Here is a 50,491-nt window from a genome sequence, read left to right on the forward strand (position 1 = left end):
GAGCGCCGGGACGACATCCATGACGCCTTCCTGCAGTTGGCTGTCTGCCTCATCCTGCACCGGCGCGTCCGAGCACTCTGTTAGGACCTCTTAGACCACCAGTAGCAGGAGGCACCCATGCCATCCGGGCACACACAGCAGGACAGTGCTCAAGCCCGGCGGACCGGGCCACGGCCGTTGGCGCCCATCCCTTTCGAGGTCGAGGCAGCCTTTCCAGAGCTGACCGGTACGGTCCGCGAGGTCACCCTCCTCTACCCCCGGGCCGGGCAGCCGGGCCCGGATGACAGTTCCATCGGCGGGCCGTTGCTGTGGCCGGCCGACGAACCCTGGCCGATGTGCGCCGAACCAGGCCACTACAAGCCGCTCAGCGCGCCCGTCGGGCCCGAGCCGGTCGCGATGGTCCCGGTGGTCCAGCTGTACGCACGGCACGTGCCCGACCTCGTCTTCCCCGCCGGCACCGACCTGTTGCAGCTCCTGTGGTGCCCGCTCGTTCACGAGGACGACCAGTACGCGGCCAACCCCCGGCTCTACTGGCGCAACTCGGCGCTGACAGCCGCCGGCGCCGCTTCCTGCGAACCGCCTCGCCCGCACACCGCGGAGGAGGACTACCGGCCGCGTCCCTGCACGGTGTCCCCCACACCAGCTGTGGAGTACCCGAACTGGGACCTGCCGGAAGAGCTCGGCGAACTGCTCGACGAGCGGTTCGAGGCCCTGAAGGAGGAACGGGGCTACGACTACTTCGAGGTGGCCACCACGCAGCAGAGCAAGGTCGGCGGCTATCCGGGCTGGACTCAGCCGCCCAAGTGGCCCGACTGCGCGGGCTGCGGCACCCGCATGGAACACCTGCTCAGCGTCACCGCGACCGAGCCCGGCAGGGGCCGTTGGCTCCCCCTGGACGACCGGGACCCCCGCCAGGACGAGGACGCGATCCCGTCCTGGCGGGCCAAGGCGGATCCCGGCGCCCTCGACGCGTTCGGGCACGGCATGGCCCTCGGCGACCTCGGCGGCATGTACTTCTTCATCTGCCGCATCTGCCCGGAGACCCCGTACACCCACCGCTACGACTGCTGAGCTCGGCCCGCTCGGCTCAGGTGGTCGCGACGAGGACGCCGGTGCCTCGATGGCGGCTTTCAGTTCGATCTGAGGGCCCACGGTGCCGGTGGGGCGGACGTTGCAGACCCGGACTCCCCGGATGGATGCGTCGCATCGGTGTGCGACCTTCCGACTGTTTCTGCTTCCGGCCGACATTCCTTGCCCCCTGCGCCAGGAACCGCTGCCAACACTCGCCAACCTTCGTTCCTGCATCTCACCTACGCAGCCACCATGTCGGCTCATGGTGCCTGTCCGGCATCGAGGAGTTGGGCTTCGAGCTGGGAGATGCGGCGGTCTTGGAAGCGGCCGTTGGAACGGGCTGCCTGGAGGCGTTCTTCGAGCGTGCGCTTGTCCTGGATAAGTTGGCGGACTCGCTGCTTGAGGTTCGTGTTCTCGGTGGTGATCCGCTCGATCGATTCGTCGCTCCAGTTGGTTTCGAGGTCGCGGACCTGACCCATGAGGTGGGCGATCCAGCTTCGCTGGCTACGGATCTCCGCGTACGCGGCCTTGAGGGCGTCCTCGGCGTTCAAAGTCCGCTCTCGCCAAGGGGTTTGGTCCTGAGGGTTGGGGCAGGTGCCGGTTCGGCTCCGGGTGATGCTGCCTTGGTTGACGGCGTCGGCGACGAGTGCGCGGGCGTCGGAGTTCTCATAGAGGAAGGTGCGGGAAACTCCCGTCCGGCGGACGACTGCGGCGACCGTGACGGGCGTCTCCTGTCGCCTCAACTCTGCGATAGCAGTGCGGACTTGATCGACCTTGGCGTGGGTTCGCTGGCGGCGGGCCTGGAGCGCGGCGGCCGTCCGGGGCGGCGGGATCTGCTCACTCATGCCGGGATCTCCTCGTCCTCGTCGAGGTTGTCGTCGTCATCGGCGGCGCGGGCCAGCTCGGTCGCGCGGAAGCCGATGCTCCACAGGCGCTGGAAGTAGTCCTGGGGATGCCGCAGATCCAGCGCGAGGGCATCGTCGTTGCCGACCTTGGTCTGGTCGTGCCAGAGCATGGGCAGACCGTTGTAGCGGCCCAGGCATTCGAGCTTGAGGTTGAGGATCTCCCCGGCCCGGCGGCCGGTGTAGACGATCGCCTCCCACATGTCGCGCAGGCCCTGGTCGTCGGGGTCGTGGCGCTCGGCGAGCTGTTGTAGGTTCGCCTCGTCTGCCAGTGCCCGGGCCACCTCGTCGGTGAAGGGGCTGCGGGCTCGGGTCACCGTCCGCCCCCGGTCGGCATCGCGACGATGTACTCCCGTGCCAGGCCGATCCGGTCGCTGGCCCCGCTCTCCAAGGCGGTCCGCAAGACGGTGCGGACGCCGTTGAACAGGGCTTGTCGCAGAGCCGGGGTGGTAATCGCCTTCCCCTTTCGGGCGGTCGTTCACCCGGGCGGCGCGCCGGATGATCCGGTGAGCGCACGGCGGTGGCGGGCGCCACCCCGGCCGGACCGCGCGGTCGCGGTGTCCGTCACGGCCCACACGGTCTTGCCGGGGCCGTGGGCACCTCGGAGAGCAGCCGGTGCCGCTGGGGAGAAGGACTGTGCATGCCGTCAGCGTGGTGGCTGAGACGGGCGTGTCACCAGCAGCGACGCCTGTACGGGAGGGGGCTGTACATGGGGCGGGGCGCCGGTGTGGGGCTGGGATGGAGGGCGTCAACTTTGGGGACAGGCACAGCTGTTGTCCCTATGGTGGGTTGGGAGGGACGGTCGGTGCTCGATGGGGGTTCTGTACGGGGCTCCGCGTCGGGCTGCCGAGCGGGAACACCACCTATCACGTCGTGAGGGGACGGCATGACGGCGACCGCGCCAGCGGGCGGGACACCGGAACCCCGGCCGAACACCGCCGGGAACACCGGGGAAAGCACCACTCCGGAGCCGGCGGGGCAGAACGGAACCCCGGACGGTACCTCACCCCCCGCCCCCGTGCCGCCCCCGCCGACGCAACCCCCTGACGTGCCGCCCCCTGCTCCCCCCGGCGCGGGCGGCGGGGCCGACGACGGTCTGCGGACGGTCCTTCCCGAAGCGCTCGGCGTGCCCGCCGGAGCCTCCCGGCGCAAGAGGAGGCTGTGGTTGTCGGTGGCGGCGGTGAGCGCTGTGCTGGGAGGTCTGGGCGGGGCGCTGCTGGCGTACGCCATGATCGGGCCGAGCGTCACCAAGGAGAACGACTCCAACAAGGCGTACGACGCCTCCCAGCCGCCGTTCACGGTCTCCGTCCAGCCCGAGCAGAGTGAGCCCCAGGAGTGGGTGATGGTGCTCGACCGGACGCTGACCGACGAAGAAGTCCGGAAGATGAAGGCCAGTTCGGACGTCTTCTCCTACCTCAAGTCCCTGGGCGGCCGTCCGCTCGCCTACGCGCCGTTCCTGGAGCACGCTCCGCAGCGGTACAACGAGGTGCAGACCTCCAGTGGGCGCATGGAGTTCTCGGACACCTTCAAGATGACCGTGATGAGTACACGCCAGTACGCGGTGACCATCAACGACTGGAAGGTCACCGACCTCACGTGCCGGAAGAGCACCGCGCAGGCCGTCATCGGCCGTCCGTCGCAGGGCGGGGCCGCCTACGAGGGAATCCGGCTGCACCTTCCGCCCCGCGCCGACGAACCGGTGCTGACCGACGACACCGAGGGGCAGGGCGAGCCCTATTTCGGCAATCGCTTCGTGGAGGTCGGCAACGGCCAGTCCTCGGGCGGGCTCCGGGCGGAGGTCATCGCGCCGCGGGGACAGACCTGCGAATGGGGCATTCAGGTCCACTACAACGACACCCACCGGCCGGAAGGGCGGTGGGTCCAGCTGAAGGACGACAAGGGCGGGCCGCTGCGCGTCCGCACGGAGTCCGTGCCTGAGAATCCCCGGCAGAGCTGGGTCTTCGGGCCCGTTCCCTGGACGTCCTGCCACGACAAGCCCGAGGGGAACCTGTGCTCCATGCTCTGAGAAGCAAGGTCGCGGTCCTCGTCGCCGTGCTGGCCGTCCTGTGCGTCCAGGGGTGCGGCTCCTCGCAGTCCGAGGAGGAGGAAGGGCAGGAGCCGGGTCCCTCGGCGCCCTACTGGGGCAACCGCGGTTACACCCTTCCGGACAGTCCGTTCACCCGCGAGGACACGGTCGTCACCGCGACGTGCAGCATGGGCGCACGCTACGCCGGGGTCAACGTGCAGGCCTGGGACCCCGAGCGGTGGGAACTGCGCGAGACGCGGAACTTCTTCATCCCGGTCGACGCCGCGTTCACCAACTACCCGGACGCCAAGGACGTCCACAGTCCTCTCGTGGACCTCTGCGGAGTGAGTTCGGACAGTCCGTCGCCCTACGCCGTGGACGATCTGGAGTACGTGACTCCCCGGGTCCGTGCCCTGTTCGACCTGGCGTACACGCGCATGGCGGTGGTGCTCCGGGACCCGGACGGCAGGACGACGCACGCCGGCTACGTGGAGAGCGGCGGCAACGCCGACGACTTCGTGCGCCTGAGCGACGCGCAGGGCGACGACGAGCAGAACGCGGTGATGGCGCCCGACGGGCGCAGCGTGTGGTTCACGTACATCACCGCCGACGGTGAGCGCAGGATCGGTTCACGGTCCACGGAGGGGGATCACCGGTTGTCCGACGAGGGCCCGGCGATCGGGCACGACCTCCCCCTGACCGTCACCGGGAAACCCCCGCGCGCCGTCCAGGCCAACATGGTGCACCTCGCCCCCGACGGCCGCCGCCTCACCGCGACCGCGCCGAAGATCTACGGGCACGTCTTCCCCACCCGGGATTCCTCGGGACCGCTCACCGCGGCATCGGGGCGCTCCGCCAGGCTGCTCAGCGGGTGCGTCGGCATCGTCGGCTGGGTCGGGGACGAACGGGTGTTGTGCCGCACCCAGTCCGGCAGCTTCCGGACGGTGGACGCTCGTAGCGGCCGTGCCGAGGGGGCCACTGTCGCCGTGGTCCGCGAGGACGACGGGAGGGTCGCCGAGGGGATGGTGGTGTCGGCGGACGGTGAGAAGTTCATCGCTTCCGTTCACTCACCCAACGACCGCTCGGGGCAACCGTTGGGCCTGGGTGACTTCAGGGTGGTGTCGACCTCGGGGGAAGAGGCCGCGACTCCTGTGTCCGCTGAGTCCTTGACCAACGACACGGTGTTCCTGGAGTGGCGGTGAAGGGCGCGGGTGCGGGTGTACAGGCGGGGGCTGTACGGGGAGGGCGGGCGCTCGTCCCCGGTACGGGGGAAGCAGGGCGAAGTGGCGTGAACGCCACGGTGTGTGTACCTAGAGTGAGCCGGGAGTGACGGTCGGGTGCCTGTGCCGGGGTGCGGGGCGGGCGCCACTGTGCGGGCGGGTGAGGTGAGGTCACCGGTGACTACGGCTCACGGTGAGGGTGAGACGGGCATCCTGCGGTGTTTCGGGCAGCAGTTGCGGCTGCTGCGGACGAGCAGGGGCTGACGCGGGCGGAGTTGGGTGCCAAGCTCAGTTACGGCGAGGACATGGCCGCCTCGGTGGAGCTGGGGCGGCGCATCCCGAAGCCGGAGTTCATCAACCGGGCGGACGCGGTGCTGGAGGCCGGCGGTCTGCTGACGGTGATGAAGGAGGAGGTGGCGCGGGCCCGGTACCCCGCCTTCTTCCGGGACGCGGCGAAGCTGGAGGCGGAAGCGGTCGAGCTGCATGTGTACGCCAACCAGGCCGTTCCGGGATTGTTGCAGGTCGAGGAGTACGCGCGGGTGGTGTTCGAGATGTGGCGCCCCCTCCTGGACGAGGAGACTGTGAACCAGCGTGTAGCCGCCCGGCTGGCTCGCCAGGAGTTGTTTGCACGCAGGTCCATGCCGACGATCAGCTTCGTCATCGAGGAGAGCACTCTGTGTCGGCCGCTGGGAGGGAGCGCGGTGATGCGGGCTCAGCTGGAGCAGATCCTCCTCTACGGTCAGCAGCGCAACGTCGAGATCCAGGTCATGCCGACCGGCCGTCGCCAACATGCCGGAATGGGCGGGCCGTTCACCTTGATGGAGACGAGCAAGGCGCAGAGGATCGCCTATGTGGAAGTGAACGAGCACAGCCACCTCTACAGTGAGCGGCCGGTGGTCCGGGGGTTCGAGGAGCGGTACGGCATCCTGCGAGCACAGGGGCTTACGCCCTCGGAGTCATTGGCCTTCGTTCAGAAGTTGTTGGGAGACCTATGAACACGGAAGATGCGAGCCTGCAGCCCCGCTCGGAACTGCGCTGGTTTACGAGTAGCTACAGCAGCGGCGCGGGCGGCGAGTGCGTTGAGGTCGCTGTGGAGGCGACCGCTGTGCACGTGCGTGACTCGAAGCAGGTCGCTCAAGGCGGGCCCGTGCTGAAGGTTAGTCCCGGAACATGGGCAGCGTTGCTTGAGGCGATGTGAGCTTGTTGCCGCGTGAGTCCATCCGCCTGATGGACAGGCGGGCGGAGCCGCACGGCGGGTCGCGGCGGTCGGTGCTTCTCACAGGGAAGCGCCGACCGCCGCTATGAGGACCGGTGCTCAGGCTTCACGGCTCCCGGGCGAAGTCCAGCGACCAGCGGCGCTCTCCGCGTCCAGGCGGGCTTGGAAGTGCGCGTGAGCGGCGCGCATCTCGGCCTCGCGGTCGGCCTTGCAGAAGGGGGCGGTGTAACCGGCCGGGGGTGGGGTGTTCTCCGGGTTCTCCAAGTGAGCCATGAGGTCGATGTAGTCCTGCTTGGTTTGGCCGTTGCCATAAGTGTGGTGACTCGCGGCGATCTTTCGGCCATTCGCATCGAAAAACATTTGGGATTCACGCTGCGTCAGAATATAGAAACGGGACTTGTAAATGGTTACCAGTTGATCTGCTGTGATGCCCAGCCAGACAGAAACGAGTGCATCGAGCTCGACGAGGGCGGCGCGACGCTCGTATTCCGTGCGGAGAGGAGTGTTGTATTCCCAGGAGGGCTTGAGATGCGCGGCGAGAGGCTTGAGGTTCGACCAGTTGGAGTTGGCCCAGTCTTCGTAGCCTGGCCATGTAGGGTGGAACAACTCCTCCCATAGGGGAGAGTAAGCACTGGTCAATGCGTTGAGCCGGAGGATGCGGATGAGGAGGGGATGGGTGAGGGGATGATTGATGTTTGGGGCGGGCATTTTGTGAGCTTCGGCGACCTGGAGATCGGATCGTCCTGTAATCCTCAGGAGATAGTCCAGGGGAAGAGAGGCCCAGAAGCCCGCGGTCAAGACGGTGAGGTGGTTATCCGGTAGCGCCATGGAGTGCACGGTGTGAACATGAGCAGGCCCTGGAGGGATGAGGGCAGCGAAGAGACTGCGCTCGCCATCAAAGGCGATCATGCGCCGCCAGGCTAGGCGGAAGTAGTTGGTGTAGCGAACTCCATCCCATTTATCTTGGACATTTCGATAGGTGTCCAAGTCCGTCGCTCGTACGTAATTGGTGCGTGGGATGATTTCTGCCGGGGTGGACGGGAGATGGAACTCCTCGTAGTCATTATGATTACGCAGGGGGTGATTGGGCTGCTTCTCGAATGGAGTGGCGACGCCAAAGTGGGGTCCTTGCAGGATCACTTCCGTAAGATCCGGCAGAGATGCTTCGGACCAGCGGATGATGCCTTCTTTTTTGGCGCCCGATTCGTGATATCCGCTGAAAATTCGAGGAGAATGAGAGTCGAGCCGGTTAGATGCGGTCGCCAGGGCTTCTGCGGCTGCTTCCTCGGAAGAGGTTACAGGGTAGAGGAGCGCCCCTTCGCTAATTGGAGTATCCGAGTTTCCTGAAAGTCGCAACCACTCGCGCAACCGCGTCAAGTTGACTTCAATCATACGTTGACGGTGCGGGCGAAGGTCCCACTCGCCTTTGTGTTTGATGCCCGGAAGTTCCCCTTTGCCGTCATGGGTGAGTGTTTCAGTCAAGGTGCTGGCATCAAAAAGCCAGCTGATGTGGGGAAATGAGATATTGGAAGCGACGCCGTAGACGTTGATGGAAAACTGCCGGGTCTCCTTGATGTCAGGGAAAACTCGCCGCTGATTCCAGAAATGGGCATGGAATCGGATGTGCTGGTAAGTTGCGGCGCGGAGTTTAGCTTCGCGTCCTCCCCTGAAATGGCTGTCTGGGTGGATTAGTCCAGATGTTCCTGATGGTCCATTGTTGCTCCATGTCCTGCACATGAATGCACGGTAAAGGTCAGGCTGTGTTCCGGTCAGTAGGGGATAGGAAGTTTGACTGAGTAGCCAAGTTGTGGTGCCGACGTTGGCGGTCAACTCGGCGGAGTAAAAACTAATTCCTTCGCCGTCTAGTACCTCTCCCTTACGTAGCCTTTTCTCTTCGACGCTCGGCCTGGCCGCAAGCGCGAACCAGGGTTCCAGCTCCGCCAATACCTGGCTTTCCTGCCACTCCGGCCGAACCCAAGGCGGATTCCCCACCTGCAAGTCATACCCGCCCCGGGCAAACACCTGCCCGAACTCCAGCTCCCAGTGGAAGAACCCCTGCCGCTCGGCCACGTCCCTCGCGACCCCCGCCCACGGATACCGCGACTCCAGGGAGTAGAACCGCTCCATGCCCATCCACTCGGGCAACTCGTCCTCGTACCGCTCCAGTTCGTCCAGCGTGTCGAACTGGGCCACCAGCGAGTCCGCAGCCACGTCCTGCGTGCCCAGCAGCGACTCGGCGAAGTCCAGCCAGTCGTCCAGAGAGGCCAGCGCGATCACCGGGCGGCGCTCGCCCCGGATCTGTTCCTTGCGGCTGCCGCCCCGCGCGCGCTTCGACTTGACCTCGACGACCTGGACGTCGCCGAACAGGTCCTCCGACTCGTATGTCTCCTGCGCAGGCGCGTCCGACTGGGCCGGGACAGGGGCCGCCGACACGGTCCACCCTGCCGACTGCGAGGCGACCTCCGCCGCCCGCGCGTACGACGCGTGCGAGCCGTCCAGCAGCGCAGCGTCCTGCACCGGCCAGAACCACAGTGCGCACCACGCGTCCATCAGCGTCTTCAGGCGCCAGTACGGGGTGTCGACGGCCTCCAGGTCGGCCTTGACCTTCTCCCTCGGGACCGCGACCTCGGGCGAGCGCAGCCAGCCATCCTCCGCGCCCCATACGTCGATCCGCCGCGAGATCTCCCGCTCGGAGATCTCCAGCCGGCGGACGACCAGCCCCCACAGGTACTCCGCTCGCCGTGCCAGACCCTGAAGCCGCTTGGTCTGGGTGGCGTTGGGGGACTTGGTGATCTCCTTACGCCAGGCCGCGAGCGCCTTCGCCTCCGCCGGGGCCAGCGCCTTGGCCTCCTTCTCGGCCGCGACCGCGCCCCACTCCTTCGCCGGGAGGAGGAAGTGGTGCACCGCGCCTTCAGGCAGCGGGGTGCCCGCCAGTGCCTCCGACAGCGGGAAGCGTTCCGGTGTCGTACCCAGCCAGCCGCCCTTCTTCAGGCGCTCGGCGGAGTACACCTCCCTACGCCCGCCGATCAGGGAGTTGCCGCGCCGCAGGTGCAGGCCGAACCACGGGGCCTCCATGCCGGGGTGCATGGTGTTCAGCCACAGCGACACCTCCGCCAGTTCCACGGCCGTGTTGTTGAGGTCCACGCCGTAGGAGTTGTGCAGGGCGATGTACGCCTTGGCCTTCTGGAGTTCGACCGCGTACTTCTCCGTGTCGATGGCGACGCCCAGTTCGTCCTGGCGGCGCCGCAGGTACTCCGTCGCGACCTGGTTGATCGCCTCGTTGAGGAACGCGCCCGAGCCGAGGGCCGGCTCGCAGATCTTCCAGTCGAGGAGTTCGCGCGCCTCGGTCACCGTGTCGTCCTGGTCCAGGCGGTGCTGCAACGCGAGTTGGACCGTCACCCGGGTCAGCGACTCCGGGGTGTAGTAGGAGGCCGAGGTCTGGCGGTCGCGGCCCGACAGGCGGTACACGAACGCGCCCGGCGCGTACCGCACGCGCCGCTCCTCACCGGTGTCCTCGTCCTTGTGCCGGACGAACACCGCGTCGGGGTACTCGTCGGCCTTCGTCGCCGGGACCAGCCAGGAGCCGTCCTTCGGGTCGCCGTTCTTCGCGACCTCGTACAGCTCCTCGCCCGCGACGAAGCCCGAGTAGGACATCAGGCCCTCGTACACGGCCCCGAGCTGGTTGATGCCGAGCTGGGCGTAGGAGATGAAGCCGCCGCGCTCGCGCTTCTTGCCGCGGGTGAGCATCAGCAGGCGCAGCACCCGGTACAGCGTCTCGTTGCGCAGACGGGTGTCGATGAAGCGCTCCCCGCCCTCGGAATCGGCACCGGCCTCGGTGTCGACGCGCGGGTCGGGGACGGTACGCGCGCCGATCAGCCGGATCGCGTCCGGCTCGAACAGCTTGGAGTGCAGCGGCTCGAAGCGCAGGCCCACGTCCTCGGACGTTTTCGCGGTCACGGCCTCGGCCGACTCCGCGCCCGCGCCGTGGGTGCGGCGCGGGCGGTGGCCCTCCTGGACCTTGCTGAACAGCAGGTCCAGCGACTCGTACAGGTAGAAGCCCTTGCGGGACTTCTCGTCGACCAGGTCGCGCTCGGCGATCAGCTCACCGAGGCGGTCGAGGCCGTAGCCCATCTGGTACTCGGGGTAGTCCGAGGGCAGGATGCCCAGTTCGGGGCGGGCTTCCGCGTACAGCAGGAACAGGACGCGGTAGAGGTAGCGCAGCGACTCGCGGGTCAACTGGCGTCCCAACTCGGGGAGCTCCTTGACCTCCTCCGGGCGGACGCCGGCCTCGCGGATCCGGTCCAGGACCTCGTTGGCGATCAGTTCGACGCTCAGCCGCAGGCCGTCGCGCAGCTCGCTGGAGACGCCCACCGCGTGCTTCGTCGACTTGTCGACGAGCGTGGCGAGGGGGTTCTCGCCGCCCTCCTCCGGGGTGCGCAGCGAGTCGGCGCCGAACAGGGCGGCCACCGTGTCGAGTTCGCCGCCCGCCTTGGTGTCGTTGCGTTCCAGCGCCGTGTCCAGCGACACCGCCAGGTAGCGGCCCTCGCCCCACGCGGCCCGGTCGGCGAGGACGACGACGCCGCCGACCAGCAGCAGGACGTAGCGGGGGGCGTCCTCGCAGGCGAACAGGAAGGAGGCGAGCTTGGAGCCGGTGGTGAGGGTGTGCTGGCCGTCCAGGCGCAGCTCGTCCAGGAGGCGTCCGGCGCCGTCGGGGTCCAGAGCGTCGTCCGGCTCGGCGGACCAGCCGCAGTCCAGGGCGACGAGGTCCTTCTCCGCGTGCGCGACCGTCACCTCGTGGGACTGGTCGGCGCGGACGACGGTGAGCGTGCCCGGCTTGGCGTCGAAGCCGAGGGCGTGCAGCACCTCCGCGTTGAGCGCGCGGACGCGGTCGCGCCACTCGGGTGCGTCGTACGTCACGGCGTCGTCGCCGGTCGCCGCGTGCTCCTCGTCCATCGTGAAGTAGGAGCGGGCCGCGAAGTAGGGGCGGCGCAGCGCCCGCAGGCCCGCGCGCGGGGTGACGGGCAGGGCGCCCTCGGGCCGCTCGGTGCCGGCGGCGTCCTCCTCGCGCTGCTTCCACTGGGCGAGCAGACCGGACTTGAGGTCCTTGGGGAGGACCTCGGCGAGGTAGTGCGCGGAGAAGTAGTCGCCGCGGTTGACCAGGGAGTCGAACGTCATCGTGGAACCTCTGGGTGATCGGTCAGGCGGCGTGGGCGGTGGCCGGGGCGAGGACGGCGAGGACGCGCAGCATCGGGCGGCCGGTGGTGAGGAGGGAGTCCGCGAGGGAGGCGAGGCGTTCGCGGGTGTGGGTGGGCGCGGCGCCGCCGTTCGTCAGCGCCGGCTGCTCCCACGAGCCCAGGCGGGCCTTGTACTCCTCGATGGGGGCCCGCAGCGGTTCGTCCCACGCCTCGCGGTGCTGCTCCAGGAACGCCTCCGCGGTGTCCAGGACGCCGGGGATCGCCTCGGCGAGGCGGGCCGTGTCGTGGGCGAGGCCGGGGTTCGCCATCGTCGGGCCGACCTGGGCGCGGCGCAGCACCGCCACCATGTCGTCGTCGACCTCGCCGTCCGCGGTGACTGCCATCCACTTGACGACGGTCGGGCGGCCGAGGGCGTTGGAGTAGATGCCCTGGACGAGGTAGGTGGGCCGGGACACGTCGGCGGTCAGGACCGGTGCCTCCTGGCGGTCCAGGCGGACCAGGACCTTGTCCGTGAGCCACTCCATGACCGGGTGCAGGTCGGTCAGCAGGGAGATGTCGGGCCAGCTCGACGTCGCCGAGGCGCGGGCGCGCGTGAGACTGCTGTCGGCGAGCCGACGGTTGAAGGTGACCTTCAGGCGGTCGCGCAAACCCTGCTCGCGGACGTAGTCCGGGGGCAGCGCCTTGAGGCGGTGGACCAGGTCGGAGGGCGGGACGAAGGAGAGCAGGCCGGTCTCGGGGTCGGTGGACAGGTCGAGCCGGTCGTGGGCGTCCGGGTAGACCTCGCGCAGCGCCTCGTCGAGGAACTCGCGGGCGGAGGCGAACAGCCGGGGCACGTGCGCCCTGGGCACCGTCCCGGTGCCGTCGCCGCCGCCCGCGTCGGAGGCGGCGGCGACGTCGTCCTCCGGTTCGTCGTTCACGGCGCCGAAGAAGTCGGCGAGGAAGTCGTCCACGGCGTCGTCGCCGTCGGCGCCGGAGGCGCGGTCGGTGTCCAGGGACTCGTCCACGGTGCGGCCCCGCAGCAGGTCCTGGATGAGGGACTTCTCCTCGGCCTCCGCCCGGTACAGGCCGGAGACCGCCTCCGCCGTGCCCAGTGCCTGGTGGGCCTGCGCCTCGCGTTCCAGCAGGCGCTCGGAGACGAGGGTGTCGTCCTTGGCGCCGTCGACGGAGCTGGTGAGGATCAGCGCGCGGAACTGCGGCTGGTGCGCCTGCCCGTAGCGGTCGATGCGGCCGTTGCGCTGCTCGATGCGGATGAGCGACCAGGGCACGTCGTAGTGGACGAGCTGGTGGCACTGGCGGTGCAGGTTGACGCCCTCGGAGGCGACGTCCCCGGTGAACAGGATGCGTACCGGCGTGTCCGCGAGGCCGAAGTCCTCCACGCACTGCATCTGCTGCTCGTCCGACAGGCCGCCGTGCATGACCCGGGCGGCCTCCTGGGCGGACTTGCCCTTGAAGCCGAGGGCCCCCGGCACGGTCCGCGCCAGCCACTCCAGGGTCTGCACCCGCTCGGAGAAGACCACGACCCGGGTGTCGGACTTCGGCCCGACGCCGATCTCCCGCAACTGCTCCAGCAGGGCCCCGAACTTGCCCGAGTCCGCCTCCGTCATGCCCGAGGCCAGCTCCAGGAGCCGGTGCAGGGCCGCGCGTTCGGCGGCCGTCGACTCCGGGTCGTCCTTCTTCTCCAGCGTCTTGATGCGCGTGGTGACCGTGGCCTTCAGTGCCGCGTGGGAGGAGAGGAAGGACTTCAGCAGCGTGTACGGGAACAGGGGGACGTCGCTGACCGACTTGGAGCCGTCGGAGGGCAGCCAGACCGCGGCCAGCTCCTCGAAGACCTTCTCCTCGGCGGGCGTGGCCGTCACCCGGATCGAACGGGAGGGGCCGCGGTCCGCCCACTGGCCCTTCATCTGCTCCCGCACCTCGGGGCTGACCTTGGTGCGGCGGATGAACAGGTGCTTGATGTCCTCGGCGCGGTAGTGCTCCGGGTCGCGGATCGCGGCCGGGTCGAGCAGGGAGATCAGCTCGGCGAAGGAGCGGGCGTCGCCGTTGTGCGGGGTCGCGGAGGCCAGCAGCAGGGCGTCCGTGTGCGGGGCGAGGGTGCGGGCCAACTGGTTGCGCAGGGAGCCTTTGTTGATGAGGTTGTGCGACTCGTCGATGACGACCGCGTCCCAGTTGATGCGCTCCAGGTGGTGCTTGTACTGGTCGGTGTTCTTCAGGGTGTCGATGGAGACGATGACGCGCTTGAAGTACGTGAACGGGTTGCGGCCCGCGGGGATCTCCCGCTGGATCCGCTCGATGCCCACCGAGTCCAGCCGCACCAGTGGGATCGCGAACCGCGTCCACAGCTCGTGCTGGAACTGCTCCAGGACGTGCTGCGGGGTGACGACGAGGATGCGCTCGCCCCGGCCCCGGCGGATCAGCTCGGCGAGGGTGAGGCCGATCTCCAGGGTCTTGCCGAGGCCGACGACGTCCGCGATGAGCAGGCGGGGGCGCAGGTTGCGGCCCGACAGGGCGAGTTGCGCGGGACGCTGCTGGTAGGGGAGGGAGTCCAGGAGGAAGGAGTCCGCGAGCGCCAGGCCCCGCTCGGCCTGCGGCAGCGGCGTCTTGCGCAGGACCGCCTCCAGGAACAGGCGGGAGCGGCGGAAGTTCGGTGAGTCGTCCCGCACCAGGCGGGTGCGCCTCGGGTCGAGCAGTTCGATCCGGTCCAGCCCGGTGAAGAACACCGCCTCCTGGTCGCGCACGAAGTCCGAGGCGCCGACCGCCTCGATCCGGGCGCCGTCGTGCTCGGTCCGCGTCGCGTTGCGGACCAGCCACACCTCGTCCCGTACGAGGATCTGGGCGCCCGGCGGGAACAGGGCGTCCTCGCCGCGCGTCGCGGGGGCGGTACTCAAGTCGGCGGTCACGCGGGGGCCTCCTGGGCGTTCACGTCGGTGGGCTGGGTGCGTCCCGTGGCGGGCGACGGGTGGAGGGTGGCCGGTGGGGTCACCGTCGGACCGGCGGGACGCGGGGGCGGGGTGGGGCGGTGGGGCTCGGTGCGGCGGGCGGGTGCGGGGCTCAGAACGGAGCCTTCGCCGCGTACGCGGCACGGAGGCGCTCCGCTGTTTTGCGGGCCTGCACGGAATGCCGCAGCGTGTGCGTCGCCTCCTTGGGCCGCCTGGGCGCCGTGGGCGGGCGGCGGTCCGGTGCCGGCTGCTCGCGACGGGAGCCGTCGGAGGGATCCCGCTGGGCGGGAGGGGTGGGAGGCACGGGGCCGGGGGCGTCCTGAACCGTCAGGTCGACGGGGCCGGGGGCATCGACCGCGGCGGGGGAGGGGGCGTCGACCACCGTGGGGGAGGGCGGCGGCGCATCGGACGGGACCGGTGTGTCCAGGTCGGCCGGGGTGATCTCCGTGCCCGGGGTGTCGCTCACGGGGACGGGCCAGGCGGAGAGGGTGGAGGCGTCGGCGGACGCCGCCTTGTGCCGTTGCCCCGGGGGGTGCGCGGTGTGCGCGGTGAGCCTGCGGCGGGCCTGGGCGATCTTCATGCCCTGGGCCTCGATCACCGAGCGGCACTGCCGCACCACCTCGGTCAGCGACGGCCGGTCCTCGGCTTTCTGGGCGAGCATGCCCGTCAGGAGCGGCACCAGGTCGCCGGGCGCACCGGACAGGTCCGGTGCCGTGTCGGGGTCGGTGACGAGGTGGAACACCATGTACGGGGTCGCCGCCTCGTGCGGGTAGTGACCCGTCGCGGCGAAGAGCAGCAGCGCGCCCAGCGCGTACACGTCCACGGCCGCCGTCAGCGGCTTCACCCCGGCGGCCTGCTCGGGAGCCATGCAGATCGGGGTGCCGACGACCTGGTGGGGAGCGGTGAGGGAACTGCTCGACTCGGTGAAGGCGGCCAGACCGAAGTCGATGATCTTCGGTCCGTTCGGTCCGAGCAGGACGTTGGCCGGCTTGAGGTCGCGGTGGAGCAGGCCCTGCGTGTGCACGGCCGACAGCGCCTCGGCGAGGATCGCGCCGAGCGCGGCGGTGAGGACGGACGGCAGCGGTCCGTGCGTCCTCAGGTGCCGGGCGAGGTCCGGGCCGTCCACGTACTCGGTGGCCAGCCAGGGCTGACCCGCCTCCGCGTCGGCTCCCAGGAACGCCGCGATGCGCGGACCCCAGATGGTCTTGAGCACCTCGATCTCCTGCGCGAACCGCCGGCGGGACTCGGAGTCCACGACCGACGGTCTGATCACCTTCACCGCGGCGGGCTCACCCCCGGGCGACTCCCCCAGGAAGACCTGGCCCATGCCTCCCTGGCCGATCCGGCCGAGGAGCTCGAAGTCGCCCAGCGAGAGCGGGTCCTCGGGGTTCAGGGGCGTGATCTGCACGTGTGTCCTCGACATTCGATCATGGCGAGCGTCTGATCAGCCGCGATGCGCGCCTGAAGACAAGGTAGTGGATGGGTTCGGGGTCCGGGGCGGGGAGTGCGGGATGGGTATATCAACCACTTGAGGTGGAGGACCTGTGGAGAGTTCCGGCCGGGTGGGGCGGATGGTGCCCGTCGAGTGACTCCGGGGGTTCCTTCCGTGGCGTCCGGCTCCTGTCGGCGGTGCGTCGCCGGTGACGCGAGTGCGCGTGAACGCGGCGACAAGGGGTGGTGTCCTGACTAATGGGGTGAATCGCCGTGCGGTGAACGGGAGGTCGCGTCCCGGGACGGCAACAGCTGCCCCCCGGCCAGCCCGCCCGCCAGCAGTCGTGCCGTCTCCTCCGCCAGCCGGGTCGCCCGCTGCGCCTCCGCCCGCAGTTCGTGGACGCGGCGGAACGCCTCCCCGTACCGCTGCTGCTCCTCCAGCGGCAGGAGCGGTACGCGCAGCCGGCCGGGGCTGACCTGCAGCACCGTGCTGCCGGTGGACGCGCCCGCGATGTTGTCCTCGGCGCCCAGGAAGCCGGCCAGGAACCAGGCGTCCAGGCGGCCCGGGTCCGGCCGGAAGAGGTGGACGTGGGGGCCGAGCAGCGCGCCCGCCTCCGCGTCGCCCGCGACCCGGGTCATCGGGCCGTCCTTGCTCGCGACCGCCCGTACGAGGACGTCCCCGACGGCGATCACGGATGCCGTGCCGCTGCGCAGCTCCGCCGGGTCGCCGGTGGGGCCCGACCCGCGCGCGATGTCCGAGCCGGTGAGGACCGCGCGGGCGCCCGGCTGCTCCGAGGCGCCGGCTCCGTCTTCCGTGCGGCCCCGGGCCCCCTCCGGAAGTGTCCGCAGCACCGTGAGCGCGCCGCCGCGCGCGAGGTCGGAGGCCGTTGCCGTGCGCCACTGCCGGGCCGAGTCGCCCGCCGGGTCCCAGTCGTCGTAACCGGCGGCCCGGACGAGGGACTTGGCGGCCTCGACCAGGTTCCGGCGCGTCGCGTCGGCCTCCGCCGCCAGCTCCGCCGGGTCCACGTCGGCGCGTGAGGCGCGGACGAGACGGGTCGGCGTCAGGTCCACGGTGTCGTCCAGCAGGTCGACGACGTCGACCGCGCGCGCGACGCCGGGCTCGCCCTCGAAGGCGTCCGGGTCCTGAGTGAAGGCGTGCCACGCGTCCAGCGCCTGTTCGGTGATCCGCTCCCAGTCCAGCGAGGCGGACCGGCTGCCGCCGCGGGTGCGCGGGCCCGTCCGGGTGTCCGTCTTCGTACCGGTCGTCGTCCCGTCCGTGTCGACGAACAGCACCGACTTGCCTGCCGCGCCGCCCGGTTCGGGCCGTCGCAGGACCCAGATCTGCAGGCCCACGTGGAACGGCACCGACGCGCCGACCGGCAGCGCCACCACCGCGCGCAGGGCGCCGCTGCGAACCAGTTCGGCCCGTACTCGGCGGCCCGACGCGCGGCCGGCCGTCGCGGGCGGCAGGACCAGGACCGCGTGACCGCCGGGTGTCAGGTGGGCGAGGGCGTGCTGCACCCAGGCCAGTTCCGACTCGGCGCGGGCCGGTACGCCGTACGCCCAGCGCGGGTCGTACGCCAGCTCGTCGTGTCCCCAGTCGCGGACGCCGAAGGGCGGGGTGCACAGCACCGCGTCGGCGTCCAGGCCGGGGAAAGCGTCCGCGCGGAGGCTGTCGGCGGCGCGCACGGTGACCGTGGCCTCGGGCGCCGCGAGCATCAGGCCCACCGCGCTGCGCCGCGCCTGCACGGGGAGCACGTCCTGGCCGTACAGTTCGGTCGCGCCCCGGCGGGCGGCTGCCTCCAGCAGGGTGCCGCTGCCGCAGGCCGGGTCGAGGGCGCGGGTGGGGGTGCCGGGGACGAGGCGCGCGAGGAGGTCGGCGAGCGGGTCCGGCGTGCCGTACGCGCCGCTCGCCGCGCTCTCCTCCAGCTCCCGCTCCGCGAGCACGCCCAGGGTGGCCCGGCCGCCCTCGTCCCGTACGCACACGTACAGCGCGCGGAGCACGGCGGCGTCGGTGCCGGCGAAGCGCACGGCGCCCGCGCTCGGTACGGCGTCGGCGACGCCCGCCGCGTCGCGCTCCGCGCGGAGGGCGAGTTCCTCGTCCGGGAGCTGCGCCGCGGCTGTGAGCTGCTCCGGGGTGCGGCGGGCCGCCGCCAGGACGAGGAGCAGCAGGTCCGCCGTACCGCCGTCGTCGCCGTCCGTGCTCGGGGGGTTGAGGCGGAGGGTCGTGCGCAGTTCCTCGGACGGGCTGGCCGCCGAGGCGTGGCCGCGCGAGGCGAGCCAGGCCCTGACCGCCTCCAGGTCGTACAGGGGACTGCTCTCCGTGCCGCCGGACGGCTCGGGGAAGTCGTCGTACCGGCGACGCCAGTTGCTGACGGTGGCGCGCGTGACCCCGGCGATGCGGGAGATCTCGGCGGCGGTCACCTGCGCGGACGGCTGCTGGGGCATGACGGAAGACCTGAGCCTCTCGATAGCGGACGTCAACAACCTACAGCACCCGTCAAGCCGAGCGTCATGGTTGACAACGCTTTCCAGGCTCTGCTTCTCTGGTGCTGCTTCCGGAGGTGCGGAGTCAGGTGCCGGGCGGTGTCACCGCTCGGACCGGCACCTCGGGGCGCCTCGACCTCAGTGACGGGACGAGGGTGCGCGGGCGAGCGTCCGCGCACCCTCGATCTCTCCCATGTCGCAGTTCCCTCATCGCAGTTCACGTGCCGCGTCGTACGGAAACGGAGCACGACCATGTCCTTCCAGCAGCCCTCCTCCTTCCCGCAGCCCGACCCCGGCGCGCAGGGCCCCTTCGGCCTCGGTGCGCCCGCCGGGCCGGCACAGTCCCCGAAGCGGCGTGGCCGGTGGCTGAAGTACGGGGCGGTCGCCCTGGTGTCCCTGTTCATCGGGGTCGGCATCGGAAGCAGCGGCGAGGGCTCGGCGGCCTCGGAGAACACGGCCGCCGACACCGAGTCCGCGCCCAGACCGACGGCCACCGTCACCGAAACCGTCAAGGCCGACGGCGGCGCCAAGCCCGCGCCCACCGTCACCGAGACCGAGACGGTGACCGCCAAGCCGAAGAAGACCAAGGAGCCGGGCCCGGCGACCAGCTTCTCGGGGGAGGGCGAGTACGTCGTCGGCGAGGACATCAAGGCCGGCACGTACAAGACGGCCGGGGCCGAGGACGAGTGGGGCTGCTACTGGGAGCGGGCCAAGAACGCCAGCGGCGAGTTCGACGCCATCATCGCCAACAACAACCTGACCGGGCAGGGGCGGGTGACGCTCAACAGCGGCGAGTACTTCAAGACCAACGGGTGCCAGGAGTGGAAGAGGGTCGGCTGAGCCGGTGTCCGTCCGTCGCCCCCGCGGCCCGGGGCGAGAGCAGCGCCGACCACCTCTACATCGGCGAAGCGCTCGGCAAGTGGCTCCGAGCCCAGGGCCGGCCGAACATCGTCGTGGACTACGTCAAGCAGAAGAGTGCGCGCAGCGACACGATCAAGATCCGCCACAGCCTCGGCCGGGAGCGAGTACCCGCCCCGTCCATCGAAATGCACTGGCGCATGGACGTCCTCCGCCTGCACCAACTCTGGCGTCACCGCTGACACCTGCCCGCCGGCATCTTCCTTCCCCTCACCAGGAGTTCCCCGTGCCACCCCGGTTCGAGACCGCTCGTTTCCACGTCGAGACAGGCCCCGGAAGCCTCTTCACGCGAGTGCGCCACATCCTGGGCGAACCGGTACGGCTGAAGGCCCATGGCGCTCACGTCACCGAGCGCCTGCGGCAACGGGGCGCACCTCTCGAGAAGGTGACCCGCTTCGACCCGGAAGGCTGGGAGCTGGTCTCGGCCGAGGTGCGTACGGACACCGGCAAGTGGGTGAAGTCGACCTGGCGGGTACGGGCGGACGGGCGGGACTGGTGGGTGGTGATCGGACTGGGCAACTCGCTCGTCACCGTGATCGACGTGGACCTGCGGCGCCAGGGGAGGGGCGAGACCATCGTGACTGAAGGACCCCTGTACACACGGGTCGACGCCGTCAACGCGGAGCTCATGCGCGGCGCGTGAGAGCTGTCAGGCGCCGTCGAGCCGTGGGGAGCCGCGGGAAGGACGGCCGGTGCTTCGGTGCACCGGCCGTTTCCCCTCAATCCTTCTTCGCCGTGGTGTAGAGGACGGGCCAGTCCTCCGTTTTGACCAGCAGGCCTTCACGTGCGAGCTCGCGGAGGATGTGGCGGGTGTTCTTTTCCTGGGGGCTGTGGCCCGCGTCGCGTAGAGCGCGCAGGCCGCGAGCGGTGTCCCAGTGGCCGCCATAGGTGCGCACCGCCTTTTCGAGGTCGGCGCGTTGGCTGGATGTGGCGGCGGTCGGTTCGGTCATGGTGTCGGTCCTCAGGCCTGTTCGGCTGTGGCGGGCGCGTGCTCGCGCCTCGTGTGGTTGGCGATGCTCGCCGGGGCGCCCACGTAGGAGCACGACGGACACTTCTGCCATACGCCCTCGGCGACGGCACGGGAGCTCACCGAGTGTCCGGGGCCGTATCCGTGGGCGTGCAGCAACTGGGCGACGGACGAACCGTATTCGGCTGCCAGCAGGGCCGCCTCCGCCACCTTGTCGTGGCCCGGGGCGAAGAAGGAACCCGCGCCGACCTTCTTGGCGCAGCCGCACCAGCAGGTGCCGGTCGGAGTGAGGTGGGGGAGTGGCTTCCCAGGCGTCGTCGTCATGGCGGCACGGTAGTTCAGCGGGCGTGAACGTGTGGGGGATTGTGGTGATCTCCGAGGTGGGACGGCTGAGTTGCGTTGTCCGGTGGCAGCCGTGCAGTGCCTGGTCACGCGATCGGGTGATGCTGTCGAGGACGGGCACGGGTGGGGGCGCGGTCCGTTTGTTCCTGTGACGAGGGCTTCTCGTCGTTCTCATCGCAGACCACGGGGGTACACATGGGTCTCTGCTTTCATCGCAACCCCGACGGGACGACGACCGGGCGCAGGGACGGCCCGGCTTCCTCGCTCTGCAAGTGGCCATCAGGTCAGTGCGGTTCAAGAACCCGGACAGGGGCGTCCATGTCGTCGTGGTCTCACTCCCTCGGGTACGGGATCTGTTTTTCTAACGTTGCACAGACTCTTCAACTGTGGACCCGACCCATGGCACTCTGAGCCGAGAATCTCTGGCGGACAACGGTGTCAGGCACGGTCCGTCAGCCGCTCGGGCAGCTCTGTCGACTCGTTCTCGCAGAAGGAGCACTCGCATGGCCCTCGATCGTCGGCGGCTTCTGCACAGCGGCGCTGCGGCCCTGGGCGCGGTGGCCCTGAGCGGTGCGGTGCCGCCCGGCGCGGCCGCACGGGCGGGTGCGGTCGGCGGTCCTCCGGGCGAGGCGCCCGCAGCCGGCAAGGGGGCGAGCGCGTCTCCGTTGTATCCGGTGGTGGGCCCCGGAACGGCCTTCCTGGACCACCGGTCACTGCTGGGAGACCTGCCGGAGGCCGAGTGGTACGAGGCGAACATCCCCTTCGTCGACCTGCCCGATGCCGCCATCCGGGACACCTATTACTACCGGTGGCGCGTGATCAAGCACGCCCTGAAGTACACCGGGCCCCGGGAGGGGTGGATCCTCTCGGAGTTCCTGGGGCCGGTCGGCTACTCCGCGCCGCACGGCGGGATCAACGCCGCCGCCGCTCACCACATCCGCGAGGCGCGCTGGCTGCGCGACCACCGCTACCTCGACGACTACATCGGCTACTGGCTGCGCGGCAGCGGCTCAGGACCCAAACCGGCCACGGACTTCCTCAACGAGAACACCACCGACTGGGCACACCAGTACTCCTTCTGGATCGCGGACGCCGTCGTGGCCCGGGCGTCGACCGACGGCAGATGGGAGCACGCCCTGGGTCTGCTCGACGAGTTGGAGCGCCAGTGGGGGCGATGGGCTCCGCAGTTCGACGACGAGGTCGGCCTCTACTGGCAGACACCGGTGTGGGACGCGATGGAGTACACCGCGAGCTCCTACCAGAGCGACGACCCCTACCACGGTGGTGAGGGGTTCCGCCCCACTCTCAACGCCTACCAGTACGGCGACGCCAAGGCGATCGCCGCACTCCTGCGGCGCCGCGGCCACCGGGGCGACGAGGCGAAGGCCGACCGCTACGACGAGCGGGCCCGTGCCCTGCGGGTGCAGCAGGAACGCCTGCTGTGGGACGAGGAGGACCAGTTCTACAAGCACGTCATGCGGGACGGGAATCCCGAGCGGCGCAGGCTCGCCGACCGCGAGCAGATCGGCTTCCTGCCGTGGTACTTCCACATGGCGCCGGCGGACAACGCCGCGGCATGGGCCCAACTGCGCGATCCCGAGGGGTTCTCCGCGCCCTTCGGTCCCACCACGGTCGAGCGGCGCAGTCCGTGGTTCATGTACCAGGCACTCGAAGGCTGCTGCCGCTGGAACGGTCCGAGCTGGCCGTTCGCCACCAGCCAGACGCTCACCGCCCTGGCCAACCTCCTCATCGACTACCCCGCCCAGCCCCACGTCGACCGCGCCGACTACTACGCCGTGCTCCGCGCCTACGCCCTGACCCATCGCAAGGACGGCAAGCCGTATGTCGCCGAGGCGCACCACCCCGACGAGGACCGCTGGATCTACGACGGCCGCGGGCACAGTGAGGACTACAACCACTCCACCTTCAACGACCTGGTCCTGTCGGGGCTGCTCGGGATCCGTTCCCAGCCCGATGCCACCGTCGCCCTCGCGCCCCTGGTACCGCGCGCATGGGATCACTTCGCCGTGGAGAACCTCCCCTACCACGGCCACAACCTCAGCGTGCTCTTCGACCGCAGTGGCCGGCACTACGGACACGGAGCAGGCCTGAGCGTCTGGCTGGACGGCCGGCGCATCCACCGGCAGGACGACCTGGAGCCGGTGACGCTCACCATCGGCAGGGCCAGGCAGCACACCCTGCCCCGTGAGGTCGACGACCTGGCCAACGTCGAGCAGAAGGGCCACCCCCTCGCGCGGGCCTCGTACACGTTCCCCCTCGACAGCCCGGCCAAGGCCATCGACGGACAGGACCTCCACATCGACACGCCGTCGTCGCGGTGGACCAACTACGGCAGCCCCCACGCCGACGACTGGCTCGCCGTGGACTTCGGCGTCCCCACCCCCGTGTCGGACCTGCGGATCTCCTTCTACGACGACGGCGGCGGGGTCCGCACCCCTGACTCCTACGAACTCCACTACCGCGGCCGGGACGGCGGATGGCATCCCCTGCCCGGCCAGCACCGCACCCCGCGAGCCCCCCGGCCGGGAACCCTCAACCGGATCCTCCTGGGGAGGGCCGTCACCACCACCGCCCTCCGACTCACCGCCACACGCACCTCGGGCGGTGCCGTGGGAGTCGCCGCCTGGCAGTCATGGCGCACGGAAGACCCCCGGCTCACCCTCACCGTCGAGACACCATCGAACGGTCTTGTCCCCGTGGAGCCGGGCAGGACCGTGAAGGTCACCACCACCGTCACGGCGACAGCCACCACAGTCGTCAGCCCGCACCTGCTCGTCCCCGACAGCTGGGAAGCCCTTCCCCAGCGCACGATCCGCCCCACCACCCTCCAGGAGGGAAGGACGCTGCGCACGCGCTGGCTGGTGACGGTTCCCACCGACCTGCCCCACCACCTGCCGCAGCCCCTGCGCCTGCTGGTCCGGTCCCGGGGCGGGAAGGCGGAGCAGTTCGTCACCGGCGTCGTCGCCCAGGCACAGGCCGACTGACGCGACCACCACAACGCCGGCGCCGTACGGCACAGCACGCACGGCCTTCCGACGCCACTCGGCGGGGAACGATCACCTCCAGCGCGGGAAGCGGGCTTCGTCCGGCATGCGAATCGCCTGGCCGGAGCCTTCGCCGGTGCCCCTGGAACGCGTCGTCCCACCCGTGCGTGAAGGCTCTGTCGCCCTGCCGTCAGTTCGTACCTCGTGCTCACGCGATCGGGTGATGCTGTCGAGGACGGGCACGGGCGGGGGTCGCGGTCCGTTTGGTCCTGTGACGAGGGCTTCTCGTCGTTCTCATCGCAGACCACGGGGGTACACATGGGTCTCCACTTTCATCGCCACCCCGACGGGACGACGACCGGGCGCAACGACGCCAGCGGGTTCAGCGTGACGCATGCCGACGAGGAGGAGGTGAAGAGGCTGTTGTACGAGGACGCGGGGTGGCAGTACACGCCGCCACCGCCGCCGGTTCCGGCGGGGTTCCATCGGTTCGCGCTGGTGCACGAGGAGTTCGGCGCGGTCGGGTTCGGGGACGAGCGGTACGCGGGGGTGCGGGAGCGGCCGCCGGAGGGCTGTGTGCCGGTGGACTGGGGGTGTTTCGCGCTGGAGTGCGAGCGGCCGGGGAAGACGCTGCTGGACGCGGTCGCCGGGACCGTCGCTCAAGTCCGGCGCGAGCACGGGCTGGTGATGAACAGCCTGGGGGTCGAGAAGCCGCAGGAGTGGCTCGGTGACGACAGGGACGGGTGTGCGGCGGTGATCGCCGCACACCTGTTGCTGACGGGCACCCATCGTGCCCGGCTGCTCGGGTACGGGCGCAAGGACCTGGTCCGGCTCCTCGACGCGACCGGTATCGAGTAGCCGGGTAGGACCAGGGTCAGGGGCAGGGCAGGAGGGCTTCGGGGCCGGGGACGAAGTCCGGGTCCACCTGGGCCGACAGGTCCTCGCCCGTGCGCGCGTCGGCCCAGGAACGGGCGTTGCGGAGGTGGAACTCCACGGCGTGGCGGTGGAGGCGGTCCCAGTCGCGGGGGTGGGAGTCCACGGCCTCGCGCATGACCGTCAGGGCGTGGCGGTTGTGGGGTTCCAGTGCGCTCAGGGGGTCCGAGGCGGTTGCGGCGTCGGGGTCGGCCGGTGCTGCCCTGCCCTGTTCCGCCGCCCGCACCCAGTCGGAGTGCACGAGGTGGGTCAGGAGGTCGTCACCCACCTGGTTCTTGAGGAAGAGGAGGTCGTCCTCGCAGGTCACCTTGTTGCCGACGACCGCGATGCGGATGCCGAACTCGCGGGCGTGGTCCCGGTACTGGCGGTAGACGGAGACGCCCTTGCGAGTGGGTTCGGCGACCAGGAAGGTGAGGTCGAAGCGGGTGAACAGACCGGAGGCGAAGGCGTCGGCGCCCGCGGTCATGTCGACCACCACGTATTCGCCGGGGCCGTCGACCAGGTGGCCCAGGTACAGCTCCACCGCGCCGAGCTTGGAGTGGTAGCAGGCCACACCCAGGTCGCTGTCGTCGAACTGACCCGTCGCCATCAGCGGGACGCCACCGGCCCGGACGACGTGCCGTGCGTGTAGTTCGTCGTCGCCCAGCAGGCGCAGGAGGCGTGAGCCGCGGCCGGGCGGGGTGGTCTTGATCATCGACTCGGTGGAGGTGATGCGGGGGTTGGTGCCACGCAGGTACGCCTTGATGTCGTGCAGGAGCGGGCCCAGGGGAGGGGGCGTCACCGGGGTGTCCTCGGCGGGGGCGAGGGCCTCGGCCAGATGCTGGTTGATGTCGCCGTCGATGGCGAGGACCGGGGCGCCGGTGCTCGCCAGGTGACGGGAGAAGAGGGCGGACATCGTCGTCTTGCCACTGCCGCCCTTGCCGACGAACGCGATCCTCATCGACACCCCGCCCTTTTGAAAACGAATGTCATATTGCTAGGTTCTAGGGGTCGGTCGCGGCGGTGTCAAACACTCCGGCGCGTGTCCCGGCCGTCATGTTTTGAGGTTCACCCGAATGATCGACTCTGGAGACTTAATGCATATGATGCGCAAGTGCGTGACTACATCATCAGGACCGCGGGTCCGGCAGACCTCGACCGTGCGCGAGCTGTGATGCTCGACACGGTCTACCGCGACTTCGGCACCGGCTACGTGCCCCGGTGGCACGGCGACATCATCGATCCGGCCGCCGCCTACCTCGCCTCCCCCCGGCACACTCTGCTCGTCGCCATCGACCCCGAGGGCGGAAGCGGCGACGGGAGGGGCGGCGGTGACGTCGTCGCCACCGCCGCGCTCGACTCCCGCGGGCCCGCGCACCCGCCGAACCCGCGCGAACTCGCCGAGCGGTACCCCTCGGGGGAGACCGCTCAGGTGCGGCGCGTGTACGTCCGGCCGGACCACCGCAGGCGCGGGCTCGCCCGGCGCATGGTCGACGAACTGCTCGACTTCGCGGCGGCCGACGGCGGTTACCGGTCCGTGTATCTGCACACCGACCCGTCCGTCCCCGGTGCCGAGCCCTTCTGGCGGTCCCTCGCCAAGGTCGTACACGATGAACGTGAGGACGCGGGCGACGGCAGCGGCGTCCTCCACTTCGAGATCCCGATGGGACGGTGACCGGTGCGCCGGCTTCCTTCGCGGCTGCTCGCCGCCCTCGCCACCACCCCGTTCCTGGCAGGCTGCTTCGCCTCCGGGAGCGATGACCCCGCCGACGGCGACGCCGCCGGGAGCGGTTCCCGGCTGCGCGTCGCGCTCGCCTTCCCGCCGGCCGAGCAGCTCTCCCCGTACGGCGCCGACGCCACCCTCCTCAGCCGGCTCGGTGTCTCCGAGGGACTGACCGCGCTGGACGCCAACGGCTCCGCCGCGCCCGCGCTCGCCCAGTCATGGCGTCAGGACGGCGACAAGAGCTGGGTGTTCACGCTGCGCGAGGCCCGGTTCCAGGACGGTACGGACGTCACCCCGGCCGCCGTCGCCGCCGCCCTCACCCACGCCACCGAGGCCGAGCCGGTCCCCGGCGCCCTCACCGGCGTCACCCTGACCGCCGAACCCGACGGCGACCGGGCCGTCCGCGTCAGCACCGCCGAGCCCGACCCGGTCCTGCCGCTGCGGCTCTCCAGCCCCAGCCTCGCCGTGTTCGCCGAGAAGGCCTACAAGAAGAAGGAGGGGGAGACGAAGGGCGCCTCACACGTCGATCCGGTCGGTACCGCCACCGGGCCCTTCGAGCTCACCCAGGTCAACGGGGCCACCTCCGCCACCCTCGACCGCTTCGACGACTACTGGGGCGGGCGCGCCCAGGCCTCCGGCATCGACGCCCGGTTCATCGCCGACGGCACCGCCCGCACCAACGCCCTGCGCACCGGCGAACTCGACATCGCCGAAGCCGTACCCGTCGCCCAGGCGGCCACCCTCGACGCGGCCATGCGCCAGGACACCGCCACCACCCGCACCACCGGCCTGCTGCTCAACGCCTTCTCCGGCCCCTTCAAGGACCCGAAGCTGCGCGCCGCCGCCCGCGAGGCCCTCGACACCTCCGCACTCGCCGAAGGCGTGTACGAGGGGTACGCCGACCCCGGCGCCGGTGTCTTCGGGCCCGCCGTGACCTGGGCCGACGGCAAGCGGGTCAAGCCCACCGGACGGGCCGGAGCGGCCGCCGCCGGCAAGGACACCGCCCCGATCACCCTCGCCACCTACGACAACCGGCCCGAACTTCCCGAAGTCGCCCAGGTGCTGAAGCAGCAGCTGGAGAAGGCCGGGTTCGAGGTCGAGCTGGAGGTGCGGGAGTACTCGCGGCTCGAAACCGACGCGCTGGACGGGAAGTTCGACGCGTTCGTCCTCGCCCGCAACACGATGCTCGACACCGGCGACCCCGTCGCCGTGCTCGCCGCCGACTACACCTGCGACGGCGCGAACAACATCGCCCAGCTCTGCGACGAGGACGTCGACCGGGCCGTCGCCGAGGCCGAGCGGACCGCCGACCCCGACAAGCGGCAGGACGCCGCCATGACCGCCGAGGCCGCCGTACTCGGCACCGACGCGGTGCTGCCGCTGGTCCACCAGCGCATCCTCACCGGCGTCGGCACCTCGGTGCGCGGCGTGCTGTTCGACCCGTACGAGCGCACCCTCGTCGGCACGGGAACGCGGCGCTGACGATGCGACAGCAGGTGGCCGCACTCCTGTGGCGGGTCGTCCTCGCGGCCGCCCTGGTGTGCGGCATCGGCCTGCTGCCCTGGCTCTCGCACACCGACCCGGCACGCACCGTCCTCAAGGCCCGGTCCGCCGACCGCGACCCCGCCCCCGAGGTGCTGGCCGGCATCCGGGCCCAACTCGGGCTCGAGGCCGGGCCCGCGCACCTGCTCGGGCAGTGGCTGAGCGGCCTGTGGCGCGGGGACGCGGGACGGTCGTGGATCTCCGGCAGCGAGGTCATGCCTGAGGTGCTCGACGCACTCGGCGCCTCCCTGCTGCTGATGACGGTGGCGCTCCTCGTCGCCGCGCTCACCGCCGCCCTGGTGTGTGCCCGTACGCTCCGGCTCGGCGCACGGCGACGCCTCCGCGGACGCCGAGCCGCGGGCACCGGGTCCGCGGTGCTCGCCGCCCTGCCCGAATTCCTCCTCGCGTCCGTCCTCGCCACCGTGGTCGCCGTGCAGTGGGGATGGCTGCCCGCCCTCGGCTGGTACGGGCCCCGGTGGACGGTGCTTCCCGCGCTCGCCCTCGGCCTGCCCGCAGGGGCCGTGCTCGGCAGGCTCCTCGACGACCTGCTGCCCGGCGCCTTCGCCGAACCCTGGGCCCTGAGCGCCACCGCCCGGGGCATTCCGGGCCGGCGCATCGCCCGCCAGGCGGTGCGCCGTTGCCTGCCCGTGCTGCTGCCCAACCTCGGCCTGTTCGTCGTCGGGCTGACCGGCGGGGCCGTCGCCGTCGAGCAGGTCTTCGACATCCCGGGACTCGGCCGCACCACCCTCCAGGCCGCCCTCGCCCAGGACCTGCCCGTCCTCCAGGCAGGCACCCTCGCCCTCGTCCTGCTCGCGGCCCTGGTCACCGTCGCCTGCCGGCTCGCCGCCCCGCTGCTCACCGGACCCGCCCTGCGCGACGGCGCCCTGTCGACACTGCACCGGCCGACGCCGCCCGCCCGCCGCACCCAGCCCCTCGTCCACGGCGCCCTCCTCGCAGCCGTCGTCGCCTTCGGGCTGCCCCGCGACCCACTCGCCCTGAACACCGAGGAGCGGCTCCAACCCCCTTCCCTCACACATCCGTTCGGCACCGACGCCCTCGGCCGGGACATGCTCGCCCGCGTCGGACACGGAGCCTTCGACACCCTGTTCCTCGCCCTCGGGATCAGCGCGGCGACCCTGTGCGTCGGCGTCCTGCTCGGCCTCGTACCCCGGCTGTCCGGGGCCCTCGTCGACACGGTCAACGCCGTACCCCCGGTGCTCGCCGCCCTGCTCGTCACCGCCGCCGTGGGCAGCGGCGCCACCACACCGGCGCTCGCCGTGACCGCCGTCGGCTGGACCGCGCTCGCGGCGCACACCTCCGCGCTGCTGCTCCAGGAACACGCCGCCCAGCACACCGCCGCCACCGAAGGGCTGGGCGCCGGCCGCCGCCATCTGCTGCGGCGCCACCTCCTGCCCGCCGTACTGCCGCCCGTCCTCCGCCACGCCCTGCTACGGCTGCCCGGCATCGCCCTCGCCCTCGCCTCCCTCGGCTTCCTCGGGCTCGGCGCCCAGCCGCCGTCCCCGGAATGGGGCCGGCTCCTCGCCGAGAACCAGCCCTACGCCGAACGCGCCCCCTGGGCCGTCCTCGCCCCGGCCGCCGCCCTCGCCCTGCTCGGCGCCCTCTCGGTCACGGCGGCGGGCGGGCTGCGGCGGCCCGGGCGGACGGCGCGCGCGCCGTCCGGACCCGAGGAACGCACCCCGGCCGAAAAGCCCGAAGGCGCAGACCCCGAAGGCGCAGACGGAGAACGCCGACTGGTGGAGGCACGGTGATGTCCCTGTCCTCCTTCGGAGCGCGCAAGGCCCCGCAGGAGAGCGGCCGCCGCCGTACCCGGCTCTCCCCAATCCTGCGCCTGCTGATCCTCACCCAACTCGCCTTCAACATCGGCTTCTTCGTCGTCCTGCCCTTCCTCGCCGCCCACCTGGGACGGACCGTGGGCATGGCGGGGTGGCTGGTCGGGCTGGTGCTGGGGCTCAGGACGTTCAGCCAGCAGGGGCTGTTCGTGGTCGGCGGGACACTGGCCGACCGGTACGGCATCCGGCCCGTGGTCCTCGCCGGCTGCGCCCTCAGGATCGCCGGGTTCGCGTGGCTCGGGTACGCCGAGCAGACCTGGACCGTGATCGGCGCGGTGCTGCTGATCGGCTTCGCCGCCGCCCTGTTCTCACCGGCCGTCGAGTCCGAGGTGGCCCGGCAGGCCGTCGTGTGGGAGGAGGAGAGCGGCCGGTCCCGCACCCGCGTCCTCGCGCTGTTCACCGTGGCCGGACAGGCGGGAGCGTTCGTCGGCCCGCTGCTCGGCGCCCTGCTGCTGGCCGTGGACTTCCGCACCACCTGCCTCGCGGGCGCGGGCGTCTTCGTCCTCGTCCTCGCCGGACACGCCTGGCTACTGCCCCAGCGCATACCGGGCAGGAAACGGACCCCGGTGCGGGGCGGGCTGCGGCTGCTGCTGCGCAACCGGCCCTTCCTCGCCCTGTGCTGCGCGTACGGCGCCCATCTGCTCGCGTACAACCAGCTGTATCTCGCCCTGCCCGCGGAGGTGGAGCGGGTCACCGGTTCACAGACGTCGCTGGCCTGGCTGTTCGCCCTGTCCTCGCTGCTGGTGGTGACCACCCAGCTGCCCGTGACCCGCTGGGTGGGGGAGCGGCTGGCCATGCGCCGGTCCATGGCGGCCGGTCTGCTGCTGATCGCGGCCGGGTTCGCGGTGGTGGCGGGGGCGGCTGCGACGACACGGCCGACAGGATGGCCGGGAGCTGCCGCGCTGGCGCCGGTGGCCGGATTCGTCGTCCTGCTCACCTTCGGCCAGATGCTGGTCGTGCCGGTGGCCCGCGCCTGGGTCCCCGAGCTCGCCGAGGACGGCCGGCTCGGCCTCTACACCGGCGCGCTGTCCTCCGTCTCCGGCCTCGTCGTGCTGCTCGGCAGCTCGGCGACCGGGACCCTGCTGGACGCGGGACTGCCCCCTGCGGTGCCCTGGCTGGTCCTGGCCGGTGTCACAGCGGCGGCGGTGGGACTGCTGCCCCGGCGCGGGTGACGGGACACCTCACGCCTGTTCGGCTCCCCGGCCCCGGGGTGTCGCCGGCGGGTGCCGTGCCGTACTGCGCTCTGTCGTGTCGTGGAGTGCGGGGGAAGGGCTCGCCTCCCCGGTCCAGGAGCCGTCCCGTGTCCGCCGGGCCGCCGGACGGGCGTCACTGCGCGACGAGCTCCCGAACCGGCCGCTCGACGGGGGCGGGCCGTACCCGCGAGGTGCGCCACAGCCACAGGACGTCACGGCCGAACGACCACAGCAGCAGGCCCAGGGCCAGCGCCACCACCCCGACGTTGACCGGGTGCGGCAGCAGGTCCGCGCCCGCCACCAGCAGGAGCACGCCCTGCAGCGCGGCCACCGTCTTGCGGGCCGTGCTCGGCGGGAGGGCGGCGTTCAGCCACGGCCACACCCGGGCCGCGGCGACGAAGACGTACCGCATACCGCCGATCAGCAGCACCCAGGGGCCCATCGCCATCGACACGTACACGCTGAGCACCAGGATGAGGAACGCGTCGACCTCCATGTCGAAACGGGCGCCCAGCGCGGTCGACGTGCCGGTCCTGCGCGCCACCTTGCCGTCCACCCCGTCGAGGACGAGGGCCACGGCGGTCAGGCCGACGAGGAGGGAGACGGGCGGAGTGTCCTGGAAGGAGTCGGCGACCAGCGCGGTCACCCCGCCCACCAGGATCGCCCGGCCGAGCGTGACCCGGTTGGCCGGGCCGAACGAGCGCAGCCGGGACCGGTGCAGGGCCCGGGAGAGCACCGCCCAGGTGGCGATCGCGAACGCGAGGCCGGTCAGCCAGCCCGCCGGGCCCATGCCGACCGCCGTACCGAGAAGCGCCAGCAGCAGGACCTGTACGCCCGCCCCCACGGCGGTCTCCTGCTGTACGAGCCTCGCGTCGTAACTGTTGTTCAGGGCCACCGAACACCCTCCGGCCGTGTGACAGAGTCGATCAACGCCGCTGCCTTGTGCGCGGCCTGTGCACCCCTCGGTACGGGTGCAACTCACCGTTCGTTCAGGAGGAATTCGATGAACCGCACCGCTCGTGCGTTCTGGCTCGACTCGCCCGGGCGGGGCGAGATCCGCGAGATCGCCCTGCCCGCCCCCGGTGAGGACGAGGTGCTGGTGCGCTCGCTGTACTCCGGGGTGAGCCGCGGTACGGAGACCCTCGTCTTCCGCGGCGGGGTGCCCGAGAGCCAGTACACGGCGATGCGCGCGCCGTTCCAGGAGGGCGACTTCCCGGGGCCGGTGAAGTACGGCTACCTCAACGTGGGCGTGGTGGAGGAGGGGCCTGCGGCACTCGTCGGGCGCACGGTCTTCTGCCTCCACCCGCACCAGACCCGTTACGTCGTCCCGGCGAGCGCCGTGACACCCGTGCCCGACGACGTGCCCGCCGGCCGGGCCGTGCTGGCCGGCACCGTGGAGACCGCCGTCAACGCCCTGTGGGACGCGGCGCCGTTGATCGGCGACCGGATCGCCGTCGTCGGCGGCGGCATGGTCGGCAGCTCGGTGGCCGCGCTGCTGGCCCGTTTCCCCGGCGTACGCGTCCAGCTCGTCGACGCCGATCCCGCGCGCGCCAGGACCGCCGAGGCCCTCGGCGTCGGATTCGCGCTGCCCGGGGACGCCCTGGGCGACTGCGACCTGGTCGTGCACGCCAGCGCCACCGAGCAAGGGCTCACCCGGGCGCTCGAACTGCTCGGCGCCGAGGGCACGGTGATCGAACTGAGCTGGTACGGCGACCGGAAGGTGAGCCTCCCGCTGGGCGAGGCCTTCCACTCCCGGCGGCTCGCCATCCGCAGCAGCCAGGTCGGCACGGTCTCCCCGGCCCGCCCCGGCCGCAGTTACGCCGACCGGCTCGCCCTCGCCCTCGAGCTGCTGGCCGACCCCGCGCTCGACGCGCTGATCACCGGCGAGTCCGCGTTCGAGGAGCTGCCCGGCGTCATGCCCCGCCTCGCCTCCGGCGAGATCCCGGCCCTGTGTCACCTCGTCCGCTACGACCACGTCACGCCCTGATCGAAGGGCCACCGCCTGACCTGAGAAAAGACGGACCGGAGGCTGAACGCCGGACGGCGGACGGCCGTACTACACGGCATCCCCGGCGGCGATCGGCCGGGGGGCAGACGCGCCGCACCTGGAGGGTCGTCCGTTGTTCAGCATCACCGTCCGCGATCACATCATGATCGCCCACAGCTTCCATGGCGAGGTCTTCGGACCGGCCCAGCGCCTGCACGGGGCCACGTTCCTCGTGGACGCCACATTCCGGCGCGAACAGTTGGACGAGGACAACATCGTCGTCGACATCGGCCTCGCGACGCAGGAACTCGGGGCCGTCGTCGGCGAGCTGAACTACCGCAACCTCGACAACGAACCCGACTTCGCGGGGATCAACACCTCCACGGAGTTCCTGGCCAAGGTCATCGCCGACCGGCTCGCCGAGCGCATCCACAAGGGCGCGCTGGGCGAGGGCGCCAAGGGCATCGCGGGACTCACGATCACCCTGCACGAATCGCACATAGCCTGGGCGAGTTACGAGCGTGAGCTGTGAACGACGCCACCGCCACCGTGACCGACACGGCCACCCAGCGGGCCCGCCTGGACTACGTTCCCCAGCAGGCCTCCTTCCCGGGGAACGGAGGGATCATCCCCATGTCCCTGCGCTCCGTGCACTTCCTGATGCCGGGCGGCGTCGACGACCCGGCCGCACCGAGTGGTGGCAACGCCTACGACCGGCGCGTCTGTCTGGACCTGCCCGGCTTCGGCTGGGAGGTGCAGCGGCACGCCGTGGCCGGTGACTGGCCCCGCCCGGACGCCGCCGCCCGCACCGCGCTCGCCCGCACCCTGTGCGAACTGCCCGACGGCGCCGTCGTCCTGCTGGACGGACTGGTCGCCTGCGGGGTCCCCGAGATCATCGTCCCGGAGGCGGAACGGCTGCGGATGGCCGTCCTCGTCCACCTCCCGCTCGGCGACGAGACCGGGCTCGACCCGGCGGTCGCCGCCGACCTGGACGCCCGTGAGCGTACGGTGCTGCGCGCGGTGCCGGCCGTCATCGGCACCAGCGACTGGGCGGTACGCCGTCTCGTCTCCCACCACGGGCTCGCACCCGACCGGGTCCACGTAGCCGCTCCCGGCGCCGACATCGCGCCCCTCGCCTCCGGCACCGACGGCGTCTCCCGGCTGCTGTGCGTCGCCGCCCTCACCCCGCGCAAGGGCCAGCACCGGCTGGTCGAGGCGCTGGCGGCGGTGTCCGACCTGCCGTGGAGCTGCTCGCTGGTCGGCGGACTCGGCCATGACCCCGAGTACGTCGCTTATCTGCGGTCCCTGATCGGCGAGTACGGCCTCCAGGACCGGCTGGAGCTGGCGGGACCGAAATCCGGCGCCGAACTCGACGCCAGTTACGCCGCCGCCGACCTGATGGTCCTCACCTCGTACGCCGAGACGTACGGCATGGCGGTCACCGAGGCGCTGGCGCGTGGCATCCCGGTGCTGGCCACCGATGTCGGCGGTCTGCCCGAGGCGGTCGGCCGCGCCCCCGACGGCGGGGTGCCCGGCATCCTCGTGCCGCCGGAGAACCCCGCCGCCATCGCCGTCGAACTCCGCGGCTGGTTCGGCGAGGCGGACGTCCGCCGCCGGTTGAAGGCGGCCGCGCGCGGCCGGCGTGCCGCGCTCGGCGGCTGGGCGAGCACCGCACAGAGCCTGGCGGCGGTACTGCGCCGGCTTCCGACCGAACCCCGGAGGGCCGCATGACCAGCCCGTCAACGACGCAGACCCCGTCAACAACGCAGACGGCGCAGCCGACGGCACCGGCCGGACCGGCCGGACCGGCCGGCTCCGCCGCCCGGCAGTCCGTCATCCCCGGGGCCGGCCCCGCGCTCCGTCCCGGGGAGCGGGACACCCTCCGGCTGCGGGAGGCCGCCACCGCCGACACCGATGAACCCGCCCGGTACGCGCCCGAGTGGCTCCAACTGCGTGAGCCCGCAGACGCCTGCGCACGCGCCCACGACCTGCTCGACCCGCTGCGCATCCGGCTCGCCAACCTGCCGCAGCGGGCCGGCGGTTTCATCGTCCACGACATCGGCTGCGGCACCGGCTCCATGGGCCGCTGGCTCGCGCCCCGGCTGGACGGCGCCCAGCACTGGATCCTGCACGACCGGGACCCCTACCTCCTCCACTTCGCCGCCGTCGCCTCACCGCGGTCCGCCGCCGACGGCAGCCGCGTCAGCGTGGAGACCCGGCGCGGCGACGTCGCCCGGCTCACCCCGGAGGCCCTGGCGGGCGCCTCCCTGGTGACGGCGTCCGCACTGCTCGACGTCCTCACCCGCGAGGACGTCGACGCCCTCGCCGCCGCCTGCGCCGGAGCCGGCTGCCCGGCCCTGCTCACGCTCTCGGTGGCCGGACGCGTCGAACTGACCGCGCCGCACCCGCTGGACCAGGAGATCACCGAGGCGTTCAACGCCCACCAGCGCCGGGGCGGACTGCTCGGCCCGGACGCGGCCACCGTCGCCACGGAGGCCTTCGCCGAACACGGCGCGACCGTACGGCTCGACCCGAGCCCCTGGCAGCTCGGCCCCGAGCAGGCCGAACTGACCGCGCAGTGGCTGCGGGGCTGGGTCGGCGCGGCGGTCGAGGAGCGCCCCGAACTGGCCGAGCCCGCGGGCCGTTACCTGACCGAGCGCCTGGAGGCCTGCGCGGCGGGCGAGCTGCGGGTCGTCGTCCACCACAACGACCTGCTCGCCCTGTGCCGGCCGTCGGGTGCCGCCGCGTGAGTGCCCGGACGGGGGGAACACCGGTCCTGGACACCCCGGTACCGCGCCCCGGCAGCGCCCCGCGCGCTCTCCTCGCCCGGCTCAACACCCCCACCGTGCGCACCCGCCTCGGCAGCGCCGCCGGTGTCCTCATCCTCGCCGTGCTGCTGTGGCGCCTGGGCACCGGTGTCCTCCTCGACGGGCTGCGCCGGATCGACGGGCTCTCCGTGCTGGCGGCGCTCGGGATCGGGTTGGTGACCACGGTGTTCAGCGCCTGGCGCTGGGCCCTGGTGGCCCGGGGCCTGAGAATCCGGCTGCCGCTCGCTCCGGCCGTCGCCGACTACTACCGCGCCCTGTTCCTGAACGCGGCCCTGCCCGGTGGCGTCCTCGGCGACGTCCACCGCGCGGTGCGGCACGGGCAGAGCACCGGTGACCTGGGCCGCGGGGTGCGGTCCGTGGTGCTGGAGCGGACCGCGGGACAGCTGGCGCTGTTCGCCGCCGGGGCCGTGATGCTACTGACCATGCCGTCGCCGGTCCGGGACGACATGCGGCAGGCCGTCCCGTTCGTGGGCCTCGCCGCACTCGGGGCTTGTGCGGTCGTCCTCGCCCTGCGGATGAACCGGTCGGCGTCGTCACGCCGGGGCCGGGCGCCGCGGCCGGTACTCGCCGAGGCCCGCGAGGGACTGCTGTCCCGGCGCAACGGTCCGGGTGTGCTGCTCTCCTCCCTCGTCGTGCTCGCCGGCTATCTGGCGATGTTCGTCCTCGCCGCCCGCGTCGCCGGAGTCGGCGCGGCGGTGACCGAGCTGCTGCCGCTGGGCGTACTGGCGCTGCTCGCCATGGCGCTGCCGCTGAACGTCGGCGGCTGGGGCCCCCGGGAGGGCGTCGCCGCCTGGGCGTTCGGCGCCGCGGGACTGGGCGCGGGCCGGGGACTGGCCGTCGCCGTGGTCTACGGGGTGCTCAGCCTCGTGGCGAGCCTGCCCGGAGTGATCGTGCTCGTCGTCCGCTGGTACGCGGAACTGCGCGCCGGGCGGCGGACGGTGGCCACCGCCGCCCGGCGCGCCCGGGAGGACACGGCCTATGCGCCGTCGCTCACCGCGTCGGCCGAACCGGTGGCGCCCGCCGAACCGGCCGGGGGCGCAGCCTCCGTCGCGGTGCTGCCGGAGGTGAGCATCGAGAAATACGCGCCGAAGGAATCCACGAGGCTCGCCAGAAGCTCTTTGCCCTTTTCCGCGGAGCCCAGTGAAGGGCGTCCTATGACACCGGAATCGGTATAGGCGGTCATTCCCAGCGTGAGCAACTGGCGCCGGTCGTCAGCGATGTGATCGGAGGTCTCATAACCGGTACGGAGCAATTCGGGGTGAGTGTGCAGAAGGATGGAGGTCTCGATTTCTCCCGCGTGCATGTCGGTGAGCAGCGAGGTGACCACGCCGGCGTGCCGGCGCGCGGCCTCCCAGTCCTCCGGCGCCGGGAACAGCGACATGCGCTCGCCGCGGGCGGAGGATTCCTGAACGACGTTGCCGAGTACGTAGTTCCCGCCGTGTCCGTTGACCAGCACCAGGGTGTCCACGCCGGACCGGCGCAGCGAGTCGGCGATGTCCCGTACCACCGCGTGAAGGGTCACGGAGGAGATGGAGACGGTTCCCGGCCAGGCCGCGTGCTCGTGCGAGCACGAGATCGTCACCGGAGGGAGGAGATGCACCGGGTACGTGTCGGCGATCTCCCTCGCGACGGCGCACGCCACCAGGGTGTCGGTCACCAGCGGCAGGAACGGGCCGTGCTGCTCGAAACTCCCCACGGGAAGGACCGCGATCTGCCGTGAGACGCCGGCGCCCCGATTCCGTACATCCTCTGTAGTATCCGCCGGCAACAGACCGTGGACCGGGCCGTATGCCGCCGACCGCTTTTGTGAACCACTCATGCCCTCACGGCCTTTCGTCTCTGCTTAGGAACCCGAGAATCATGACAGAAAACATAGGCGTACTCGCCAAGAAGCCACCCCAGCGGACCGGCGTGGAACGTGTCGTGAATGCGCCGTTGCCCACCGTCTACGGAAAGTTCCAGGCGGTCGGCTACCTCGACCACGACCGCGGTGACGAACAAGTCGCCCTGGTCCACGGAGACATCGGCACGGACCGGGTCCTCACCCGGCTGCACTCGGAGTGCCTGACCGGCGACGCGTTCGGCTCCCAGCACTGCGAGTGCGGCGACCAGCTCGCCGCCGCACTGCGCGCGGTGGCCGCCGAAGGGGCGGGCGTCGTCCTCTACTTGAGAGGACACGAGGGCCGCGGCATCGGCCTGCTGGCGAAGCTGCGCGCGATGGCCCTGCAGGCGGAGGGGCTGGACACCGTCGAGGCGAACCTCGCCCTCGGCCTGCCGGTGGACGCCCGCGACTACGGTGTCGCCGCCGGCATGCTCCAGGACCTGGGCGTACGGTCGGTGCGGCTGATGTCCAACAACCCCCGCAAACACGAGGCGCTGGTGCGGCACGGAATCCAGGTCGCAGAGCAGGTGCCGCTGTTGATACCGCCGTGCGAGAGCAACATCACCTACCTGCGCACCAAGCGGGAGCGCCTCGACCACGACCTGCCCCACCTGGACGCGGTGGCGCACTGGTCCTGACGGCCCGACGGCCCCGGCACCCCGGCGGCGAACCGGCGTCCGGTCGGCCGGCGTTCAGCCGGTCACGGCCTCGTGCACCAGCCGCCTGAGGTCCGGGAACACCGAGTGGGAGGACCGGGGCCGCACCTGTGTGTAGAACTGCACGGTCAGGTCGCGGCCCGGGTCGACCCAGAACGCGGTGGTGGCGACCCCGGTCCAGCCGTAGGTGCCGAGGCCGGACGGAGCCCGCGTACGGGACGGGTCGACGACCACGGAGACACCGAGGCCGAAGCCGATGCCCTCGTTGCCGGGCTCGTCGTGGGCCGGACGGCTGCCGAAGGCGCGCAGATCGGCGCCGCCGGGAAGGTGGTTGCGGGTCATCAGGTCCACCGTCTCCGGGGTGAGCAGCCGGACACCGTCCAGTTCGCCCCGACGGCGCAGCAGTTCCATGAAACGGTGCATGTCGTGGGCGGAGGCCGCCATCCCCCCGCTGCCGGACAGGAACCGGGGACGCCCCCGCAGCGGCAGCCCGGCGATGGGCTCGATGCCGCCGGCGTCCGTCTCCCCGTACAACTCCGCGAGCCGCCCCGCCTGTTCGTCACCGATCTGGAAACCGGCGTCCGTCATCCCCAGCGGGCCGAAGATCCGCTCGGCGAAGAAGGTGTCGAGCGGCTGCCCGGACACCACCTCGATGATCCGCCCCAGCACGTTGGAGGCGACCGAGTAGTTCCACTGCGTGCCCGGATCGAACTGCAGCGGCAGACCGGCGTACACGTCGACCGTCCCGGCGAGGTCCGCGCCCGGGGCCACCGACGAGTCCAGTCCGGCCTCGCGGTACAGCGCGTCCACCGGATGGGCGTGGTAGAAGGCGAACGTCAGCCCGGCGGTGTGGGTCATCAGATGCCGTACGAGCAGGGGGCCGGCCGCGGGACGCGTCCGCATCCCGTCGCCGGAACCGCTCTCGTACACCCGGGGTTCGGCGAACGCCGGCAGGTGACGGCCGACCGGATCGTCCAGCGACAGCCGGCCCTCCTCCATGAGGAGCAGCGCGGCGACGGCGGTCACCGGCTTGGTCATGGAGTAGATCCGCCACAGTGTGTCGCTCCGCACCGGCAGCCCGGCCGCGACGTCCCGCCGCCCGTACGCCGTCAGATGTGCGACCCGCCCGCCCCGCGCGACGGCGACGAGGAAGCCGGGCAGCCGCCCCTCGTCGACCTCGTGCGCGAAGTGCCGGTCCAGCCGGTCCAGCGCCTTCGCGTCCAGACCGGCCTCCGCCGGGTCGACCTCTTGCCGCAGCAGTTCCATCGCGCACTCCTTCGACCATGCTCCCGAGCTGAGTCCGGCATACCCCGCCCGAAGCACGTCAGACCTCGTCGGGCCGGGTGAACACACCGGCGAACCCGGGCGGACGGCGAGGGCGCCGGGAACGACGGGCCCGGTACGGGCGTTGCACGGGTTATGACACAGGACACACTGCCCGCGCTGCTCGCACTGATCGGTGATCACAACGGTGGCGTGCTCGTCACGCTGAAACAGGACGGCCGGCCCCAGCTGTCGAACGTCAACCACGCCTACTACCCCGAGGAGCGGTTGATCCGTGTCTCGATCACGGACGACCGGGCCAAGACCCGCAACCTGCGGCGGGACCCCCGGGCGTCCTACCACGTGACCACCCCCGACCGGTGGGCGTACACGGTCGCCGAGGGCACCGCCGAACTGTCCCCCGTCGCCGCCGACCCGCACGACGAGACGGTGCGGGAACTGATCCGGCTCTACCGCGACGTCAACGGCGAACACCCCGACTGGGACGACTACCGCGCCGCCATGGTCCGCGACCGCCGCCTCGTGCTGCGACTGCGGGTGGAGCGGGCGTACGGGATTCCCCGGCGCGGCGAGTCGTAGGACCCCGGGCCGTGTCGTAGGACCCGGGGCCTCCGCCGGACGGCCGATGGTTCGGTGATCGTGGGGTGTCTACGCTGCGGAACGGATCGGCGCCGGTTCCGGCGCCGAGGAGCGCACCCCAGGGGAGAGGGCAGCATGTCCGTCGACGGCCGCAGTCACATCCGTATCGCCCGCCCGTCCCGGGACCTCGCCGCGGCCGAGCGGTTCTGGTGCGGCGGGCTCGGACTGAGCGTGGTGTGGCGGACCGAGGGCGGTGCCCCGCCCGGCGGGCACGACCTGCTGATGCTGGGGTGGCCGGACGCCGACTGGCACCTCGAACTCGTGCATGAACCCGGTCGGCCCGTCGAGCCCCGGCCCACCGAGGAGGACCTGCTGGTGATCTACCTCGACGGCCCGGTCCCGGACGACCTGGTCGGCCGGCTCGAGCAGCACGGCGGCACGGCGGTCCCGTCCCCCAATCCGTACTGGAACGAGTGGGGGGTCACCCTCGAGGACCCCGACGGTTACCGGCTGGTGCTGTGCCGACGCGGGTGGTCCAACCGATAGGCGGGGCGGGCGGGGCCGCGACGACGCGAGACCCCCGGGGCCGGGCACCGGCTCCGGGGGTCGAAACGAGCGGGGTCAGGCCGTCACTTTCTCCGGCCGGGTCACGCCGTCGTCGGTCGCGCGTTCGCCGAGCAGTTCGGTCGGGACGCGGTGGGTCTCCCGTGCGGAGAGCGCCGCGATCACCGGCGGGACGCACAGGGCGGCCGTGAAGAGCGCCACCGCCGTCCAGTCGTCCCCGTCCGGGCCCGCGATCTGCGCGGCGAAGGTGACCGCGAAGCCGGCCACGGCGAAGCCGATCTGGGTGCCGATCGCCACGCCCGAGAGCCGCACCCGGGTCGGGAACATCTCGCCGTAGAAGGACGGCCACACACCGTTCGCGGCGCTGTAGACGACACCGAAGGCGATGATGCCCAGCAGCATCGTCAGGGCGAAGTTGCCGGTGGAGACGACCCACAGGTACAGGAACATCGTCACCGCGCTGCCGACGGCGCCGACCAGGAAGACCGGGCGGCGGCCGATCCGGTCGGAGAGCACGGCCCACAGGGGGATCGCGGCGAGCGCGGCGACGTTCGCCAGCGCGGCCACCCACAGCATCGACGTGCGGGACATGCCGACCGCGTCACTGGTCGCGTACGCCAGCGCCCACACCGTGAAGATCGTGCTGACCGAGGCGATCAGCGCGCCCGCGACCACCCGCAGGACGTCCGCCCAGTGCTCGCGCAGCAGCACGGCCAGGGGCAGCTTCACGACCCCCTCGGTGGCGGTCTGCTGCTCGAAGGCCGGGGTCTCGTCCAGCTTGCGGCGGATGACGTACCCGACCACGGCGACCGCGACGCTCATCCAGAACGGCACCCGCCAGCCCCAGGAGAGCAGCTGCTCCTCGGGCATCGCGGCCACCGGGATGAAGACCAGCGTGGCCAGCAGTTGGCCGCCCTGCGTACCGCTCAGGGTGAAGCTGGTGAAGAAGCCCCGCCGGTGGGGCGGAGCGTGTTCCAGGGTCATCGAGTTCGCGCTGGCCTGTTCGCCGGCCGCCGAGACGCCCTGCAGGATGCGGCACAGCACCAGCAGGGCCGGCGCGAGGGTGCCGACCTGGTCACGGGTGGGCAGACAGCCGATGAGGAACGTCGACACGCCCATCAGCATCAGCGTGAAGACCATGATCTTCTTACGGCCGACCCGGTCCCCGTAGTGGCCGAGGAACAGCGCGCCGAGGGGCCGTGCCGCGTACGCGACACCGAACGTCGCCAGCGACAGCAGGGTCGCGGTGGCCGGGTCGGAGTCGTCGAAGAACACCTCCGGGAAGATCAGCGCCGCCGCGCTGCCGTAGATGAAGAAGTCGTAGTACTCCAGGGCGCTGCCGATCCAGGCGGCGGTCGCCGCCTTCTTCGGCTGTCCGGGCGGGGAGGCGTCGCGGGGCGGTGCGGGGACGGACACGGCGGGCTCCTTCGAGGGGACTCCACGACGGTACGCGGAGGATGAGCTGAGGGGAGAAGCCGGTGCGCTAATTAACCCACTGGATAGTTAGTCGCGGCTGGATAGGGATGCTGCGCCCGACGGCCCCCGGTGTCAAGGGGTGGCGTCGTACGGAGTCGGCCCGGGGTCCGCCGGATCGAAGGGGCGAGGCTCTCCCGCCGGTCAGTCCGTGGCCCGCTCCGCCGTCAGGTACGCGATCACCATGTCGCCCAGCATCGCCCGGTAGTGCTCGCGCCGGTCCGGGGCGACCAGGTCGCGGCCGAACAGCGCGCCGAAGGTGTGCCGGTTGGACACCCGGAAGAAGCAGAACGAGCTGATCATCGCGTGCAGGTCGACGGCGTCCACATCGGCCGTGAAAAGGCCCGACTCCTGCCCCGCGGCCAGGATCCGGCGGATCACGTCGAGCGCCGGCGAGCCCATCCGGCCGAGCTCCTCGGAGGCCGTGATGTGCTCCGCGCCGTGGATGTTCTCGATGCTCACCAGGCGGATGAAGTCCGGGTGCCGCTCATGGTGGTCGAAGGTCACCTCCGCCAGCCGCCGGATGGCCGCCACCGGGTCCAGGTGGTCGACGTCCAACTGCTGCTCGGCCTCGCGGATCACGCCGTACGCGCGCTCCAGCACGGCCGTGAACAGCCGTTCCTTGCCGCCGAAGTAGTAGTAGATCATCCGCTTGGTGGTGCTGGTGCGGGCGGCGATCTCGTCGACGCGGGCCCCGTCGTAGCCGACCCGCGCGAACTCCCGCGTCGCCACGTCGAGGATCTCGGCCCTGGTGCGGGCGGCGTCACGGATGCGCTCGCCGGGCCGTGCCGGTTCTTCGGCGCTGGTCATGGGGGTTCCTTCGGGCGAGGGGGTGCAGTGCCGGTGATTGTAGAAGGGGGCCGTCATCGGCCCGCCGGGGCTTCCGTGCCGCCCCGGCCGGCTGATATAGCTAACGTACTGGTTCGTACATTAGTGAGTGGTCTCTGGAGGCCCCGGTGCTCAAGGACTCGTATCTCGTCGGGCTGATCGGCTCCGGCATCGGCCCGTCGCTCAGCCCCGCGCTGCACGAGCGGGAGGCCGACCGGCAGGGCCTGCGCTGTCTGTACCGGCTCCTCGACCTCGACACGATCGGCGTGCCGCCCGAGGCGGTGGGCGAGCTGCTGCGCGCCGCGCGGCTGCTCGGATTCGACGGGCTCAACATCACCCATCCGTGCAAACGGCTCGTCGTCGAGCACCTCGACGCACTCGATCCGCAGGCCGAGGCGCTCGGCGCGGTCAACACCGTCGTCTTCGAGGGCGGCCGGGCCGTCGGCCACAACACGGACGTCACCGGCTTCGCCGCCTCCTTCGCCCGCGGCCTGCCCGACGTGCCGCTGGAGCGGGTGGTGCAGCTCGGCGCGGGCGGCGCCGGTGCCGCCGTCGCGCACGCCGTGCTCACCCTCGGCGCCGGACGGGTCACCGTGGCCGACGCCCTGCCCGAGCGGGCCGACGAACTCGCCGACTCCCTGAACCGGACCTTCGGAGCGGACCGCGCCGCCGCCGCACCCCTGGACCGGCTGCCGGAGCTCCTGGCCGCCGCCGACGGCAGCGGCGGTCTGGTGCACGCGACCCCCACCGGCATGGCGGCCCACCCGGGACTGCCGCTGCCCGCGGAGCTGCTGCACCCCGGGCTGTGGGTCGCCGAGGTCGTCTACCGTCCCCTGGAGACCGAGCTCCTGCGCACCGCCCGCGCGGCGGGCTGCGCCACCCTCGACGGCGGCGGCATGGCCGCCTTCCAGGCCGCGGACGCGTTCCGCCTGTTCACCGGGCGGGAACCCGACCGGGCCCGCATGCTCGCGGACCTCACCGAACTCACCGGCCCCGTCGCAGCCCCCCAATAGCCCCCAGAGCCTCCAGAACCCCAGAGCACGGAACTTCACGGAAGCAGAGGTACCGACGTGCGTACGTCCATCGCCACCGTCTCCCTCAGCGGCACCCTCACCGAGAAACTCACGGCCGCCGCCCGCGCGGGCTTCGACGGCGTGGAGATCTTCGAGAACGACCTGCTCGCCAGCCCGCTCACACCACGGGAGATCCGCGCCCGCTGCCTCGACCTCGGGCTCGGCATCGACCTCTACCAGCCGCTGCGGGACATCGAGGCCGTGCCCGCCGAGGCGTTCGCCCGCAACCTGCGCCGCGCCCGGCACAAGTTCGAGCTGATGGGCGAACTCGGCGCCGACACCGTGCTGGTCTGCTCCAGCGTCGACCCCGAGGCGATCGACGACGACGCCCTCGCCGCCGCTCAGCTGCGCGAACTCGCCGATCTGGCGCAGGACTCCGGCATCCGGGTCGCGTACGAGGCGCTGGCCTGGGGGCGGCACGTCAGCACGTACGACCATGCCTGGCGCATCGTCGAGGCGGCCGGGCACCCGGCGCTCGGCACCTGCCTGGACAGTTTCCACATCCTCTCGAGGGGCTCCGACCCCAAGGGCATCGAGGACATCCCCGGCGAGAAGATCTTCTTCCTCCAGCTGGCCGACGCCCCGCTGCCCGCGATGGACGTCCTCCAGTGGAGCCGCCACCACCGCTGCTTCCCCGGACAGGGCGGCTTCGACGTCGCGGGACTCGTCCGGCACGTCCTGCGCACCGGCTACGACGGGCCGCTGTCCCTGGAGGTGTTCAACGACGTGTTCCGGCAGGCCGAGGCCGCCCCGACCGCCGTGGACGCCCGGCGCTCCCTGCTCGTCCTGCAGGAGGAGGTGGGGGTGGCGCAGCCGCCCGCCCCCGTCGTCCCCACCGGCGTCGCCTTCGCCGAACTCGTCACCGCCGACGCCGAACCCCTCACCGGACTGCTGGGCGCCCTCGGCTTCACCCGCACCGCCCGGCACCGGAGCAAACCCGTCGACCTCTGGCAGCAGGGCGAGGCCCGCATCCTCGTCAACACCGGTACGGCCGTACGCCGCGACGGCACCCGACTCGCCGCCGTCGGCCTGGAGTCGCCCGACCCCGCCGGTGCCGCCGCCCGCGCCGAGGCCCTGCTGGCGCCCGTACTGCCGCGCCGCCGCGCCCCCGAGGACGCCCCGCTGGACGCCGTCGCCGCCCCCGACGGCACGGAACTGTTCTTCTGCGACGCCCGACTCGCCGGCTGGCGGGCCGACTTCGAGGACGTCGGGGAGCCTGTGACCGGGTCTGCCGCGGCTGCCACGGCGGACGCGGCCGTCACGTCGAGGATCTGGCGCGTCGACCACCTCGCGCTCACCCAGCCCTGGCACCACTTCGACGAGGCGGCCCTCTTCCACCGCGGCGTGCTCGGGCTGCGGGCCGAGGACAGCGTCGACGTCGCCGATCCCTACGGGCTGCGGCGCAGCCGTGCGGTCAGCAACGCCGACGGCACCGTCCGGATCGCCCTCACCGTCCAAGCCGCGCCCGGCGACGACACCGTGCACGCCCAGCACATCGCGTTCGCCACCGACGACGTGGTCGCCGCGGCCCGCCGACTGTGCGACGCGGGCGTCCCGTTGCTGCCGATCCCGGCGAACTACTACGACGACCTCGCCGCCCGCCACGAGTTCGCCGACGGCGAGCTGGAGACCTACCGCGAACTGGGCATCCTCTACGACCGCGACGAGCACGGGAGCCTGCGGCACTGCTACACCCGCACCGTCGGCCGGGTGTTCTTCGAACTCCTCCAGCGCGACGGCGGCCACCGCGGCTACGGCGCCCGCAACGCACCGGTACGACTGGCCGCCCAGCACGCCGTCCGGACGTCGACCGCCCTCACGTCCCAGCTTTAGAGCCCCGAACGAAATGGGCGCCCGGCTCGCGGCGTCCGGCACGCGCTCCCCCAAGCTCTCGGCTTCGCTCGAGCAGGGGGGACCCCCATGACGCCGCGAGCTGATCGGACGCCCATTTCGTTCGGGGCTCTTAGGGCGGGGCGTCGGCGGCACGACCTCAGGGCCGGGTGTTCCACTCCGCGAGCACCGGGCTGCCGTGTTCCAGCGACAGTCGGTTCAGCGTCCCCGTCTCCAGCCGGAACAGCCGCCCGTCCGCGGGCGGCAGGCCCAGCCGCCGTGCGGTCAGCACCCGCAGCAGGTGGCCGTGCGCCACGAGCATCACATCACCCGTGTCGAGCGCCCCGGTCACCCGGGACAGCACCCGGTCGGCCCGCTCGCCGACCTGCGCGGCGGACTCGCCGGGAAACTCCGGACCGGGCGGCACCCCGTCGGCCCACAGATCCCAGCCGGGCCGGGCGCGTCGGATGTCCGCGGTGGTGACGCCCTCGTAGCCGCCGTAGTCCCACTCCCGCAGGTCCGGCTCCGGCACCGCCCCCGCCAGCCCCGCGAGTTCGGCGGTGCGCCGGGCGCGGAGCAGCGGACTGGTGAGCACGAGCGCGAAGGCGCGGCCCGCGAGCAGCGGGGCCAGGGACCTGGCCTGGTCCTCGCCGCCCGGGGTCAGGGGCAGATCGGTGCCACCGGTGTGCCGTCCCGCCCTGCTCCACTCCGTCTCACCGTGCCGGGCCAGCAGGAGATCTCCCACGGCCGCTACGCCCAGTCCTCCTGCTCCTCCTGCTCCTCCTGCTGCTTCTGGTCCCGTTCCTGATCCGGGCCGTTCCGGTCCGCGGACTCGACCGCGTGGCCGCCGAACTGGTTGCGCAGCGCCGCGACCATCTTCATCTGCGGCGAGTCCTCCTGCCGGGAGGCGAACCGCGCGAACAGGGAGGCGGTGATCGCGGGGAGCGGCACCGCGTTGGCGACGGCGGCCTCCACGGTCCAGCGGCCCTCGCCCGAGTCCTCGGCGTAGCCGCGCAGCTTCTCCAGGTGGGCGTCCTCGTCGAGGGCGTTGACCGCCAGGTCGAGCAGCCAGGAGCGGATGACCGTGCCCTGCTGCCAGGAGCGGAACACCTCGCGGACGTTGTCCACCGAGTGGACCTTCTCCAGCAGCTCCCAGCCCTCGGCGTAGGCCTGCATCATGGCGTACTCGATGCCGTTGTGGACCATCTTCGCGAAGTGACCGGCGCCGACCCTGCCCGCGTGGACGTAGCCGTACGGGCCCTCCGGCTTGAGCGCGTCGAAGATCGGCTTCAGCCGCTCCACGTGCTCCTCGTCGCCGCCGACCATGAGGGCGTAGCCGTGCTCCAGCCCCCACACACCGCCCGAGACACCCGCGTCGACGAAGCCGATGCCCCGGGCACCCAGCTCCTTGGCGTGCTTCTCGTCGTCCGTCCACCGGGAGTTGCCGCCGTCGACGACGGTGTCACCGGGCTTGAGCAGGCTTCCCAGCTGATCGATGACGCGCTGGGTGACCGCGCCGGCCGGGACCATCACCCAGACGACGCGCGGGCCCTCGAGCCGGTCGACGAGGTCGGACAGGTGGCCGACGTCGGAGCGGTCGGGGTTCGTGTCGTAGCCGACGACGGTGTGTCCGGCGGCACGGATGCGCTCACGCATGTTGCCGCCCATCTTGCCGAGACCAACAAGGCCGATCTGCATGTCAGTTCACTTCCTGGGTTCGGGTAGGGCGGCCCACCGGGGGCGCCGGGTCGGTGCGGGGGAGGGGGCGTCAGGCACGGGCGGGGACCTCCTCGGTGGCCTCGCCGCGCAGGGCGACGGCGTACATCTCGTCCGCGTCGAGACGCCTGAGCTCCTCCGCGATCAGCTCGGGGAGGGGGCGTACCTTCAGCGCGAGCCGCCGCGACGGCTGCCCCGGCAGCGACAGCGTGGCCATCGGGCCATCTGGGCGGTCGATGACGATCTCGCCGTCCGCCGTGCCCAGGCGTACGCCGGTGACCACCGGGCCGGCCGTCTCCATCCGCTCGACCGGCACGTTCAGCCGGGCCTCCAGCCAGCGCGCCAGCAGCTCCGCGCTCGGATTGTCGGCCTCGCTCTCCACGGCCGCCGACGTCACCGTCAGCCGGGCCTGGTCCAGGGCGGCGGCCAGCATGGACCGCCACGGCGTCAGCCTGGTCCAGGCCAGGTCGGTGTCGCCGGGCGCGTAGCAACGCCTCCGGGCGGCCAGCACCTCCAGGGGGTCCTCGACCGCGTACAGGTCGGTGATCCTGCGCTGGGCCAGCGCGCCCAGCGGGTCCCTCGACGGGTGCTCGGGCCCGTCCGTCGGCCACCAGACCACCACCGGGGCGTCCGGCAGCAGCAGCGGCAGCACCACGGAGTCGGCGTGGTCGGACACCTCGCCGTAGGTCCGCAGGACCACGGTCTCGCCGGTGCCGGCCTCCGAACCGACCCGCACCTCGGCGTCGAGGCGCGGGTGGGTGCGGTCGCGCAGGCTGCGGGCGTGGCGCTTGATGACGACGAGCATGCGCGAGGGGTGCTCGTGCGAGGCCTCCTCGGCGGCCTTGATCGAGTCGTAGGCGTTCTCCTCGTCCGTGACGATCACCATCGTCAGGACCATGCCCACGGCGGGGGTGCCGCTGGTGCGACGGCCCCGCACCAGCGCCTTGTTGACATCGCTTGCCGTGGTGTCGGTGAGGTCGATCTTCATGGCCTGCGCCAGCTCCGTCCGTCTCGTGCGAGCATCTCGTCGGCTTCCGCGGGTCCCCAGCTGCCCGAGGCGTACCGCGCGGGTGTGCCGTGGGATGCCCAGTGCTCCTCGACCGGGTCGAGGATCCTCCACGACTCTTCCACTTCCTGATGGCGGGGGAACAGGTTGGCGTCCCCCAGCAGGACATCCAGGATGAGCCGTTCGTACGCCTCCGGGCTGGACTCGGTGAACGACTCGCCGTAGGCGAAGTCCATGGTCACGTCGCGGATCTCCATGGACGTGCCCGGCACCTTGGAGCCGAACCGCACCGTCATGCCCTCGTTCGGCTGCACCCGGATGACGATCGCGTTCTGCCCGAGTTCCTCGGTGGCCGTCGTGTCGAACGGCGAGTGCGGTGCCCGCTGCAGCACGATCGCGATCTCGGTGACCCGGCGGCCCAGCCGCTTTCCGGTGCGCAGGTAGAAGGGGACACCCGCCCAGCGGCGGTTGTCGACCCCCAGTTTGATCGCGGCGTAGGTGTCGGTGGTGGAGCCCGCGTCGATGCCCTCCTCCTCCGCGTAGCCGCACACCCGTCGGCCGCCCTGCCAGCCCGCCGCGTACTGCCCGCGCACGGTGTGCCGGCCCAGGTCCTTCGGCAGCCGCACGGCCCGGAACACCTTCAGCTTCTCGGCGAGCAGCGACGCCGCGTCGAAGGAGGCCGGCTCCTCCATGGCGGTGAGCGCCATCAGCTGGAGCAGGTGGTTCTGGATGACGTCACGGGCGGCGCCGATGCCGTCGTAGTAGCCGGCCCGGCCGCCGATGCCGATGTCCTCGGCCATGGTGATCTGCACGTGGTCCACGAAGGACCGGTTCCAGATCGGCCCGAACAGTTGATTGGCGAAGCGGAGCGCCAGGATGTTCTGGACGGTCTCCTTGCCCAGGTAGTGGTCGATCCGGAAGACCTGGTCCGGGGCGAACACCTCGTGGACGATCGCGTTGAGCTCCTTGGCCGACTTCAGGTCGTGGCCGAAGGGCTTCTCGATCACCGCGCGCCGCCAGGAACCCTCGGGCGCGTCGGCCAGCCCGTGATTCCTCAGTTGCCGGACCACCTTCGAGAAGAACTTCGGCGGTACCGAGAGATAGAACGCGTAGTTGCCGCTGGTACCTCGAGCGCTGTCCAACTCGGCTACGGCCGATCGCAGTTGCTCGAACGCGGTGTCGTCGTCGAAGTCGCCCGGCACGAACCGCATGCCCTCGGCGAGCTGCTGCCAGACCTCCTCGCGGAACGGAGTGCGGGCGTGCTCCTTGACCGCGTCGTGCACCACCTGCGCGAAGTCCTGGTCCGCCCAGTCCCGGCGGGCGAACCCGACCAGGGAGAAGCCCGGCGGCAGCAGACCCCGGCTGGCGAGGTCGTACACGGCCGGCATCAGCTTCCTGCGGGAGAGGTCGCCGGTCACTCCGAAGATGACGAGTCCGGAGGGGCCGGCGATCCGGGGGAGCCGGCGGTCGCGGGGGTCGCGCAAGGGGTTGGACCAGCAGGCTCCGGTCTCGTTCTCGCCTTTGCCTCCGCCTCCGCCTTCGGCCTCGTCCGTCTCCTCGGTCATTCCACGTCAGCTCCCTTGGTGTCGAGGGCCTTCCCCTCTACAGGGTGTCCCGGGAAGCGGGAACCTTCACCTCCGAGAAATCCCGGCGGGGCCCGTTCCCGTGGTTTTCGCTTGCTCGCCCTTGAGAAGCCTTCGATCCGAAGGGGTGATTGCGGCTTTGCCTTCAACGGTAAAAGTATGACGTTACAAGCGGAAGGACGCCTCGAGGTGCTGTCTCCGGTGGTCGCCCGCCGACGACATCGCCGACACCTGCCGGACGGCCCGCGGTGAACTCCGCACCACCC

General features: G+C 71.4%; 39 protein-coding genes and 3 pseudogenes. 24 read left to right on the forward strand and 18 right to left on the reverse strand.

Annotated features, from left to right (window positions below; genetic code table 11):
• Positions 1 to 177 precede the first annotated feature (177 nt).
• Positions 178 to 1,071, forward strand: coding sequence for a hypothetical protein (locus AB0I73_RS28295; protein WP_363041950.1), 894 nt, complete (start codon positions 178 to 180; stop codon positions 1,069 to 1,071).
• A gap of 260 nt (positions 1,072 to 1,331) precedes the next feature.
• Here the strand turns inward: AB0I73_RS28295 and AB0I73_RS28300 are convergent, their stop codons facing one another.
• Together AB0I73_RS28300 and AB0I73_RS28305 are read right to left on the reverse strand one after the other, a co-directional pair.
• Positions 1,332 to 1,916 carry a DUF6262 family protein gene (locus AB0I73_RS28300; RefSeq protein ID WP_363041952.1) on the reverse strand — a complete coding sequence of 195 codons (585 nt, stop codon included), beginning with the start codon at positions 1,914 to 1,916 and terminating at the stop codon, positions 1,332 to 1,334.
• On the reverse strand, positions 1,913 to 2,290 hold the full coding sequence (locus tag AB0I73_RS28305; protein WP_363041954.1) for a hypothetical protein: 378 nt from the start codon (positions 2,288 to 2,290) through the stop codon (positions 1,913 to 1,915). The genes AB0I73_RS28300 and AB0I73_RS28305 overlap by 4 nt, the downstream gene beginning before the upstream one ends.
• A 731-nt stretch (positions 2,291 to 3,021) precedes the next feature.
• On the opposite strand from AB0I73_RS28305, the gene AB0I73_RS28310 reads away from it, so the two are divergent.
• The 4 genes and pseudogenes from AB0I73_RS28310 (at position 3,022) to AB0I73_RS28325 (ending at position 6,417) form a co-directional block, all read left to right on the forward strand.
• Positions 3,022 to 3,999, forward strand: a complete 978-nt coding sequence (locus tag AB0I73_RS28310; protein ID WP_363041956.1) for a hypothetical protein — start codon at positions 3,022 to 3,024, stop codon at positions 3,997 to 3,999.
• Positions 3,984 to 5,201, forward strand: a complete 1,218-nt coding sequence (locus AB0I73_RS28315) for a hypothetical protein (RefSeq protein WP_363041958.1) — start codon at positions 3,984 to 3,986, stop codon at positions 5,199 to 5,201. Before AB0I73_RS28310 ends, AB0I73_RS28315 begins: the two co-directional genes overlap by 16 nt.
• A 195-nt stretch (positions 5,202 to 5,396) precedes the next feature.
• Positions 5,397 to 6,214 (forward strand): annotated as a pseudogene (locus AB0I73_RS28320) (helix-turn-helix transcriptional regulator).
• The gene (locus tag AB0I73_RS28325) at positions 6,211 to 6,417 is read left to right on the forward strand and encodes a DUF397 domain-containing protein (protein WP_363041960.1); all 207 of its coding nucleotides are present in this window, start codon (positions 6,211 to 6,213) and stop codon (positions 6,415 to 6,417) included. The pseudogene AB0I73_RS28320 and the gene AB0I73_RS28325 overlap by 4 nt, the downstream one beginning before the upstream one ends.
• 117 nt (positions 6,418 to 6,534) lie before the next feature.
• Here the strand turns inward: AB0I73_RS28325 and AB0I73_RS28330 are convergent, their stop codons facing one another.
• From AB0I73_RS28330 to AB0I73_RS28345, 4 genes are all read right to left on the reverse strand, one after another.
• The gene (locus tag AB0I73_RS28330) at positions 6,535 to 11,610 is read right to left on the reverse strand and encodes a class I SAM-dependent DNA methyltransferase (protein ID WP_363041962.1); all 5,076 of its coding nucleotides are present in this window, start codon (positions 11,608 to 11,610) and stop codon (positions 6,535 to 6,537) included.
• Positions 11,611 to 11,632: 22 nt separating this feature from the next.
• Entirely contained in the window at positions 11,633 to 14,527 is a 2,895-nt protein-coding gene (locus AB0I73_RS28335; RefSeq protein WP_363041964.1) for a DEAD/DEAH box helicase, read from the reverse strand.
• A gap of 151 nt (positions 14,528 to 14,678) precedes the next feature.
• The gene (locus AB0I73_RS28340) at positions 14,679 to 15,974 is read right to left on the reverse strand and encodes a serine/threonine-protein kinase (protein ID WP_363041966.1); all 1,296 of its coding nucleotides are present in this window, start codon (positions 15,972 to 15,974) and stop codon (positions 14,679 to 14,681) included.
• 278 nt (positions 15,975 to 16,252) lie between these two features.
• The gene (locus tag AB0I73_RS28345; RefSeq protein WP_363041967.1) at positions 16,253 to 18,445 is read right to left on the reverse strand and encodes an N-6 DNA methylase; all 2,193 of its coding nucleotides are present in this window, start codon (positions 18,443 to 18,445) and stop codon (positions 16,253 to 16,255) included.
• 291 nt (positions 18,446 to 18,736) lie between these two features.
• Between AB0I73_RS28345 and AB0I73_RS28350 the strand changes: the two genes are divergently transcribed.
• The 3 genes from AB0I73_RS28350 to AB0I73_RS28360 are packed head-to-tail and all read left to right on the forward strand — an operon-like array spanning position 18,737 to position 20,045.
• Entirely contained in the window at positions 18,737 to 19,324 is a 588-nt protein-coding gene (locus tag AB0I73_RS28350) for a hypothetical protein (RefSeq protein WP_363041969.1), read from the forward strand.
• A complete protein-coding gene (locus AB0I73_RS28355) occupies positions 19,306 to 19,584 on the forward strand; it encodes a hypothetical protein (RefSeq protein WP_363041971.1) in 279 nt (92 codons plus the stop codon). The genes AB0I73_RS28350 and AB0I73_RS28355 overlap by 19 nt, the downstream gene beginning before the upstream one ends.
• Positions 19,585 to 19,628: 44 nt before the next feature.
• Entirely contained in the window at positions 19,629 to 20,045 is a 417-nt protein-coding gene (locus AB0I73_RS28360; RefSeq protein WP_363041973.1) for a hypothetical protein, read from the forward strand.
• 76 nt (positions 20,046 to 20,121) lie between these two features.
• Here the strand turns inward: AB0I73_RS28360 and AB0I73_RS28365 are convergent, their stop codons facing one another.
• Positions 20,122 to 20,352: a hypothetical protein gene (locus AB0I73_RS28365; protein WP_363041975.1), complete on the reverse strand. Its 231-nt coding sequence runs from the start codon at positions 20,350 to 20,352 to the stop codon at positions 20,122 to 20,124.
• A gap of 11 nt (positions 20,353 to 20,363) precedes the next feature.
• Complete coding sequence (locus tag AB0I73_RS28370; RefSeq protein WP_363041977.1) at positions 20,364 to 20,693, reverse strand: hypothetical protein; 330 nt, start codon at positions 20,691 to 20,693, stop codon at positions 20,364 to 20,366.
• Between the two features lie 521 nt (positions 20,694 to 21,214).
• Here AB0I73_RS28370 and AB0I73_RS28375 point away from each other — a divergent pair.
• A complete protein-coding gene (locus AB0I73_RS28375; protein WP_363041979.1) occupies positions 21,215 to 23,716 on the forward strand; it encodes a discoidin domain-containing protein in 2,502 nt (833 codons plus the stop codon).
• A gap of 318 nt (positions 23,717 to 24,034) precedes the next feature.
• Positions 24,035 to 24,574 carry a hypothetical protein gene (locus AB0I73_RS28380; RefSeq protein WP_363041981.1) on the forward strand — a complete coding sequence of 180 codons (540 nt, stop codon included), beginning with the start codon at positions 24,035 to 24,037 and terminating at the stop codon, positions 24,572 to 24,574.
• Positions 24,575 to 24,590: 16 nt separating this feature from the next.
• On the opposite strand, the gene AB0I73_RS28385 is transcribed toward AB0I73_RS28380, so the two are convergent.
• A complete protein-coding gene (locus AB0I73_RS28385) occupies positions 24,591 to 25,589 on the reverse strand; it encodes an ATP-binding protein (RefSeq protein ID WP_363041983.1) in 999 nt (332 codons plus the stop codon).
• Positions 25,590 to 25,742: 153 nt separating this feature from the next.
• Between AB0I73_RS28385 and AB0I73_RS28390 the strand changes: the two genes are divergently transcribed.
• The 4 genes from AB0I73_RS28390 to AB0I73_RS28405 are packed head-to-tail and all read left to right on the forward strand — an operon-like array spanning position 25,743 to position 30,915.
• Positions 25,743 to 26,303, forward strand: a complete 561-nt coding sequence (locus AB0I73_RS28390) for a GNAT family N-acetyltransferase (protein ID WP_363041985.1) — start codon at positions 25,743 to 25,745, stop codon at positions 26,301 to 26,303.
• A gap of 3 nt (positions 26,304 to 26,306) precedes the next feature.
• Positions 26,307 to 27,833, forward strand: a complete 1,527-nt coding sequence (locus tag AB0I73_RS28395) for an ABC transporter substrate-binding protein (protein WP_363041987.1) — start codon at positions 26,307 to 26,309, stop codon at positions 27,831 to 27,833.
• A gap of 2 nt (positions 27,834 to 27,835) precedes the next feature.
• Complete coding sequence (locus AB0I73_RS28400) at positions 27,836 to 29,662, forward strand: ABC transporter permease subunit (RefSeq protein WP_363041989.1); 1,827 nt, start codon at positions 27,836 to 27,838, stop codon at positions 29,660 to 29,662.
• Entirely contained in the window at positions 29,662 to 30,915 is a 1,254-nt protein-coding gene (locus AB0I73_RS28405; RefSeq protein ID WP_363041991.1) for an MFS transporter, read from the forward strand. Before AB0I73_RS28400 ends, AB0I73_RS28405 begins: the two co-directional genes overlap by 1 nt.
• Before the next feature lie 154 nt (positions 30,916 to 31,069).
• Here AB0I73_RS28405 and AB0I73_RS28410 read toward each other — a convergent pair whose 3' ends face one another.
• Complete coding sequence (locus AB0I73_RS28410) at positions 31,070 to 31,831, reverse strand: CDP-alcohol phosphatidyltransferase family protein (RefSeq protein WP_363041993.1); 762 nt, start codon at positions 31,829 to 31,831, stop codon at positions 31,070 to 31,072.
• A gap of 108 nt (positions 31,832 to 31,939) precedes the next feature.
• Between AB0I73_RS28410 and AB0I73_RS28415 the strand changes: the two genes are divergently transcribed.
• From AB0I73_RS28415 to AB0I73_RS28435, 5 genes and pseudogenes are all read left to right on the forward strand, one after another.
• Entirely contained in the window at positions 31,940 to 32,923 is a 984-nt protein-coding gene (locus tag AB0I73_RS28415) for a zinc-binding alcohol dehydrogenase (RefSeq protein WP_363041995.1), read from the forward strand.
• 133 nt (positions 32,924 to 33,056) lie between these two features.
• A complete protein-coding gene (locus tag AB0I73_RS28420; protein WP_363041997.1) occupies positions 33,057 to 33,455 on the forward strand; it encodes a 6-carboxytetrahydropterin synthase in 399 nt (132 codons plus the stop codon).
• Positions 33,456 to 33,472: 17 nt separating this feature from the next.
• The gene (locus AB0I73_RS28425) at positions 33,473 to 34,654 is read left to right on the forward strand and encodes a glycosyltransferase family 4 protein (protein ID WP_363042024.1); all 1,182 of its coding nucleotides are present in this window, start codon (positions 33,473 to 33,475) and stop codon (positions 34,652 to 34,654) included.
• Positions 34,651 to 35,673, forward strand: coding sequence for a class I SAM-dependent methyltransferase (locus AB0I73_RS28430; protein WP_363041999.1), 1,023 nt, complete (start codon positions 34,651 to 34,653; stop codon positions 35,671 to 35,673). Before AB0I73_RS28425 ends, AB0I73_RS28430 begins: the two co-directional genes overlap by 4 nt.
• A 140-nt stretch (positions 35,674 to 35,813) precedes the next feature.
• Positions 35,814 to 36,575: pseudogene (locus tag AB0I73_RS28435) on the forward strand (lysylphosphatidylglycerol synthase transmembrane domain-containing protein); the annotation flags it as partial.
• A 152-nt stretch (positions 36,576 to 36,727) separates the two neighbouring features.
• Here the strand turns inward: AB0I73_RS28435 and AB0I73_RS28440 are convergent.
• Complete coding sequence (locus AB0I73_RS28440; protein ID WP_363042001.1) at positions 36,728 to 37,570, reverse strand: creatininase family protein; 843 nt, start codon at positions 37,568 to 37,570, stop codon at positions 36,728 to 36,730.
• A gap of 41 nt (positions 37,571 to 37,611) precedes the next feature.
• Here AB0I73_RS28440 and ribA point away from each other — a divergent pair, with 41 nt between their 5' ends.
• A complete protein-coding gene (gene ribA, locus AB0I73_RS28445; protein ID WP_363042003.1) occupies positions 37,612 to 38,271 on the forward strand; it encodes a GTP cyclohydrolase II in 660 nt (219 codons plus the stop codon).
• A 54-nt stretch (positions 38,272 to 38,325) separates the two neighbouring features.
• Here the strand turns inward: ribA and AB0I73_RS28450 are convergent, their stop codons facing one another.
• A complete protein-coding gene (locus AB0I73_RS28450; RefSeq protein WP_363042005.1) occupies positions 38,326 to 39,555 on the reverse strand; it encodes a serine hydrolase domain-containing protein in 1,230 nt (409 codons plus the stop codon).
• Between the two features lie 153 nt (positions 39,556 to 39,708).
• On the opposite strand from AB0I73_RS28450, the gene AB0I73_RS28455 reads away from it, so the two are divergent.
• The gene (locus AB0I73_RS28455) at positions 39,709 to 40,152 is read left to right on the forward strand and encodes a PPOX class F420-dependent oxidoreductase (protein WP_363042007.1); all 444 of its coding nucleotides are present in this window, start codon (positions 39,709 to 39,711) and stop codon (positions 40,150 to 40,152) included.
• Between the two features lie 135 nt (positions 40,153 to 40,287).
• A complete protein-coding gene (locus AB0I73_RS28460) occupies positions 40,288 to 40,698 on the forward strand; it encodes a VOC family protein (protein WP_363042009.1) in 411 nt (136 codons plus the stop codon).
• A gap of 75 nt (positions 40,699 to 40,773) precedes the next feature.
• On the opposite strand, the gene AB0I73_RS28465 is transcribed toward AB0I73_RS28460, so the two are convergent.
• Entirely contained in the window at positions 40,774 to 42,132 is a 1,359-nt protein-coding gene (locus tag AB0I73_RS28465) for an MFS transporter (RefSeq protein ID WP_363042011.1), read from the reverse strand.
• 201 nt (positions 42,133 to 42,333) lie between these two features.
• Positions 42,334 to 42,999 (reverse strand): TetR/AcrR family transcriptional regulator, encoded by a 666-nt coding sequence (locus AB0I73_RS28470; protein ID WP_363042013.1) that lies wholly within the window; start codon positions 42,997 to 42,999, stop codon positions 42,334 to 42,336.
• 146 nt (positions 43,000 to 43,145) lie between these two features.
• Between AB0I73_RS28470 and AB0I73_RS28475 the strand changes: the two genes are divergently transcribed.
• Together AB0I73_RS28475 and AB0I73_RS28480 are read left to right on the forward strand one after the other, a co-directional pair.
• Complete coding sequence (locus AB0I73_RS28475; protein ID WP_202279407.1) at positions 43,146 to 44,030, forward strand: shikimate dehydrogenase; 885 nt, start codon at positions 43,146 to 43,148, stop codon at positions 44,028 to 44,030.
• Between the two features lie 57 nt (positions 44,031 to 44,087).
• Positions 44,088 to 45,923: a TIM barrel protein gene (locus AB0I73_RS28480; protein WP_363042016.1), complete on the forward strand. Its 1,836-nt coding sequence runs from the start codon at positions 44,088 to 44,090 to the stop codon at positions 45,921 to 45,923.
• A gap of 157 nt (positions 45,924 to 46,080) precedes the next feature.
• Here AB0I73_RS28480 and AB0I73_RS28485 read toward each other — a convergent pair whose 3' ends face one another.
• From AB0I73_RS28485 to zwf, 4 genes and pseudogenes are all read right to left on the reverse strand, one after another.
• Positions 46,081 to 46,665 carry a histidine phosphatase family protein gene (locus tag AB0I73_RS28485; RefSeq protein WP_363042018.1) on the reverse strand — a complete coding sequence of 195 codons (585 nt, stop codon included), beginning with the start codon at positions 46,663 to 46,665 and terminating at the stop codon, positions 46,081 to 46,083.
• Between the two features lie 83 nt (positions 46,666 to 46,748).
• Positions 46,749 to 47,618: pseudogene (gene gnd / locus AB0I73_RS28490) on the reverse strand (phosphogluconate dehydrogenase (NAD(+)-dependent, decarboxylating)); the annotation flags it as partial.
• Between the two features lie 70 nt (positions 47,619 to 47,688).
• Positions 47,689 to 48,624 carry a glucose-6-phosphate dehydrogenase assembly protein OpcA gene (opcA, locus tag AB0I73_RS28495; RefSeq protein WP_363042020.1) on the reverse strand — a complete coding sequence of 312 codons (936 nt, stop codon included), beginning with the start codon at positions 48,622 to 48,624 and terminating at the stop codon, positions 47,689 to 47,691.
• Entirely contained in the window at positions 48,621 to 50,207 is a 1,587-nt protein-coding gene (gene zwf, locus AB0I73_RS28500) for a glucose-6-phosphate dehydrogenase (RefSeq protein WP_363042022.1), read from the reverse strand. Before zwf ends, opcA begins: the two co-directional genes overlap by 4 nt.
• Positions 50,208 to 50,491: the final 284 nt, after the last annotated feature.

This window comes from Streptomyces sp. NPDC050388 (assembly GCF_040655635.1).
In the GTDB taxonomy this organism is placed as follows: domain Bacteria; phylum Actinomycetota; class Actinomycetes; order Streptomycetales; family Streptomycetaceae; genus Streptomyces.

Bases quoted from the DNA above. Each gene is read 5' to 3' on its own strand.
- AB0I73_RS28330 (WP_363041962.1), bottom strand. From the start codon at position 11,610: ATGACGTTCGACTCCCTGGTCAACCGCGGCGACTACTTCTCCGCGCAC.
- AB0I73_RS28300 (WP_363041952.1), bottom strand. From the start codon at position 1,916: ATGAGTGAGCAGATCCCGCCGCCCCGGACGGCCGCCGCGCTCCAGGCC.
- AB0I73_RS28380 (WP_363041981.1), top strand. From the start codon at position 24,035: ATGGGTCTCCACTTTCATCGCCACCCCGACGGGACGACGACCGGGCGC.
- AB0I73_RS28440 (WP_363042001.1), bottom strand. From the start codon at position 37,570: ATGAGTGGTTCACAAAAGCGGTCGGCGGCATACGGCCCGGTCCACGGT.
- AB0I73_RS28405 (WP_363041991.1), top strand. From the start codon at position 29,662: ATGTCCCTGTCCTCCTTCGGAGCGCGCAAGGCCCCGCAGGAGAGCGGC.
- AB0I73_RS28350 (WP_363041969.1), top strand. From the start codon at position 18,737: ATGTCCTTCCAGCAGCCCTCCTCCTTCCCGCAGCCCGACCCCGGCGCG.
- AB0I73_RS28375 (WP_363041979.1), top strand. From the start codon at position 21,215: ATGGCCCTCGATCGTCGGCGGCTTCTGCACAGCGGCGCTGCGGCCCTG.
- AB0I73_RS28455 (WP_363042007.1), top strand. From the start codon at position 39,709: ATGACACAGGACACACTGCCCGCGCTGCTCGCACTGATCGGTGATCAC.
- AB0I73_RS28385 (WP_363041983.1), bottom strand. From the start codon at position 25,589: ATGAGGATCGCGTTCGTCGGCAAGGGCGGCAGTGGCAAGACGACGATG.
- AB0I73_RS28450 (WP_363042005.1), bottom strand. From the start codon at position 39,555: ATGGAACTGCTGCGGCAAGAGGTCGACCCGGCGGAGGCCGGTCTGGAC.
- AB0I73_RS28470 (WP_363042013.1), bottom strand. From the start codon at position 42,999: ATGACCAGCGCCGAAGAACCGGCACGGCCCGGCGAGCGCATCCGTGAC.
- AB0I73_RS28345 (WP_363041967.1), bottom strand. From the start codon at position 18,445: ATGCCCCAGCAGCCGTCCGCGCAGGTGACCGCCGCCGAGATCTCCCGC.
- AB0I73_RS28430 (WP_363041999.1), top strand. From the start codon at position 34,651: ATGACCAGCCCGTCAACGACGCAGACCCCGTCAACAACGCAGACGGCG.
- AB0I73_RS28370 (WP_363041977.1), bottom strand. From the start codon at position 20,693: ATGACGACGACGCCTGGGAAGCCACTCCCCCACCTCACTCCGACCGGC.
- AB0I73_RS28400 (WP_363041989.1), top strand. From the start codon at position 27,836: ATGCGACAGCAGGTGGCCGCACTCCTGTGGCGGGTCGTCCTCGCGGCC.
- opcA (WP_363042020.1), bottom strand. From the start codon at position 48,624: ATGAAGATCGACCTCACCGACACCACGGCAAGCGATGTCAACAAGGCG.
- AB0I73_RS28460 (WP_363042009.1), top strand. From the start codon at position 40,288: ATGTCCGTCGACGGCCGCAGTCACATCCGTATCGCCCGCCCGTCCCGG.
- zwf (WP_363042022.1), bottom strand. From the start codon at position 50,207: ATGACCGAGGAGACGGACGAGGCCGAAGGCGGAGGCGGAGGCAAAGGC.
- AB0I73_RS28415 (WP_363041995.1), top strand. From the start codon at position 31,940: ATGAACCGCACCGCTCGTGCGTTCTGGCTCGACTCGCCCGGGCGGGGC.
- AB0I73_RS28325 (WP_363041960.1), top strand. From the start codon at position 6,211: ATGAACACGGAAGATGCGAGCCTGCAGCCCCGCTCGGAACTGCGCTGG.
- ribA (WP_363042003.1), top strand. From the start codon at position 37,612: ATGACAGAAAACATAGGCGTACTCGCCAAGAAGCCACCCCAGCGGACC.
- AB0I73_RS28365 (WP_363041975.1), bottom strand. From the start codon at position 20,352: ATGACCGAACCGACCGCCGCCACATCCAGCCAACGCGCCGACCTCGAA.